The sequence below is a fragment of the Acinetobacter sp. NEB149 genome, from assembly GCF_012516415.1.
Classification (GTDB): domain Bacteria; phylum Pseudomonadota; class Gammaproteobacteria; order Pseudomonadales; family Moraxellaceae; genus Acinetobacter; species Acinetobacter lwoffii_V.
The window spans coordinates 692,056-749,726 of record NZ_CP051208.1 but is presented as its reverse complement, the minus strand read 5'-3'; the positions used below and the strand labels follow the sequence as shown (position 1 = coordinate 749,726).

Sequence of the window (57,671 nt, the reverse complement as noted above, 5' to 3'; positions counted from 1 at the left end):
AGTCGCATCGACTAAGCTTGGTTTTTCACTTAAATTACAGGCGCGTGCAATCATTTCCGATTTCAACGATGCGCGTTTTAAACGCCCGGTTTCCGCTTGCCAGTCCGGTTGCATCTTCATGCCGTTGGCACATAACCAGAGTCCGTCAGCATCGACACAGAGTGCCAGTTCAGGATTTAAACGGAAAAAACGTGCATTGAGTTTTTCAACAGTTTCAATCTCGACCTGCACCCCACGAGAAGAAAGCACAGCCTCAAAGTGCTGTGCTTTCTCTTGATAGTCAGATTCGGTATATAAGCGAATCGCGCTTACCATAGTTTCCAACCCGTATAGGCAAATAATAAAATCAGCAGACCCGAAGCAATACGATACCAGGCAAAGATCATAAAGTCGCGTTTGGCCACATAAGCGACCAGCGCTCGGATTAATATCAATGCCGAGATAAAGGAAACCAGAAGCCCAACTCCGATCACGGTCCAGTCTTCAGTCGTATTTAAGACATCATAGCTTTGATAAAGATCCAGCAGGCCAGCACCGATAATGACCGGAATACCCAAGAAAAATGAGAATTCAGTCGCTGCCTTACGGGACACACCTAGGAACATTGCACCGATAATGGTTGCGCCTGAACGGGAAGTTCCCGGTATCAAGGATAAAACCTGAATCAGGCCAATCCAGATCGCATCTCTAATGCTGAGTTCTTCAACTTCATGCACACGGACTTGTGGTGGATTCTTTTCAATCCAGATAATGATCAAACCACCGACGATCAAACCAATGGCGATGGCAATATCATTAAACAGTAATTGTTTGACAGTTTGTCCCAAAGTCAGACCAATCAATATAATCGGAATAGAAGCTAGAATCAGGCCAATGCCTAAACGGCGACCTTGCGGTTCACCGCTGACAATCCCGGTCGCTGCACCCCAAAGACGTGCCCAATATTCATAAATAACGGCAGCAATTGCCCCCATCTGGATCGCGATGACAAATACATCACTCTTTTCCTTGGTCCAGAAATTCATTAATTCTGATGCCAAAATCAAATGGCCGGTACTGGAAATAGGCAAAAACTCGGTAATGCCTTCGATAATACCCATGATGGCCGCTTTGAGTAGCAGTAAAAGATCCATGCTTTATCCTAATTAATTATGCTTTACCTTGTTCTGGAATTTTTTTCCACGCGTTATCGCGTAAATATACGGGTAATGCCAATTCTGCACTGACCCAGTTTTCTGCTTGTGCCGCTGCACGTGCAATGCTGGCGATATCCTGTGCGGTCGCATGCACATCTTTATAAATTGAAGTTTCGCTTTGTACCAGTTCAGCACCTGAGCCAACCGGGGTAAAGCGCACAGCTTGGCTACCTGCTGCATAACTTAACAGTTGCTCATCATCGACCGGTTGCATAATCCCCTTCGCATCCAGTTGATAGCTCGCGATATAGACTTCGCTCATACGGGCATCCAATACCGCAGACACCTCAGTCAGACCATGTAAACGGTAGGCTGCTTGTGCCAAAGCCTGTAAAGTCGACACCGGAATTACCGGCACATCATTTGACCAAGCCAAGGCCTGAGTCACGGCAGCATTAATGCGGACACCGCTAAAAGAACCCGGACCACGACTAAAGGCAATCGCAGTCAAATCAGCAATGGCCAGCCCAAGATCTTGCAGACCTTGTTCAATCATCGGGAGAATCGTTTGCGTTTGTGCCTTGGCGCGCGCATCAAGCTGAAAAAATAGTTCTTGAGTATCATCGATTACAGAAGCGGAACACTGCTCATTGGCAGTCTCCAATGCCAGCACTTTCATGCACAACCTTAATTCAGAGAATATAAAAAACGCGGATATGATACTCCACTCATATCCGCTACGCGAGATTTTCCCGAAACAGATACAAAAATGCCTAGAAAATCTAGGCTTATGATTCACTCATTAAAAGAGTGCCTTAGAGTTGCACTTCTTCCAACTCCTGAAAGTTTTGAAAATGTTCAGCATAATGCATGGCGCTCATTGTTAATTTTTGAATACTGTCATCATCCAGCGTTTTCACCACTTTACCGGGTGAGCCCATCACCACGGAATTATCCGGAATGATCTTACCTTCAGGAATCAAGGCATTGGCCCCGATAATACAATTCTTGCCAATCACGGCATTGTTCAGAATGACGGCTTGAATTCCGATCAGGCTGTTATCTCCAATGGTACAGCCATGCAGCATGGCCTGATGCCCAATTGTCACATAATTGCCAATATTCATCTCAATGCCGGCATCCGTATGCAGTACTGCATTTTCCTGCACATTACTAAAGTCACCCAATTTAATTTTACTGTTATCTGCACGTACTACAGCCCCAAACCAGACACTGACTTGTCGTCCAAGCTCAACCTGTCCAATCACTGTTGCCGTTGGTGCCACCCAGCCATCCCATGGCTGATGTGTAGCGGTAGGTATATATCCCTGAAATTTGTACAACATTGATAAAATCCTATTCAATGGTTAAAAAAATTTGGAGCGTTTAAAAGTTGGAGAATTAAGCAAGAATGGCCAGTCTTTTTTATAATCCAGCCCATATTGAAATAAAGAAATCAACATACGTGCGGTCAAGCCCCAAACCACTTCATTTTCTACCCGCATACTCGGAAAATATAAGGATTGCTGAGCAAAGCGAACTTCATAAGGTGTGGGCGTCACTTCAAGTAAATGCTGCAATGGGGCAAAGAAAATCCGGTCGATTTCCGTCGGTTGTGGAATCAGCTTCACTTGCGGAGGAATCAGTCCCACAATCGGTTTGACCAGCATGCCATTGCGGGCTTTTTGCATGGGTAAATCACCCATTAAATGTACATCAAAAGGATTGAGAGCCGTTTCCTCATAGGCTTCTCTTAAAGCCACCACAATATTACTGGTATCTTGCGGATCGCGCTTGCCACCCGGAAATGAGACTTCTCCGGCATGATTATTCAAATAAGCTGAACGGCGCGTCAGTAATACTTTCGGGTCAGCTTCATCTGTAATTGCAATCAACACGGCAGCATGCGCAGATCGGATACGCTTGGAAAAACGTAAGCGTTGCTGCAACCTTTGTGTCAATTCACATGCATCCATTCTCTCAGCCCTGACGATGATCATAATTTCATCATAGCTGATTTTAGTCGGGGCGGGAGAGAAATGATGCCAAATTTTGCTTTTTCAGTTATCCTGAGCTTACTTTTATCATTGATGATGAATATGAACTTCTGTGTGAATTGTGGACATAAAACCACTGCTAAAATTCCTTTGGGCGATCAGCAAATTCGCAGCGTATGTGATTCATGCGGCTCTATTCATTACATTAATCCGAAAGTGATTTGTGGCGCTTTAGTCTTATTCGAAAACAAAGTACTGTTGTGCCGTCGTGCCATTGAACCGCGCTACGGCTTATGGACGTTACCTGCCGGCTATATGGAACTGTTTGAAACCATGGAGCAAGGGGCTGCCCGGGAAACCCGCGAAGAAGCCGAAGCTGAAGTAGACATTGAACAGCTGTACTGTATGTATAACATTCCGCGTATTGGTCAGATTTATGTGCTATTTAAAGCCAATCTGATTGATGGAAAATTTGGTGCGGGTGAAGAGACCATCGAAACACGTTTATTTGATGAAGTAGATATTCCTTGGACTGAACTTGCCTTCCCGAGTGTAGAACACACCCTCAGACATTATTTTGAGGATCGTAAAAATAATATTTTTCCAATGCATCTGGAAACCTTAGGCACGCGTCTAGACCACACGGGTTAAATCTAACATCCATAAAAAAATCCCATACCAAGATGGGATTTTTTATTTTTAAAGAATATTATTTGGCTTTGACTTGATAGCAATCCGCAAGCTTAAACTCAACTGAACCACCGTTTAATTTTGCCAGGCTAATATCTGCCAGTGTTTCACCCTCATTGTTATTATTATAAACTTTTTGAAAACTCGCATAGGTATTGGCCCATTGTACCCCATCCCCTGCCGAATTCAGGAAAGTTACACGCCCATTCTGGCCAACATTAGTATCCAACACATTAGACAAATTAAGCAGTGCACCACCGATCACAATCGAATCCCTAGAATCCGGTGAAGACTGGATGCGTGAGTCTACCCCTACCAATGCGCCATTGATATTACCAAACTTTTCATTGGCCAAAATCAGGCGCATGGAAACCGCTTTATCAGCCACAAATGCACGTCCCAAAGTTCCAAGGCGATATTGTTGTATGCCTTGATGATCTAAGAGCGTAGCTGCCAATACATCACCTTGACAGCCATTCACCGGATCAGTCGCAAAACTACTAGAGGATTGCATATTGGTGCGTACATCACCATTACTGTCAATTACAATTCCTAAAGTAATTGGGCTGACAGTGGTATCTGTAAATTTAAATTCCAGATTGGCATACATTGGGAAGATATATTTCTCCTTATCTGCCACGTTCTGCGCTGTTTTAAAGACCTGACGATCCAGATAACTAATTGGGAAAATCTTATATAGATCAACGCTTCCCGTATAGTTTTCACCATCGGCCTGCAAACGCCACAACCCCAAGTTGGCTTGATCGGAAGTATCCAGCGATTTTTTGTCAGTCACCATCTTATAGAAAGCTTCTTTACCGGCGATCACATAATCATTCAATAATCTGCCTTGATACAACTCAAGCGGAGTCGCATTATTTGCAATATTCAAGCGGTAAGGCGTGTTAATGGTTTTACTGGTTGGATGAATCCATGAACTTTGCGGATCAGCGGTCATTTGTACCGGTTTCACCTTACGGATGAGTTGAGCATTAATCCCCCCTAAGGAAGATAAATTTTCTTTAGCCAGAGTTAACTCATTATCACGCCATTGTAAGCCGCTGCCAAAGGTATAGCCCTGGCGATCGGTAATCAGCATAAAATGGCCAAATAAATATTTAGTATTCTTATTCTTAATATCACAAGGGCTTTGATTACAGCCCACCAGTCCATCTGAACCCGTCAGGTTACTACCAATTACGCCTGAAGTTGAGAATAATGAAAATTCTGGCTGATACACGGCTGCGTTAGCAATCGTCACCAGTTTTTTAACGGTGGCAAAAGCCACCTCATCCGAAATTGTGCTGATATCAACAAAATCTTTAATTTTGGTCGCCAAATCGGCATCCATCAGATTGATATTCTCACTGGTTTTCGCCAGGTCTTTACGCATCTCTTCAGTAATATACAAAGGTTGTACATCAGATGGATTAATAATACGCCCTTCTTCTAACGCCAAAGCTTGCAGAATTTTAACCAGACGCATGGCCACCTGAACGGTAGGATCATTAGGCACCAAATCACCTACCGGACGTCGAGCAATCCCAGTTGCAATATCGATTACACTTAAACGCGGCAGCTGGGTCTGGGCACTAAAACTGGCATAATCGCTGAGTTTAATTTGACCTAAATTAATCTTGCGTGAAGCAAAACTTTGAATATAAAACTCAATATTATCCGTCTTTTGACAGGTTCCAGAAGCAACCCCGTTTTTACTATCAAATAACGTAATAAAGGTATTTTCTGTATCGCTACTACAGTTAAAGTTCAAACCATCGAGCGGATATTCCAGCCCCCATTCCACACAGTTAGTTGTACCTGGGGTACAAGTACCATTGGTCGTGGCTTCATCATTTTTTTCTGGAATGACATTGGCACTTTCCCCACCACACCCACTCAGTGCCGTTAAAAGTGTGGTTAAAGCAAATGGAAATAATATTTTATTTTTCATCTTTTTGTACTCGAATAGTCCTTATCGAATGGCGACTAATTTTAGTTGTCCATGATTTATCAGCATCTTGTCTTCAACATCTATTGCTGAGGCCAAAGGCGTCAATAATATATATTCACTTTGAGCAGGAATCTGGAGAATCCCTTCGATACGCTCATGTTGAATAATATTCGCCTGTCCTTCCTGATTTTTAAAACCACCCGCCCCTTCAAGCACACAGCCACGACTGTCTAAAAATACAACAAAAGGCCAATAATACGTTGGATTTTTCTGGCTAGAGGCATAAGAGTTAATCTGAATATTCTGGATATCGGATTGAAGCTTTACCACTTCAAAATCAAATTCGTCTGCTTTAAGAGGCGCACGTGGCCAGAGGTTAACTGCTTTTTTAAGGCTGATTTCTTTAGCTTTTTTAATTTTCTTATCATTAAAACATTGCTTGCCCAAGCTATCAATGGTCTCCGACTGTGAAATACGATAATAACTTTGAGCCAGTACCACAGGACCGGAATCTACTTCTGGCGTTTGAAACAAGGATTTTAATACGGATTGTCCCACCCCTTTTTCACGTTCAATTGTCTGGATCTGGGTAGTTCCGATATTTTTATCCACGACTCCTTCGGGCATGCTATAGAAACGTTTTTTGCCTTCCAAATTAAATTCTTTATTTTCCAGATACTCACTATCCACATATTCAATGCCTTCAACCTGGCTAAATCCCGGCTTTTGTATGGTAGCAACAGAAGATCCAACTCCAGCATCAGGAGTTTGAATAGTTTGAGATCCAAGTATTAATTGTGGTTTAGACTGAATCTTTTCTTGCGCAATATGCGGTTGTACTGGTTGTACTGGTTGTACTGGTTGTACTGGTTGTACTGGTTGTACTGGTTGTACTGGTTGTACTGGTTGTACAACCATATTATGGTCATGCTTAGGTTTGACTTGTCCATTTTTTACGACGGACACTTTTTCTAAGTTTTGCTTTACAGGTGTGGACTGAACTGCTGCAGTTCCTACTGTTTTCGACAATCGAGATTTGTCCTCAATTTTTTTCTCTGCATTATTACGGGGTACGACTAATGGTCGTCCATCCGGACCAATAATCGTAATAAATTCTTTAGCGCTTGTATAAAAAGACACGGATACCAGACTTAATGCCAGTACCGCTGTCAATCCAACGTTCCCTGTCTTGATCATTTTTCCCTTACCAACGCGTGCGATAATTCAAACCTAAAATTGTAATTTTGGTATCTGTTTTTACGTTTAAACCTGCATATGGGTTTAATAACAGGTTATTTACCCCTGTCTGGTTGGCTAAACTACTGGTATTTGCTGGAATCTGATCTTTGCTACGCAAGAAACCAATTGATAGATCCAGATCAGTGTCTGCATCAAAACGGTAACCCACACCTAAACCAAATAACTGTGCACCATTGATCGGTACCATGGTATTACGCTTATTTTTTGGAATAGCACTGGTCCGTGGTTCATAACCTGCCCGAAGCTTCAAACGGTCTGTAGCGGAATACTCCATCCCGATACCAAAGTTCCACGGCGATTCAAATCCCATCGGTAAAGCCAAGGTTGAGTCAGTAACATTGGCAGACAAAATTTTGGCAATTTTTAGGGCTGAAATGGTACGATCAAATTCGAATTTAAATTCGTCCCAGACCTTGTAATCTGTCCAGCCAATATCAAAATTCACTTGCAAATCTGGCATCACTTTATATTTGATACCTGCCTGAAAATGCGCCGGATATTCAAAATCCTGCGACACCAGACCAGATTCACTCGATGGTATGTAATTAGGAAATCCAAGAATTGCAGCCAGAATCTGGCCGGTCGGTGAGGTCATTAAACCTTTAATCATTTCCTGAGGAGCTTTGGCATTATCAATATGATATTTACCTTTTAAGCGCATTTTTGCAGCACTTTGGTACACCATACCAAAACTAAAGTCTTCGCGCGGTTCCCACAATATTCCCAGGTTATAACTTGGGCTTAAGTTCTGCTCAAGCTCCAGTTGCATTTGACCAAACTTGCCAAATGGGTTCATCCCCTCATCCGCATTACAGATCCCGAGCAAAAGAATATCTGTAATAATGTCGGAATTTTCTTTAAACGGCGTACACACGACTTCGTCGATCATACGCAACATCCCAATCAACTCATTCGGGAAACGCAAGTCCGTTTTCATTCCGATGGCTTGATAAGACATCCCGATAGAAGCACCAATCGACAGTTGGTCATTGACCTCATAACCGATGGATGGTGACAGATAGGTAATCCGCTCTAAAGCAACCTGCTGTCCCATAAAGTTTGCCGGGTTCCCATCTTCATGACCAAAACCTGCCATGAGAGGAGCATAAACAGCAGTCGCATAAGTGGCTTTCGATCCAGGGGGATTGTATGCGATCCCCATCGTGGGTGCAGTCAAAGGAAGACCTTCGCCTAAATCCACCATTTTTTTCAGAAAAGGAACATACAGGCTGACATATTCCACATCGCCTTTGACTGGGCCTTTAAAATCGGTACACAAATCAGATGAAACTTCAGGACCGTCATTACAGACAATAGGATCATCAGAATAGCCAAATACGTTATATCCGGCGGGTACTGAAAACTCACGCTGGATATCAAAATTAGCCACAATGATTTGCTGTTCGGTTTGCAGCCCATTAATTTTAGTCAGTGCAGCCGGGTTAAAGTGGACCGCATTGACCCCTGGAGGATCTGCAGTGACAGCATTCCCCATGGATAGTGCACGTAAATCAACTGAAAGGTTGGTTCCCAATTGTGCAAAGGTATAACTTGAACAGCCCGCAAGAATAATTCCTGTTAATAACGGGCTAAGTCGAATGTTTTTCATACGACACCCCCTATTAACTAATTTTTTTACCAAAACCTAAAATATCAAGTGGGAATGACAGTCCCAACGAAACATCCGGTGCATCTTCGGTCAGCCCTAGGCCAACGGTACCATTAACAATGGTTTCTGGAGAGACTCGCACACCTAAGGAAATTGCAAAGGTAGAACTGGTCTGATCCGCAGCAGAATAACTTTCACCCGTGTTATAGCTAAATTCCGCACCGGTATTAAAGCTTTGCTGATAGGACATGGTCATCGAAACGTCATAGTTAAATGAATATGCGAAACCAAAGGCAAAGCCTCCACTAACACCAGGTTCAAACTCCTCAATAATTCGGCTACCTCGACGCTGATTTAGGCCTGATTCTTTAAAACCATAGTTCGCAGAAACTGATGCAAACAGCACGACTGGATCAATGTATTTACGCGTACTAGCACCTACTCCAGCAGAGTAATAACCCTTTCCTGCTGCTAGATCTGTCGCGGCATTAATTTCATAAGGACTATCACCCGTTTTAGTCGACAAATTTGCAAATAAAATCAGAGGCAGACGACCCGCTTTTAGTGGAAAGGGTTCCCAGCGAGCACCCAAACTAATATCGCCCAAACCTGCAGTAGACGTATCTTTTAACAAGTCAGTTTTGGCCACTAAAGGTAAGGATGCAGTCAAGGTCAGGTTATCTTTCACGCCATATTGGAAAGTGAAAGTATTGGTCATACTATGTGTTGCATTTTCTTGAACACGTAGTTGATACAATTGGCCCTGAGCCATTTCTATATCAAGTTGAGTGTCTCGATAATAGGTATAATCAATATCGTAATATGATGAAATTTCGCCTTGTTTTATCAGAGAGTATTGGCGTTCATTTGACGTAAATACTTCTTCCAGATTAGCTGCCTGAGTAGCATCTCCTTCTTGTTGCTGTAAAGCTTGAGATGCATCTACGACTTGGCCAGCCTGAGTCTCTACAGGTGATGCTGTTTCAACGACCGCCTCTTCAACTGCTTCATATTCACCTAGTTCTGACTCTTCTGCAGCCTGCGTTTCGACCTGCCCGGTTTGAGCCGGTACAGATGCAGCAGTTTCAACGACAACTTCCTCATCAACCGTTTCGTATTCACCTAGTGCTGGTTCTTCTGCAGCAAATGCAACGCCCATTACCATTTGAATGCTCAGTGCCAAGAACGTCTTGTTCATCCATTTACTGTTCATATCCATTTCACCATTTTAATTTTTATTACTGTTTTTCATTTTATTTATTCTTGTAATACAGTCTCAGGAAGTTATGTTGATATTCCCCAAATTTTTCTGACTCTGTATTACGATTACGGTCCATACGGATCGTAGAAGCTTTATCAGCAATTTTGTCCATATAAAATTGTGGATACTGCATGTCAACCAAGGCATAGCGATTGATCGTAGCATCTTCTACATGGCGCATATCTGATTCTTTTAATGCTAGAAATTTTTTGCGATATTGTTCAGGTACATTAATCAGGAACAAAGTGTTATTTTCCCAAATATCCTGAAAACGCCGTTCCTCAAAACTGATATTACCAAGTGCTGGATCTGCAACATAAACCCGGCCATTTTTATAACCTTTATAAACTACAAAATGCTTAAATCCTGCATAGGAAATCGGAACAATGGCGGGCTGATCTTGATTAACTAAATCTTTGAACTCCCCTCGATAGCCTCCACTTTCCAACCCTAAGGCTGACACAAAGCGCTTCATATCAAGCAGAGAAAAACTACGGCGTTCAACAATTTTATCCGTTTCACCGAATTTCATCAGCCCACTCATGACTTGCTGCTCATCCAGCTGCGTACCGACATAACCATTGAGCAGGGTCGTAAGCGCTGCCGAACCACAACTATAATCATAAGCCTGACGTACAATGCCCTGAAACTGATCCAGAAGTGCCGGTTTTACTTCTACAGCTTCACGGTGCATACGTACAAAAGAGTCATTTCTTGAATCAAGAACTTCAGTATAGTGAACAGCACCATTTGGCTGTTTTTTGATATCCAGAGCTTCTTTGGCAGCGTAATACATCAATGCCGAGCCCAACGCGATCTCTAACATAATTATGAACTTTTCTTATAATGGGCATGATGCGCCTATTTTTCTTTTTATAGAGCATTCACTCTACTTCCCTGTAACTAGAAAGATACCTTCTTTTTCAAAAAAATACAGCATTTTTTTTATTTTTTGGATAAATGATTTAGTCATAAAAAAAACGCGTGTAAACACGCGCTTTTTTTAAATGAAGATTAGTGACCAGAAATAGTAAAAATTGCACCTTTATTATAAGTACCTTGCTCAGGAGAGTAGAACGTTTGTAAACCTTGTACTTCCATATCACCAATTGATGATCTTGCTTCACGGTTACCCAAATGAATACCTTGAATGTATTGGTCCTTAGCGCCAGTATCCAGACTTACAATACGTACGTGCGCTGCCTTACCAATAGGAGCAGCAGCATCAGTACCCACATAAGCATCATTAAATACTGAAATGTTTTGGCTAATCGTCAAATCATTAGATTTCGCATTTGTAATTTTAATACTTTCAATGAAGATTTCACCCGCTGCTCTTGTCTGTAGATCTCCACTAAACAATACATCACCTGACACTGGATGCTTAACTTCAACATTTTCTGCCAAGATACCACCATTAGTTGAATTATCCAAAATACCTAAATTATTGATAGTTAAACCACCTTTCATTATGGTATTTAACTTAATCATTGCACCTTGTGGAGCAGCACCTAGTTGAATATTGGCATTCATCACACCAGTTTTAATATCCAAACCACTAATGATATCATTTACAACAGCACCACCACCTCGACGAATCGTATTCGCATTCTCACCAGCACCTTTTACGCCAGATGCAGTAACCCCAATTCGGCCAATTTTAATATCAAGACCCGATACTTGTGCAGCAACATTAATGAAAGGATTACCACCACCAGCATCTGAATCAATCACCAAGTCAGCAAGATTACGGGATTGAAGTAAGTAAGCGCCATTATCATCATAGTTAGCACCAATTACTACACCATGAGTTGCAGTAGTTGGATTAGCAAGAGCATTGGCGTCAGGCGCTGTATCAGTCTTACCACGAATTACGATCGCACCTGCATTGGGAGCAACCCCTGTTGTAGCATCCTTAATACCATTCAAACCGTCATTATCATGGATAAATAATTTTTCAATAGCAATTTTCGAGATGCCGATACCAATTGTTAAACCATCTTGACCCGTTGTTTCGCTTAGAGATGCATCATCCATTGCTTGCATCGCCATCGCATTGGCACTAAATGCAACTGAAGTCGCTAAAACTAATTTTGTAAATTTTTTCATTGTTTACTCTCCCAAGAGTACTATTTTTTTTGGTTGTGAATTACTCAGTGTTTAGGCTGTATTTTTTATTTTCTGACAGCTTAAGCATCTTTCCTTGAGTAATTTGCTAGCCCACTTAAATTAGCGTCGAGTCAGTTTTTGATCAACTGTTGTTGGTCGCAATCTGTCGCTTACCGATAAACGGTATTTCATGATTTAAAAATATTTTCCTCGCTTCTTGATATAAAATAGTGAGTCATATCGAACTCTCCTTAACTGAATGACCGAAGCTCTCTATCATCGCCCTTTAAAATTTGAATCTCGTCTGGTTACAGATCTATTATCCGCGTTGAAGACATTAGATCATCTGGTGTATTTAAATAATAATGGTCAGCCTTTTATTGCCTGCTGCGCTCAAGAATATTTTATTGCCCAGACATCACAAATTCAGTCTTTTAAAAGAACAGGGATTGAACACTATCAGCCCAGACCATCTGAGTTTAATTTAGCAATCGATGCATTAAAAACTCCTCAAGAGAATGGCTTTCGTGGAGGCTATGTCGGTTTTATTAGCTACGATTATGCGGCTCAACAATATATTCAGTATCCAGATCGTACTCAACCTGGTTTATTTATTGGTCAATTTTCTTCCTACATTAAACCAACCCCTGATGGCTGGATGTTCTATAGTGATGATCCACAGGCAGAACAGCTTTACAATCATATTCAGAACTTACTTAACCAAGATAAAATTCACCCGACATTTCATTTAAACAATCCTTGTAGCTCACGCTGGACCAAATCTGTCTATACTCAGGCTTTTCAGAAAATTCAGGACTATATTGTTGCAGGTGACTGCTATCAGATTAATCTGACCCAAGAATTTAAAGGTCGTGCCCAAGGCTCCCTCTTAGCGACTGCCCAAGCATTCTGGACATTAACCGAAGCGCCCTATGCGGGTTATCTGCGTATTGGTGATTTTGAATTACTCAGCTGCTCACCCGAGTTATTTATTGACTTCGAAAAAAATCGGAAAATTATCACCAAACCAATTAAAGGCACCATGCCACGCTATAGCGATCCAGTGCTGGATGAACAATCTAAACACACCTTAAAAGCATCGGAAAAAGATCAGGCAGAAAATGTCATGATTGTGGATTTATTACGTAATGATTTAAGTGTTTATGCGGAAACAGGCTCGGTTAAAACACCTAAATTATTTAATATCGAAAGTTTTAATCAAGTGCATCATATGGTGAGCGAAGTAGAAGCGACCTTAAAAGCAGATGTGAATCCTTTCGAGGTGTTAATGTCAGCCCTACCAGGTGGCTCAATTACGGGCGCACCTAAAATTCGTGCCATGCAGATTATTGCTGAATTGGAAGGTGCAGCACGTGGGGCTTATTGTGGATCAATGGGTTATTTTAATTTTGATGGTACCGGTTCCTGGAACATCCTGATTCGTTCCATCCAAAAATATCAGGAAGATGTTTCTTTATGGGCGGGTGGTGGTATTACCATTTCTTCGGATTGTGATGCGGAATACCAAGAATGTTTTGATAAAATTTCAGCAATGCTGGATCTGTTAAATACGTGGTATCAGCCTGAATAAATAAAAAAGCGAATCATTTGATTCGCTTTTTTAATCCCTTCTAGCCTCCCTTTAAAAAGAGAGGAAAAATTCCCTCTTTATGAAAGAGGGGTTTTGAGAGATTAAACTAAAATCTCGTTTTTTAATGTATCCACTAAACGCTGATTTTGCTCATCTGTACCAATAGTAATTCTTAAAAACTGGTTAATACGTGGCTTGTTAAAATAACGTACGATAATGCCACGTTCACGCAACTCACTTGCAAGTTCGCCTGCATCCTTAAATGGCAATGAGGCAAAAATAAAGTTAGCACTCGATGGTAAAACTTTAAAACCAAGCTCATTTAATTGGGACACCAACTTTTCACGACTCTTAATCACTTTTGCATTTTGTGCTTCAAAGTAGGCTTGATCTTCAAATGAAGCGACCGCTGCAGCAATCGCAAAACGGTCCATCGGATAAGAGTTAAAGCTATTTTTGACTGCTTCAAGTGCTGCAATCAAATGTGGCTGAGCAATCGCAAAACCCACTCGCAGACCAGCAAGAGAACGTGACTTCGATGTGGTTTGACATACCACTAAATTTTCATATTTCTCAACCAGCTTGACTGCTGATTCTGCACCGAAGTCGACATAGGCTTCATCAATCACCACCACTGAATCCGGATTGGCTTGCAAAATTTCTCCAATCGCAGCCAAACCTAGATCAATACTGGTCGGCGCATTAGGATTAGTAATAATAATGCCGCCATTAGCTTGTTTATAGTCATCTACAACAATTTCAAAGTTATCATTGAGTGGCAAGATTTTGGTTTTGACGCCAAAAAACTGACTATAAACTGGATAGAAACTATAGGTAATATCTGGATAAAGTACAGGTTTTTCTTGAACAAAAAATGCTTTAAAGATATGCGCCAAGACTTCATCTGAGCCATTGCCAACAAAGACGGTTTCAACAGGTACATTTTGTTGTTTAGCGATCGCCTGTTTCAACTCTGATGCATCAGGGTCTGGATACAAACGCAAAACATCCGCCGAATTCGCAAGTACCTTTTGAACCGCTTCTACCACTTTGGGTGAAGGTGGATACGGATTTTCATTGGTATTAAGTTTTAAAATATTCTGGATTTTTGGTTGTTCGCCTGGAGTATACGGTTTTAATTCACGTACTTCAGGACTCCAAAAACGCATTTGTTCTGTTGTGATATTCATTTTGTATTCTCTTTAAACCCTCTCCTAACCTCTCCAAAGGGAGAGGAATTTTCATTACTAAAGACACAAGATTTTTGTGGTTTAAATTCTCCTCTCCTTTTAGGAGAGGGTCAGTGAGAGGTTGTAATGCTATTTATGATTGATAACGATAACGTGCTGAACGCGCATGTGCATCCAGGTTTTCTTGTTGCGCCAAGATATCCGCGGTTTTTGCTAAAGTTTTTACACCTTCTTGTGAGCACATGATCAGGCTTGAGCGCTTCTGGAAATCATAGACACCAAGTGGCGATGAAAAACGCGCAGTACCTGAAGTTGGCAAGACGTGGTTTGGACCGGCACAGTAATCACCAATGGCTTCAGGCGTATAACGACCCATAAAGATTGCACCTGCGTGACGAATGCTATCAGACATTGCTTCTGCATCATCTAAACATAACATCAAATGCTCAGGCGCCACCTGATTAATCAAATCCGATGCTTCTTGGCGGTCTTTCACCAAGACCAAAGCACCACGATTGGCAATCGAGGTACGGGCAATTTCTGCCTTTGGCAAGGTTGCCAGATGCATTTCAATCGCCTGCTCAACATCATTCAGCAACTGTTCATCTGGTGTAATGAAAATGGCCTGTGCCACAGTGTCATGCTCAGCTTGCGAAAGTAAATCCATCGCCAGCCATTCAGCATTATTTTGGCCTTCGGCATACACCAGAATTTCAGAAGGTCCTGCAATCATGTCGATACCGACCTGACCAAACACCGCACGTTTTGCCGCAGCCACAAAACGGTTGCCTGGGCCGGTGATTTTATCGACTGATAGAATGGTTTCTGTACCATAAGCCAATGCCGCAACAGCTTGCGCGCCACCAATTGTAAAGACACGCGTTACGCCTGCCAGATATGCAGCCGCCAGTACCAATGGATTTAACTCACCATTCGGCGCAGGTACCACCATAATAATTTCCGGCACACCTGCGACATGTGCAGGCACCGCATTCATCAATACTGAAGACGGATAAGACGCCAGACCACCCGGTACATAAATTCCGACACGATCCAGTGGGGTAACTTTTTGACCGAGCGTATTTCCTAAAGCATCGACATAGGTCCAGCCGTCCTGTTTTTGTGCTTGGTGGAATTCCCGAATACGATTCGCTGCAAGTTCAAGCGCTTCCCGGACTTCCATGCTTAGACCATCAAATGCTGCTTTCAATTGTTCCTGGGTCAGTTCAAGCTCTGAAAATTGATGCGCTGGATGTCGATCGAACTGTTGAGTGAGTTTAAGAACATGAGCATCACCATGCTGACGAACATCAGCAATAATTTGATCTACAGTTTTTAAAAGTTCAGGATCATTAACAGTTTCAAAAGCCAACAAGTCAGCAAATGCTTGCTTGAAGTTTTGATCTTGGGTCGATAAACGTCGCATCAATTTACCCATCAGGTTTGAATTCGAAGGCTTTAGTTTACCTGTTTTCCAGACTTTTGTCGGCAGCTATAGTGCTCTAGCCCTATGAGTTTTATTGGAAATAACTTTTGGTAAAATTGATGAAAGAATTTACATCGTATTTATGTTCAATCGAATAAAAAAACCGCCCTAAGAGGACGGTATTTTTATGCAACAAATTTAAGCCTGTTTGGCCTTTTCACGTTCTTCCACAGCTTTTTCAAGCTGTGCCAGAATCGGATTTAACAACGCTTGCTTACGCTTGAAGCTGGCTTTATTCACGATTAAACGCGAAGACACTTTGCAGATTTCTTCAAGTGGCTCTAAACCATTGGCACGCAAGGTATTGCCTGTATCTACGACATCGACGATGTAATCGCCCAGACCAACTAATGGTGCAAGTTCCATGGAGCCATACAGCTTGATCACATCAACCTGCTCGCCAAGGCTGGCATAGTATTGACGGGTCAAATTCACGTACTTGGTCGCAATTTTTAAGCGACCTTTAGGACGTAGCATCCCCACCTTACCGGCGGTCATCAATTTACATACCGCAATTTTCAGGTCCAATGGTTCATAGACATTTTGTGCACCATGTTCCATCAATACATCTTTACCGGCCACGCCAATATCGGCTGCACCATTTTCAACATAAGTCGGTACATCTGAAGCACGTAAAATTAGAATACGAACCTGTTTATGCGTGGTCGGGAAAATCAATTTACGAGATTTATCAGGATCTTCTAAAAGATTAATCCCTGCTGTTTCTAGCAAAGGTAAAGTCTCTTTTAAGATACGCCCCTTACTTAATGCCAAAGTTAAACCATGATCAAAATTGCCCATTACGTCAAAGTTTGGATCATCGTTTCTCATATCGCTCATTAATTTACTCGCTTAATTTGGGCACCTAAACTTTGTAACTTTGCTTCTACATCTTCATAACCGCGGTCAATATGATAAATGCGGTCAATCAGCGTTTCACCTTCAGCGGCAAGTGCTGCCAGCACCAAAGAGAACGAAGCACGTAAATCTGTTGCCATTACGGGTGCGGCAGAAAGTTTTTCTACACCCGTTACCACAGCATCATTACCTTCTACCTGAATATTGGCACCCATACGTGCCAATTCAGGAACATGCATGAAACGGTTTTCAAAAATCGTTTCAGAAATTGTCGCAAAGCCTTGAGCAATGGCATTCACAGCCATAATCTGGGCTTGCATATCGGTTGGAAATTCCGGATGTGGCAAGGTCTGGAAGCTGACAGCTTTCGGACGTTTACCCAGCATATCCAGCTCAATCCAGTCATCACCACGGGTCACTTCTGCACCCATTTCTTCAAACTTGTCCAGCACCGCTTCCATCAGAGATGGATCAGTATGCGTGGTTTTGATACGACCACCAGTGATCGCTGCCGCTGCCAGATATGAACCAGTTTCAATCCGGTCAGCAACTACAGCATATTCACAGCCATGCAGACGTTCGACACCGGTCACAATTAAAGTATCGGTATCCAGACCTTCAATCTTGGCACCCATCTTGATCAGCATTTGCGCAAGATCAGTGATTTCAGGTTCACGTGCTGCATTGCGAATCGTGGTCACGCCATCGGCCAACACGGCAGCCATCAGAATATTTTCTGTTCCACCCACAGTCACCATATCAAAAACGACTTCGCCACCTTTCAGGCGACCATCGACTTTGGCATGTACATAGCCGGCTTCCACTTCAATCTCGGCGCCTAAAGCTTCTAAAGCTTTTAAATGCTGATCGACAGGACGGGAACCAATCGCACAACCGCCTGGCAAAGACACTTTTGCACTACCATAACGCGCCAATAATGGACCAAGCACCAAAATAGAAGCACGCATAGTTTTTACGAGCTCATACGGTGCGAACTGGTTATCTAATGTAGACGTATCAGCAATGACTGTATCGCCTTCATAGGTCATGGTAATCCCAAGACCAGCAATCAGCTTTACCAGCGTATTGACATCTTTTAGATTAGGAACATTTCTGAGCGTAATCGGGGTATCAGCAAGAATCATTGCTGCCAATAATGGAAGTGCTGCATTCTTTGCACCAGAAATGCGCACTTCACCTTCGAGCTTGATACCGCCCTGAATTAAAAATTTATCCATTAAATGATTAAGCTCCAAATAAGCTTGCTTTGCGCCATTCTTCTTTTGTCATCGCGCGAATCGTTACTGCGTGAACCGCACCACTGGCAATATGGGCATTGAGAGGAGCATAAACAGCTTGTTGGCGTGCAACTGGACGCTTACCTTCAAATTGATCATCCACAATACGGAGATCAAATTTTCCGCCCTGACCACTCACAGCAACATCCGCTTCTGGAAAAGCGGCTTCTAAAATTTCAGCGAGCTGTTCATTATTCATCACAAGACCTCTTATAGGACTAAGGGTGTAAAACGAGCCATTTTACTATAAATAGCAAAAATAATTCATGGATCCATACATTATATATATAAAAAAAGAGGCTTTTAAAACCTCTTTTTCATCATTTGTCCTTTATAGGGCTAAAGGATGCTGCTGTAAATGCATTTCCCGGTATCGATCAATCTGCCGTTTGAGTTTTTCGGTTAATATTTTAATTGAAGTATACATATCATCTGCGGTGGCGTGAGCAAAAAACTCAATCCCTGGTAATCGGATAATAGCCTCTGCGATATGATTACTACTGCCCTTTCTAGAGCGTTTATCAATTTGATGATCTTTCGAGAGTTTCACTTGCATACTATTCACCTGATCTAGGTGCTTCGTCATCTGTGAAAACTTGGTTTTTATACTTTCTTCAATAGCTGGCGTAATCGATAAATGATGTCCACGAATTGTTATTTGCATAGTTCTATCCCTCACCTTCGTTAGGATTAGAAGAGTCACAATACAAAATAATTTAAATACAGCAACTTATAAATAAAATATCCGTATTTTAAGTCCTGAATCAAATCATTTTTACTGCTCCTCAAAAGAAAAAAAGATTCATTATGCTGTCATAATGAATCTCTAGAATAGCCAGATTTCAAATTTTAGATCAAGACTTTTCGCTCAGAAGATGAAGGAATATGTAACGATTCACGATATTTCGCCACCGTACGTCGTGCCACATCAATGCCTTCATCTTTTAACATATTGGCAATTGCATTATCAGACAAAGGCTTGCGGGCATTTTCTTCGGAAATCAGTTTTTTGATTTTGGCACGAATAGCAGTAGAAGATGCTTCACCACCTGAAGTAGTTCCGACATGACTCGAGAAGAAATATTTCAACTCGAACAATCCACGTGGGGTCAGCATATATTTATTGGTAGTTACACGCGAAACTGTAGATTCATGCAATTCGACTTCTTCAGCAATATCTCTTAAAACCAGAGGTTTCATGCCTTCTGCCCCAATTTCCAAGAACATTTTTTGATGCTCCACAATACAAGTCGCGACTTTCAATAATGTTTTATGCCGCTCATCGATACTTTTGATAAAGTTCTTCGCTTCAAGCATCTGATTACGCAGGTACTGATTATCATCGCTTTGATCTGCACGACGAATCATTTTGGCATAAAAAGAATTGACCCGTAACTTTGGCAGTACATCCGAGTTTAAATTGACTTGCCAGCAGTTATTCTTTTTCATCACCACGACATCTGGCACCTGATAATCTGATTCCTTGTTTTCAAATTCCAGCCCCGGGTGCGGTTTCAATGTTTTTAGCAAATCTACAGCACAGCGCAATTGCTCCGGATTTAAACCAGTCTGTTTGATCAGCTTAGGAAGCTCATTGGTAATCAACAATTCATAATGTTGCAGAAGTTTGATCGCATCATTTCGGCAAGACGTTGATGCAGGTAAATTATCAAGTTGAACCAATAGGCATTCTGCCAAGCTTCTAGAACCTACACCTACCGGATCCAAACGCTGGATATGCTTTAATACAACGGCAACCTCATCATCTTCAATTTCTTCTTCAGACCCCATAGAAGAGAGTAAATGTTGTACTGATGCAGTAATTTCACTCAACTCGGCATCTAAAAAACCTTTGTCGTCCAGAGAATCCACGATGCAATAAGCGATTAATTTATCAACCTGTGAAAAATTCAACAGATTAATTTGTTCTAGCATATATTCTTGCAGGCTCTGATGCCCTTGACGATTATCTTCACGCTCTTCGAACTCGGCTGCCCCCAGACTTGTAGGTTGATGGGTATAGACATCATCCCAATCAGTATCTACAGGTAAGTCATCAGGCAGATGATCGGCATTAAGTTCATTGGTTAGATCGTGATTTTCATTATTTGATTCAATTGTAGATAAGCTTTCAAGGGTAATTTGCTCTTCAACTTTTTCTAATAGAGGATTACTATCAAGTTGCAACTGAACTTCTTGTTCCAATTCCAGACTTGAAAGTTGTAATAGCCGAATTGCTTGCTGTAATTGTGGAGTTAATGACAGCGAGTTCGCAATTTTTATGCCCACTGATAATCTCATTGTTACCCCCTTAATAGAAAATCCCGTTTTATAAGCAATTTTTATGCCGTTTTATTTTTTATAACACAGATTTACCAAAAAACATACAAATTGGATTTTAAATTTCTAGCCTTTCGCGACTAATAATTGTTTAAATACTTAATTTTTCGCATAAAAAAATCCCCCTCTGCCTTGGCGGAGGGGGATTTCGAATAATGAGCTGGCGATGACTTACTCTCACATGGGTAACCCCACACTACCATCAGCGCTAAGAGGTTTCACTTCTGAGTTCGGGAAGGGATCAGGTGGTTCACTCTTGCTATGGTCGCCAGCACAACTGTTTATGACTATTTGCTTGGGTCTTATTGGCGTTGTTTTCACTTCGCTAGCCTAGCTTTCATCAAATGAGTTATTAACAGGTATATCTGAGTTGCAGTAGTTTGTTCGTTCAGCGTAACTAAATCAAGTCACTTTGTTTAATATCGAATCAATTGATCCTCACTTCTTTCGAAGTTCGTACAACAACTGTTTGGGTGTTGTATAGTCAAGCCTCACGAGCAATTAGTATTGGTCAGCTTCATGTATCACTACACTTCCACATCCAACCTATCAACGTCGTAGTCTTCAACGGCTCTTTAGGAGACATAAAGTCTCGGGGAAATCTTATCTTGAGGTAGGCTTCCCGCTTAGATGCTTTCAGCGGTTATCCCTTCCGAACATAGCTACCCGGCGATGCCACTGGCGTGACAACCGGTACACCAGAGGTTCGTCCACTCTGGTCCTCTCGTACTAGGAGCAGATCCTCTCAAATTTCCAACGCCCACGGTAGATAGGGACCGAACTGTCTCACGACGTTCTAAACCCAGCTCGCGTACCTCTTTAAATGGCGAACAGCCATACCCTTGGGACCTGCTTCAGCCCCAGGATGAGATGAGCCGACATCGAGGTGCCAAACACCGCCGTCGATATGAACTCTTGGGCGGTATCAGCCTGTTATCCCCAGAGTACCTTTTATCCGTTGAGCGATGGCCCTTCCATACAGAACCACCGGATCACTAAGACCTACTTTCGTACCTGCTCGACTTGTGGGTCTCGCAGTTAAGCGCGCTTTTGCCTTTATACTCTACGCGTGATTTCCGACCACGCTGAGCGCACCTTCGTACTCCTCCGTTACTCTTTAGGAGGAGACCGCCCCAGTCAAACTACCCACCAGACATGGTCCTCGTCCCGGATAACGGGACAGAGTTAGAACCTCAATATTACCAGGGTGGTATTTCAAGGACGGCTCCATCGCAACTAGCGTCGCGACTTCAAAGCCTCCCACCTATCCTACACAAGTAAGATCAAAGTTCAATGTCAAGCTGCAGTAAAGGTTCACGGGGTCTTTCCGTCTAGCCGCGGGTACACCGCATCTTCACGGCGAATTCGATTTCACTGAGTCTCTGCTGGAGACAGCGCCCCCATCATTATGCCATTCGTGCAGGTCGGAACTTACCCGACAAGGAATTTCGCTACCTTAGGACCGTTATAGTTACGGCCGCCGTTTACTGGGGCTTCGATCAAGAGCTTCGCTTACGCTAACCCCATCAATTAACCTTCCAGCACCGGGCAGGCATCACACCCTATACGTCCACTTTCGTGTTTGCAGAGTGCTATGTTTTTAATAAACAGTTGCAGGGGCCTGGTTTCTGAGGCTGTCGGCCGCTCAAGGAGCAAGTCCTATCACAGACAACAGCGTACCTTCTCCCGAAGTTACGGTACCATTTTGCCTAGTTCCTTCAGCAGAGTTCTCTCAAGCGCTTTGGTCTACTCGACCTGACCACCTGTGTCGGTTTCGGGTACGATTCCTGTGTAACTGAAGCTTAGAGACTTTTCCTGGAAGCATGGTATCAGCCACTTCACTGTACAAGTACAGCTTGCTATCAGTTCTCAGCATAGAGTACCCCGGATTTGCCTAAGATACATGCCTACAACCTTCCACCTGGACAACCAACGCCAGGCTGACTTAACCTTCTCCGTCCTCTCATCGCATTACACAGAAGTATTGGAATATTAACCAATTTCCCATCGACTACGCCTCTCGGCCTCGCCTTAGGGGTCGACTCACCCAGCCCCGATTAACGTTGGACTGGAACCCTTGGTCTTTCAGCGTGCGAGTTTTTCACTCGCATTGTCGTTACTCACGTCAGCATTCGCACTTCTGATACCTCCAGCAGACTTCTCAATCCACCTTCATCGGCTTACAGAACGCTCCCCTACCACGCATAATAAATTATGCATCCGCAGCTTCGGCATATAGTTTTAGCCCCGTTACATCTTCCGCGCAGGCCGACTCGACTAGTGAGCTATTACGCTTTCTTTAAAGGGTGGCTGCTTCTAAGCCAACCTCCTAGCTGTCTATGCCTTCCCACATCGTTTCCCACTTAACTATAATTTTGGGGCCTTAGCTGGCGGTCTGGATTGTTTTCCTCTTGACTACGGACGTTAGCACCCGCAGTCTGTCTCCCGGATAGTACTCATTGGTATTCGGAGTTTGCATCGGTTTGGTAAGTCGGGATGACCCCCTAGCCGAAACAGTGCTCTACCCCCAATGGTATTCGTCCGAGGCGCTACCTAAATAGCTTTCGGGGAGAACCAGCTATCACCAAGTTTGATTAGCCTTTCACCCCTATCCACAAGTCATCCCCTGGCTTTTCAACGACAGTGGGTTCGGTCCTCCAGTTAGTGTTACCCAACCTTCAACCTGCTCATGGATAGATCACCTGGTTTCGGGTCTATACCCAGCAACTAAACGCCCTATTAAGACTCGGTTTCCCTACGGCTCCCCTATGCGGTTAACCTTGCTACTGAATATAAGTCGCTGACCCATTATACAAAAGGTACGCAGTCACCGGACTAAGCCGGCTCCCACTGCTTGTATGCATGCGGTTTCAGGATCTATTTCACTCCCCTCACAGGGGTTCTTTTCGCCTTTCCCTCACGGTACTGGTTCACTATCGGTCAGTCAGGAGTATTTAGCCTTGGAGGATGGTCCCCCCATATTCAGACAAGGTTTCACGTGCCTCGCCCTACTCGACATCATCATATAAGCCCTTTCGTGTACAGGACTATCACCGTCTACGGTCGCACTTCCCAGAGCGTTCCACTAGAACTTAAATGACTTAATGGGCTCTTCCCCTTTCGCTCGCCGCTACTGAGGGAATCTCAATTGATTTCTTTTCCTAAGGGTACTGAGATGTTTCACTTCCCCTCGTTCGCCTTGCAACACTATGTATTCATGTTGCAATACCTACCTTATGGTAAGTGGGTTTCCCCATTCAGACATCTCCGGATCACAGGATATTTGCCGCCTCCCCGGAGCTTTTCGCAGGCTATCACGTCTTTCATCGCCTCTGACTGCCAAGGCATCCACCACATGCACTTAATTACTTGACTATACAACCCCAAACAGTCGTTTATCCTTACAAGTAGGATAAGCAACAGAGCTTGTCTTGCGACTTACTCATACAGTTGGCGTTTCGTAGATTTAACTACAGCACAGCTTCAATTAGATTCATATACCAAAACGCTTGATTCAGTTAATTTCGCTAGTAACTCATTTCTTTCATCTTCACATCACAGTAATAAATCACTGCTAGTGTTAATGTCAGTCATGAGTATGAACAAATTATTTCAACTCAAATATATTCTGTTAATGATTTTTCCAGCCTTCGTCAGGTCAGGAAACTGTGATAAATCACAGAGGTTATCAAGTGCGCGTATCATAACGCTTGTACTTGTTAATCTCTAGGATCTAAACACTTGATCGCTTAGGAACTAAACAACTTCATCACTGTATGATTACATACTGCGCGAAGCGTAGCTTCTTGCTTAAATTTCAAGTAAAAGCCCTAAAGCAGTGCTTTAAGTTTTATGATCTTGAAATTTGGTGGAGACTAGGAGAGTCGAACTCCTGACCTCCTGCGTGCAAAGCAGGCGCTCTACCAACTAAGCTAAGTCCCCAGCTTATCAATAAGTCAATGTATCGTTCCGTTCTGTTCTGTTTGCTTCAGCACTTGCATGCTGCGTTAGTCAGATTTGGTGGGTCTGACAAGACTTGAACTTGTGACCCCACGCTTATCAAGCGTGTGCTCTAACCAACTGAGCTACAGACCCTCAGATACATCGTATGAAGAACAACTTGTTGTGGATTCTTACCAATCGTCAATCTTTCGTTAAGGAGGTGATCCAGCCGCAGGTTCCCCTACGGCTACCTTGTTACGACTTCACCCCAGTCATCTGCCACACCGTGGTAAGCGTCCCCCCTAAGGTTAGACTACCTACTTCTGGTGCAACAAACTCCCATGGTGTGACGGGCGGTGTGTACAAGGCCCGGGAACGTATTCACCGCGGCATTCTGATCCGCGATTACTAGCGATTCCGACTTCATGGAGTCGAGTTGCAGACTCCAATCCGGACTACGATCGGCTTTTTGAGATTAGCATCCACTCGCGTGGTAGCAACCCTTTGTACCGACCATTGTAGCACGTGTGTAGCCCTGGTCGTAAGGGCCATGATGACTTGACGTCGTCCCCGCCTTCCTCCAGTTTGTCACTGGCAGTATCCTTAAAGTTCCCGGCTTAACCCGCTGGCAAATAAGGAAAAGGGTTGCGCTCGTTGCGGGACTTAACCCAACATCTCACGACACGAGCTGACGACAGCCATGCAGCACCTGTATGTAAGTTCCCGAAGGCACCAATCCATCTCTGAAAAGTTCTTACTATGTCAAGACCAGGTAAGGTTCTTCGCGTTGCATCGAATTAAACCACATGCTCCACCGCTTGTGCGGGCCCCCGTCAATTCATTTGAGTTTTAGTCTTGCGACCGTACTCCCCAGGCGGTCTACTTATCGCGTTAGCTGCGCCACTAAAGCCTCAAAGGCCCCAACGGCTAGTAGACATCGTTTACGGCATGGACTACCAGGGTATCTAATCCTGTTTGCTCCCCATGCTTTCGCACCTCAGTGTCAGTATTAGGCCAGATGGCTGCCTTCGCCATCGGTATTCCTCCAGATCTCTACGCATTTCACCGCTACACCTGGAATTCTACCATCCTCTCCCATACTCTAGCCAACCAGTATCGAATGCAATTCCCAAGTTAAGCTCGGGGATTTCACATTTGACTTAATTGGCCACCTACGCGCGCTTTACGCCCAGTAAATCCGATTAACGCTTGCACCCTCTGTATTACCGCGGCTGCTGGCACAGAGTTAGCCGGTGCTTATTCTGCGAGTAACGTCCACTATCCAAGAGTATTAATCTCGGTAGCCTCCTCCTCGCTTAAAGTGCTTTACAACCAAAAGGCCTTCTTCACACACGCGGCATGGCTGGATCAGGGTTCCCCCCATTGTCCAATATTCCCCACTGCTGCCTCCCGTAGGAGTCTGGGCCGTGTCTCAGTCCCAGTGTGGCGGATCATCCTCTCAGACCCGCTACAGATCGTCGCCTTGGTAGGCCTTTACCCCACCAACTAGCTAATCCGACTTAGGCTCATCTATTAGCGCAAGGCCCGAAGGTCCCCTGCTTTCTCCCGTAGGACGTATGCGGTATTAGCATCCCTTTCGAGATGTTGTCCCCCACTAATAGGCAGATTCCTAAGCATTACTCACCCGTCCGCCGCTAGCTCAGTTACCGAAGCAACCTCGCCCGCTCGACTTGCATGTGTTAAGCCTGCCGCCAGCGTTCAATCTGAGCCATGATCAAACTCTTCAGTTTAATACTATGTAGTGCCTTAAAGGGCACCAATCTTGGCTCATCAATTTTCTGACAAATATTTCTCAAATAAACTTCGAGTAATTTCTACCATCAATCAATGAAAATAATTTCGATCGATCAACCAGTAAAAATCCACACAAGTTGTTCTTCATAATCTCTTAATGATCTTCTTGTTGGTTCGTCACCAGCAAGCTAGGTCGGCTATATTACTCTCTATCTCTAGAAAGTCAACCAGTAATTCAGATTATTTTTAATCTTATCAAATAAAACCCAACTCAATTAAACTTAACTAAGCCACTGTTTTATCAGAAGTTTTAATCTTCATCACCGCCGATGGATGTGCATTCTACAGCATTTCAGAGGGACTGCAACACCTTTTTCAAGAAAATCATTTTGTATGTATATTTTTTAAGCTTTTCGTGTGTTTTCATTCATTTTTTATACAAATTTGCTTAAATGATGTCTATTCGTGAATATAACGTTTATTATTTTCATACTAATAAGTAGTGCTACTTACACAGAAAAGGCCTCAGGTTACCTTATGCATCGTTCTATTTACTTATCTATATGCTTATTTTCTTTAGCTTCAAGCGCACATGTTTTCGCTGAGGTGGCCACCGGTGTGGAAAATCTGGAAAACGAGCCTGCAAAAACGCCGCTTAGAACAAAGATATCAACCAAAGCTCAACAATTACAAACGCAATTGAAAGTTGATGCCAGTGCAGCACAGGCAGAAGAAGTTAAAGATCCTTTTCAACCGTTAAATAGAAAGATCTATCAGTTTAATGATGCGATTGACCGCACCGTGGTACGTCCCATAGCCGTACAATATGTGGAAAAAGTTCCTCAAGATGTTCGTGGCAGCTATACCCAGTTCCGCAGTAACCTAGGTGAACCTTGGAATGTGGTGAATCAGCTGATTCAAGGTCGTCCTGCCCGCGCTGCTAAATCCCTAGGTCGTTTTACCATTAACACCTTAACAACTTTAGGACTGGCTGATCCAGCGCGTCGCCTGGGCTTGAGTCATGAAGAGGAAAAATTTGGAATTACCTTAGGTTATTATGGCGTGCCTTCTGGCCCTTATATCATGTTGCCATTTTTAGGTCCAAGTTCTGTCCGTGGCGTAATCGGTACTGCTGTAGATAGTCAAGCTCGTCCACAAAAATACATTCTCGAAGATGAAGATGGACTTTACTGGACTGATCAGTTTTGGCGTGCCATCGATACCCGTTCAGAAATACTGGACGTTGAAGGAGTGCTGACTGGCGATCGCTATGCGCAGATTCGCGATATTTATTTACAACGTACCAATTATGCAATTGCAGAAAAGAAAGGTACAGAGCAAGATACGCTGTTCCTAGAAGATGATTTTGAAGATGAAAATTCTGATGATGCACCTTCTATTGATAGCAACATTAAATCTTCAAACGAAGATCTTTAAGTTTAAGCCTCATGTATGATTGCTAGTGAAAATCTGTTCGCTAGCAATACTTTGCTTATTATAGTACATCTTATAACCAATCTTGGGATTGAATCACTTTTTTATGTATTTCATTCAACCGACTCGTGATATTCCTTACTTAGATCAAGTACTTGATGCACTTCCGCATGTTCAGATGATCTATCTAGATGATCATGAACTGTATGACTCTACGATTATTGCAATTGCAGATGTACATGATTATCTGAAATATAAGTGGAATCTGCCTACGATTGTACTGGCCTTAGAAAATGAAGGTACTGCTTTGGCTCAGGCCTGGGAACAAGGGGCTTTGGCTGGCTGGATCTGGAATAAACTTCCCGAGAATCCTGATCTGGCATTACAAAAAATTGACGCACAATATAAACGTAATCAGGATAGCCGCGACCTTCCTTCTGCGGCAGAATTACAAAAAAGATTGTTACCAAATCCGATTGAATTGACCAATTACGAGGTCGAAACCTATTTCCAGCCTTCTGCCTATCTTTCAGGAGATTGGTATGATTATTGGAAAATCAGCGACAAAGAAGTGATTTTCTATTTGGCCGATGTCTCTGGACATGGTGTCACCAGTAGTTTACTCACGTCCTGGATGGCAGCTTTCCATGGCCGCTCTAAAACACCGCGCGAGCTGATCAAAAAGCTGAACGGCATGCTGATGCAGGAAAATATTGAAAAGCACATCACCATGATTGCCGGGATTCTTAATCTGGAAACCCATGTATTAAAATGGTCCAGCGCTGGACATTATCCTCCACCGATTATATTTGAACCCAATCAAGAACCTAAAATCCTCTCTTCCAGCAGTTTCCCTTTGGGCTTAACCGAAGATCTTGAAGTTGAGGAAAATGAATGGGTATTAAGTCGCAATGCGCGCTTTATTATCTGTTCGGATGGCGCACTGGAACCTTTTGATGGTGGTTTAAATGAACAATTCTCGCAATTATTACACCATTTGCAGAATCAATCTTTTCAGGCTCCGGAACATGTGGCTGACGATATCGCCTTTTTAAGCTTTATCCGCGTAAATTAGCAGTATATTTACAGGCTTTATAAGCACTTAATTTGATTACTACTTTCAGCCACTTGAGTATCAATACACCCTATGGGATAATTTAATATCCTTCTCTGCAAATGGCATTTATATGTCAACAGGTCATGTTGAATATGCAAGTCTGAATGGAACGCATATTTTTAAGCTTATCGGCGAAGTGCGTGCCCAATCTTGTATTAGTCTAGACAAATTACTGAACAAAATTGAACAGCAAGACAACGTAGTTGGCGCTATCGTTGATCTCACCGAAACCAGTTTCATTGACAGTACCGTACTGGGTGTTTTAGCGAAACTAGGACTCAAACTCAAGCAAGTACACAATATTCAGGCTGTCATGCTTTCTACCAATTCTGACATTACCACTTTGGCCAACAGTATGGGATTGAGCCAAGTGTTTGTGATTCTGAATTATTGTGGTGATCCAAATGTCTGCACACGTACGCTGATGGAAGAACATGTCACGCATCAAAATATGCTGAATACGGTTCTGGATGCGCATAAAACCTTGATGAAACTGAATCAAAGCAATCAGAACATGTTTGAACCTTTAGTCAAACAGCTACAGAAAGAGCAAGACAATTTAGATAAAATTTCCGAGCAAAAGGTATAACCATCTTATAAGAGGACCCTATGACTTTACTTTCTGTTGTACAAATGAATTCTCAAAATGAAATTGATGCCAATTTCGTGGAGATTGAATCTTTAATTCAACAAAGTAAGGCCAATGGAGCTGAACTGATTGTTTTCCCGGAAAACTTTGTCTGTTTTGCCGCAGGAAAACAGCGTGAAACTGCTGCACAATTTGAAGTGATTCAGCAGCGTCTGGAACAACTTGCCCATCAATATGACACCTGGATCGTCGCTGGTACATTACCCTGCCCTTATCGTCCGGATGGTTCGATCATTGAAGATGGCCGCGTGCGTACCGTTAGCCTGTGTATCAGTCCGGAACGGACCGAAGCGCGTTATGACAAAATTCACTTGTTTGATGTGCAAGTCGGTGATGCTGTAGGCGGTTATCAGGAATCCAAGTTCTTTGAGCCCGGCACAGATGTTGTCGTAGCCAAAACCCCTTTTGGTAATATTGGTTTAATGGTCTGTTATGACCTGCGTTTTCCGGAACTAGCGTTAAATCTACGAGCCAAAGGTGCAAACCTCTTGACCGCACCTTCTGCTTTTACCTATACCACAGGTGAAATGCACTGGCAGCTTCTTCTGCAAACACGTGCTCTAGATAGCCAATGTTCGGTGCTTGGTGCAGCTCAACAAGGCTGGCATGGAGAAAAACGCCAGACCTGGGGGCATGCAGCCGCCACCAATAGTCGTGGACAACTTCTTAATATGATCCATGCAGAAGGTGCTCAACTCATCACCGTCGACTTTGATTTAAATGAACAGCAAAAAGTGCGTGAATCCATGCCTTTAATGCAACACCGTAGACTTCTTCAACTTTCCTGAATCGTTTCATTTGCTTGCATAAAATAACAAAATCCCTGCTTATTCTTCAGGTGAAATCACCGAGCATAGAAGCTCTACGAAAAATAAACAGGGATTTAACTCATGTCATTAGAAAAAGCCGTCTATACCGCACATGCCAAAGCCACAGGGGGCCGTGATGGCCGCGCCATTTCTAACGATCAGATTCTGGACGTCCAATTGGCCGTACCTAAAGAAATGGGGGGACCAGGCGGTGGAACCAATCCTGAACAGCTCTTTGCCGCAGGTTATTTCGCCTGTTTCTTGGGTGCTATGAAATTTGTCGCCAATCGAGACAAGCTCAATATCAGCAAAGATGCCTATATTGAAGGTGATGTTGGGATTGGTCCGATTCCTACCGGGTTTGGAATCGAAGTGACCTTAAATATCCATCTTGAAGGCATGGATCAGGAAGAAGCACAAAAACTGGTCGATGCTGCGCATATCGTCTGCCCCTACTCGAATGCGACCCGCAATAATATTGATGTGAACTTAAATGTGATTACTTAAGATTTTGATTTACCTGCTATCCTGAAAAAATAGCTTCAGGATAGCTAGACTTCAATTATAAATTTCAAAATTTACCCGCTTCATCTTTTGTCAAAAGCTACTTCTCTTCCCCACTTGAAAACTGCAGCAAAAACTTAAGAAATTATATATAATGATTCTTATTTACATTTATTCGATTTATATTGATGTTAAAACTAGTTCTTCTGAATTCTCTCCTGCTCCTCACTGCTACAACCTCTTTTGCAGATCTTTATCTCTCAGAAAAAATCCGTCCGAAAATAAAATCTCTGCTCAATACTGAAATTGAACGCCTACCCATTCCTGCAACACCCAACAATATGATTCTGCCTGAATTTGGTAAAGGGATTATTGGCTGGGGAGCTGGCCCCAAAGATGCTGAAGCCCGTTTTCTCAATATTACTCAGGCAGATGTTGAAACAATGAAACAGGAAGGACTGAGTTTAGCAATGGCACAAGCCTGGCAGAACTTTTATGAAAATGAAACTCTGCGTAATCCGGGAAATCCGTAAGCGTCCGCTGAACCCCATGTCTATTTTTAATTCGGTTCAGGTTTCCAGCGGTGTGGCAGTAATTCTTCTATTTGGGTCACTTTATGGGTCGGCAATCTTTTCAGCACATCACTTAAATAGGCATATGGATCCAACCCATTCAGCTTTGCTGACTGGATTAAAGTCATGATGTTTGCCGCTCGCTGACCACTACGCAGCGAACCTGCAAATAACCAGTTCTTACGTCCCAACGCCCAAGGCCGCACCTGGTTTTCCACCCAATTATTGCAAATCGGTAGATTGCCATCATCCAGATAGCGGCTTAAAGCTGGCCAACGCTTCAGAGTGTAATTGATGGCCTTGGCGGTTGGAGAACTCGATGGCACCGTCAGTTGATGCTGGTTGAGCCATTCATACAGTTGTTGCATCACTGGTTGACTATGCTGTTGTCGGTATTCGCGGCGCTGTTCTGCTGTACCATCGGTCTTTTTCCTGAGTTCTGCTTCTATGGCATACAGTTTCTGAATCAGCACTAAGGCCTGTTCAGCGACCTGACTTTTCCCGGTCACATGCAGTTCATGGAATTTACGACGCGCATGCGCCATGCAGCCCACCTCAATGACCTGGCCTGATTTAAAGCGTGCTTTATAACCACTGTAATCATCACAGACCAGATGGCCCTGCCAGTCTTTCAGGAACGCTTCAGCATGCTGGCCTGAACGACTATCCTGAAAGTCATAGATCACGGCTTGAATTGGATTATATTGGGTTGTTGCATAGGCCCAGACATAACCTTTCTTCGGTTTTTTCTCATCATCACCCATCCGCATGATGGTGACTGGTGTTTCATCGGCATGGATCACCCGCTGTTGCAGCACCACCTCTTTTAAAGCATTGGCCAGAGGCTCCAGCTCTACACCGCAGCGACCTATCCAGTCAGATAAAGTTGATCTAGAAAGCTCGATTCCCGCCCGCTGATAGATCAGACGTTGACGGTACAGCGGTAAATGATCTGCGTATTTCGAGACCAACACATGGCTAAGCAGTTCAGGACTGGCAATACCTTTATCAATCACATAGGCGGGCATCGCTTGCTGAGTCAGGGTGTCACACTGATCACAGACCCATTTGCCACGCACATGCTGTTCCTTATAGAACTGTGCCGGTCTGAAATTCAATTTTTCACTGATATCTTCGCCGATACGACGTAACTGGCAGCCACAAGCACATTGGGTTGATGTTGGTTCATGCTCGATACGGATGGTGTGTAGATGATCGGGCAGCAGTCGACGTTTAGGTTTGTTGACTGTGGCTTTCTGTGTCGCTGCATCGGTTTTATCTGCATTTAATCGTTCTAATTCTAGATCAACGGCTGCGATATCTTCTTCGACCGCTTCGTCCCATAGATGGATTTGTTTTGCGGTGAGATGTTCGTTTTTACTGCCGAATTTGTGCTTTTTAAACAGCGCCAGTTCATGCTCGTATTTTTGATTGAGAATGGAAAGATGTTGGTTGCATGCTTCAAGATGCTGAACTTTGGTATCTAATTGTTGGTTATCTTCTGCGAGTTGTTGATGCTGCATTGCCAACTGTCTGGTAAATTCCAGCAGTTGTTCATGGGTCAGTTGGCTTAAGTCAGGCAGCGTATTCATGACCGCAGTATGCCTGAGGTCATGACGCAGAGGAAATAGAACGTTTGGAGAATAGCAGAATGCACCAACCTGGTTTAGAGCATCGTCACTACCTGCTGTTGTCCAATGCGCTGCCAGGGCAAACCCTGGATCAGTGCCTGTAACTGTTCCGGGCTGAGGGCTACGCTTTCACCCTGGTGAACTTTAGCCCAGTGGAATTTTCCCTGTTCCAACCGCCGAGCACACAGCCAGATCCCCAGTCCATCATGTACCAGCACTTTCATGCGATGGCCACGTTTATTACAGAACAGGTAAGCACAATGCGGTTTGATGTAGCCAAAGGCTCTCACCACCTGAGCCATGGCCGTATCCATACCTGCACGCATGTCCATGGGCTGAGTAGACAACCAGATTTCATCGATACGGATCATGTTGTAAGTGCCTTGAGTAATTTTGCTAAAGCAGATATTTCTGATACTTGCCATTTCAAGCCAATTTCTGCTTTTGAGTGGGGTAAAGTAATTTGAACCGTTAACATGCCAGTAGAAATAGGATCTAATGGTGCAGAGCAAGATAAGGCAATAAATGCAGGTTTATTCGGTAGTAGTGAGCGATCATTCCCTGGCTTAGCATCAATTAAGCGAATCCATTTGGATACAAGATGTGTATTCAATCCATGTTGCAAAGCGACCGAAGCAATTGAAACCTCCGATGCTTTACACGCCTGAACGATCTGCTGTTTAAATTCAGCACTATATGTTCTTCGTATTATCGTAAGAGATGCGATGGATGTCTGGTGATTTGTAGTCATAAATTTAAGTTCCCACTTGTTTTTAAGTGAGGACTAAATTAAGGCTTATAGGACGAATTCATAAGGTGTGTTCAGCGGACGCTTACGGAAATCCGACTGCACCTTTTCGTGTACAACTCATGAAAAAAATCGTCAGTCTCTGGTAAATATCCAAAAGTCCTGACGATCATTATGATAAAGCGAGCAGATTAAAAAATTATTCTACTGCTTCGTTGGTTACTCGCAATACTTCTTCAATCGTGGTTTTTCCGGCCAATACTTTACGCAGACCATCATCACGAATGGAACCTGACTGCTGACGTACATAGCTTTCGATTTCATATTCAGCCGCATTGCCATGAATCAAACGGCGCATATGATCATCGACTGGGACAATTTCATAAATTGCAGTACGGCCACTAAAGCCAGTATTGCCACAACGTTCACAGCCTTGAGGTTGCGGTAATCTTAAATCTTGGGGATGCTCAATATTGCCAAATAGATTCTTCTCGAAAGCATCTGCCTCATGCCAGGTCGCGCAATGTGGACACAAGGTACGCACCAGACGTTGGGCAATTACCCCGATTAAAGAACTGGACAGCAGAAATGGTTCAATTCCCATATCTTTCAGGCGCGTAACCGCACCAATCGCGGTATTGGTGTGTAAGGTGGATAACACCAGATGTCCTGTCAGGGATGCCTGCACCGCAATTTCTGCGGTTTCCAGATCACGAATCTCACCAACCATGACCACATCCGGGTCCTGACGCAACATGGCTTTTAACGCACGGGCAAAAGTCATATCCACTTTGGTATTGACCTGCGTTTGTCCAATGCCTTCCAGCTGATATTCAATCGGATCTTCAGCCGTGAGGATGTTTTTAGAACCGTCATTCAGGTCAGAAAGTGCCGCATATAAGGTGGTGGTTTTACCCGAACCGGTCGGGCCAGTCACCAGAATAATCCCGTGCGGGCGATGCACTAAGGTCTTGAGTCGACCATAGTCATTATTCATCAAGCCCAAATGGGTCATGTTCAAACGGCCAGCCTGCTTGTCCAGCAAACGCATCACCACCCGCTCCCCATAAGAAGATGGCAAGGTGGATACACGGACATCGACTTCACGTCCGGCCAAGCGTAATGAAATACGGCCATCTTGAGGAATACGCTTTTCCGCAATATCCAGTTTGGCCATGACTTTAATCCGTGAAACCAGAAGCGGTGCCAGTTCACGGCGTGGCTGGACAATTTCGCGTAACTGGCCATCGACCCGTAAACGCACCGACAGTTTTTTCTCAAAAGATTCAATATGAATATCGGAAGCCCCAACACGAATTGCTTCGGATAATAGCGCATTGATCAGACGTACAATTGGCGCATCATCTTCCTGATCCATCAGGTCTTCAGCTTCCGGTACCGAATCAGCCAGACTGAGTAAATCCGGATGATCTTCCAGACCGGCAGCCACCTGCTGTGATTCGCCGCTATCTCCGGCAAAACTGGAACTGAGTAACTGGTTAAATTCCTGTTCAGTACAAAGCTGAAAATGAGCCGGATAACCGAGCAGACGGCGGGCTTCCTGCAATGCAAGCATCGAGGTATTGTCACGGCGCAGAATAAAGGCCTGATCTCCCTCATAACGCAACAGCACACCATGGCGCTTGGCGAAGCTATATGGGATTTGTAATTGTTTAAGTACTTGCATCGCGGATTATAATAATGATGAAAAAATTTAAATTGAGTGTACTCTAAGCATATGACAGCGTGAAGTATGTTTTCAAAGATTTAGCAAGAAAGGGTGCCAAGATTGCCGCAAGATAAAGATGAATTAATCCCGAATACAGCGAAAATGCGCTGGTGGGGAGAACAGAATTTTGAAATAAATCAGTCTAAAGCCTGGCAGTTTGGCTCCTTGCTATTTCGGCTGACCCGAGGGATTCAGGAATGGCGACTGGAATATTTCCGCCCTTCTGTGCAATACGATTATGAACAGCAATGGCATCAGATTGATGATCCGAATTTTGCCTTTCCCCCACCTGTGAAAATTGAACGCTATATGTTCAAATCCACGCAAAACAAATTGCAACTGATGCCACGCCTTGCAGACCGTTCTGTGGTGATTAAACCAGTCGATCCGATTTATATTCCTGCCGGACAGCGCGGTACGCTTTATATCAGCACGCCCTTATGGATTGCCGGTTTTGTCGAGGGGCAGCGCGAACCGATTTTCGATTTGCCGGTAATCTTGCCAAAAGACACCTGGTTTGGACCCAATCATCGCTCGGGGGAAATCTGCTATGCCACCGCAGTCGATGGCAGAACCGAACTGAAACAGTTACATCCGCGAGCCTTTCGTGCAGTCACGCCGATTGAGTTTCACAATACCAGTAACCAGCAATTGCGCTTTGACCGAATGAATGTGCCAGTGCCTGCCCTGCCGCTTTTTTACAGTGAAAGTACCGGCCGCTTATGGACCTCGCAAATCCGGGTCTTGCATGAGAGTTCGGATCGTCCACCGCGGATCCGGGTGGAAAACCGCACGCCGCCGAATGCCGGCGAAGTCGCCTATCTGCATCCACCGCGCGATCCGGCAGGCGCTTTATTTAATATGTTTGATTCATTTTTCTAAGGGCGTCTGATGCCAAGTTCAAATATTCCGACCGAAGTCACCAATAGCCTAAAGGGAGTATTTACCAATATCAATACCGATCGTTTGACCGAAGTTTTGGTGGCGGTGGTGTTGTGCTTTATTGGTTTCCTGATTGCGCGCTTTATTTCCAATACCTTTATTCGCACCATTGGTGTCCGTTTTAATGCCCATCAAAAACTGGTCTGGCGCCGCGGGATTTTCTATTTTATCTTCCTGCTATTTGTGATGGCCAGTCTGAAAGAGGCTGGTTTTAAACTCAGTGTCTTCCTTGGCGCTGCCGGAATTTTAACGGTCGCACTGGGTTTTGCTTCGCAAACCTCAGCATCCAACCTGATCAGTGGCCTGTTCCTGATTGGTGAAGGTTCTTTTGAAGTCGGTGATACCATCCAGATTACCTTGATTCGTGGACATACCATTGAAGGCGAAGTGATTTCGATTGATCTGCTCTCGGTTAAACTTTTGACCCAAGATAATATCTATGTGCGTTTACCGAATGAACAGCTAATTCGGGCACCGGTGCAGAACTTGTCGAAATTTCCGATACGGCGGATTCCGATTACCCTGGCGATCAATTTCCATGAAAATATTATCAAGGTACGCGAAGTTCTGCTGGACGTTGCCAATAAATATCCACTGGTACTGGCCGACCCGAAACCTGCAGTCACCGTTACCGCTTTCCGTGAATCTTCGATTGAACTGCTGTTTGCAGTGTGGTGCCAACAGGAAAACTACCTGAAAGTTCGTGATGAAATGCAGGAACGGATTCGCAACGGCTTTGTCGATAACCAGATTGAAATTCCGGTGCCAAAAATGGGCTTTGTCGATCATCCACTTTCCCGTCCTTTGGAAAATGAAGAAATCGATCAATATGCCAATGAAAAGGCCCTCAAAAGAGAGCCTGATCTGAAATAACCCTTAGATTCCCTCTCCTTTTTAAAGGAGAGGGTTAGGGAGAGGATTCAAAGCTCCCTCTCCGGCATCGGCGCAATATAAGCAATCAGTAGCATCACCCCGCCCGCCAGCAAGAAGGAAATCACCCGGGTCAGGGTGCCAATATGTGACAGGTCAAATAGTACGAGCTTCAAGGTCACAATCACCAGAATACTGCCGCCTAAAATCCACATCAGTTTCAGTTTTTTGAGCGTTGCTGTCCACATGGTAATCCAGGCGAGTAATACCCAAAGTATGGTCAGACTAAGCTGAACCGTCGCATTGCTCCATAATGCCAGCTCATTAAACGGCGTCTGCAGGTACACATGTAAAGCTCTTAAAACAATATAACTGGAAAGCCATAACAGACTTAGTACCATTAAAACTGCGATCATGCCTTTATCACGTCCCACCTTGATTTGCTGTAACAGCATCCAGATAAAACTGGCAAACATGGCGATACTGATCAGGTCAAAAGGATTCAGAATCGGCAGCCAGTAATATTGAAAGGCTTGCTGGCTAAACAGCTGTGAACAAACCAGCCAAGTTGCCATCAGCAATAAACAGCTCTTGGTTTGCCAAAGCTGCTGCCAACCTGACTGCACATCCTGCCGATAGCACCACAGGCAGAATAATAAAGGTAAAATCACCATGCTCAGATAAGGCATGTTCGGGATCAGGCATAAACTTGCCAGAGCCAGACTGCTAAAAACGCCAAAGCTCATCCATTCTTTGGAGAGCTGCAAGCCAGCCAGCGGTCTAAGCCACAGAATGGCCAATAATATCGTTGAAAGTGCAGAAACCCCACGTTCCAGATCACTATTCCAGACAATCACCGCATTCTGACTGCGATCCAGAGTTAGAATCGCCGCAATGACCAGCAAGGGCGAGATGCCACTCCACTTCGGCAGTAACCATGACCACTCCTGATTTTTGCGCAGGATCATTTCATTGAACATTACATAACCCAGTGTGATGATAAATAAACTCAGCACATAGGCATGCTGACTCGGAAATTCATCTTCCAGCAAGGCAAATAGCATCAAACTGGCCGCGACACTTAGGCTGCTTAAAAAACTGACACTCAGACTATTCATCTGCTGCTGGTACTGCTTTTTAAGCTGACTGATGACCACGACTGCCACATAGCACAGACTCAAAATCCAGAAAATTATTCGCGGTGTTGGATTAATCTCGACCAGATAATACAGGCTGCTGAATCCGGCCATCAGCAATAAGCCCATGCTCAGATAGTGTGCTACCCGGACATTTTTTTCCAAGGCCCATAAATAAATCAGCACACCTTCAACTGCCCAGCCAATCACACTCCATTGTTCTGTCAATAAGATCGGGGGCACCAAGGCGAGAAAAATCAGCATCAGGCTCAGATAGCTCTGCGAAATGAGCAGGATAGTTTGTTTACGGCGCAGCAGTGTCCAGCAAGCGGCAAAGACCAGTGCAAAGAACAGGCTTAATCCAGCTTGCCAGAGTTTTTGATTGGGCTGATTAAAATGAATCAGATACAGAAAAATATATGCCGTGATCGGTGCAGCAAAAATCAGCGCTAAGTCCAATACCGGTTTTAACTGAAAACGTGAGAGATCCTGTCGTGCCAGCAACTGGCTAAAGCGGAAACCTAGCCAGATAAACAGCGCACTATGTGCCAGAATCAACGCAGTCATGGCATAACGCTCATATGTATAACCATGAATCAGGCTATATATCCCGCCAACGACCGCAGTCACTAAAAAGGCAATTTGATTGAGAATCTTCCATGGCCGGAAACTGCTCAGCACTGCCACCCCGATATTGATCAGCAAATAATAGCTAATCAGCTCAACGGCAGAAGCATCGCGGGTCGGTAAGGTAAACGGCGCCAGATAAGCAATCAGCAAAGCCATCAAAGCCAGTTCGATGCTTTCCTGTTTCAGGCTTAAATATAGAGTGATGGCCAGAATAATGAGAAATAGCAATGTTGCCAACGGTAACGTGGGAATCACCAGATTGTAATAGGCAAAAAATAAGGTCAGGAACAGACTGCCCAAACCCAGTCCTTCTAGTGCCAGAGCAAAACTCCGATTTTTCTGCATCAGGCGATAACCCAGCCCTGCTATACACCCACTCGCCAGTGCAACCAGGCCCAATTTTGCAGCCAGACTGAGTTGCCAGTGCTCAGTGGCAAAACGCAGCAGTAAAATAATCCCAATCACCAAAATACTAATCGCGAATTTTAAGACTGGATTCCCCTGGAAAAGCCAGCGCTGCAGTTGATCTACCAGATGAGGAGTGTCGTTTACCTCTTGGGCAGACTCAGTTTTCACGAATGGAACAGAATCGGATCGATCTGGTGATCGCTGTAAGGGATCGGCAGAATGAGATTGTGATTGCAACTGTATCAAACGTCCTTCCAGACGTTGCAGCCACCTGAGCAAAAAGAATACCCAGGCCGTAATCCCGATTCCCATCAACCAGTCCAGTTCAGCCAACCCGCCGACAATGGCAGTAATTGATGAGATATATAAAGGAACTTTAGAATTGCGCTCCAAGGACATCTGCTGCTGTCCGGCCAATTGATTCATCGGTGCTTCTACCGCAGTGACATATTGCATCACGCTAAAGATAAACCCCAAACCACACAGATAAGTTACAATCTGATAACCCAGATACCAGGCGCTGATCCCGGCTATCAGCAGGGTAATCAGCCAGATCATGCGCAACTCATTCCGTCCTACAGCCATTCTTATATTTCTCTTTCCTGAATCCTTCCATCATACAACAGCTTGTGCTGCTTATTTCATCTTCAGCCGATATTCGCTAAGCTGTAAACTCAGACTCGCCTCAGCGAGCGCGGTAAAAATCACGTACAATAGCGCTGTATTTTGAATAAGGAATTGATTACATGCCACCATTTGTCTTGGTCGATGGCTCTTACTTTTTATTTCGTGCCTTTCACGCACTGCCACCATTAACCACGTCAACCGGTTTACATACCAATGCAATTCGTGGTGCGATTTCTGCTATTCAAAAACTGATGCGCCGGACCCAACCGACCCATATGGCGGTAATTTTTGATACCCCAGAACCGACCTTCCGGCATGAGCTGTCACCGATTTATAAAGGTGATCGTCCCAGCATGCCAACGGAATTATCCGAACAGATTCCTTATCTGCATGCCTTGATCCGTGCCTTGGGCATTCCGCTACATACCTTGCCAGGTGCCGAAGCCGATGACATTATCGGGACACTGGCCAAACGTGCCGAGGCGATGGGACATCAGGTGCTGATCTCTACGGGCGATAAAGATATGGCGCAACTGGTGACCGAAAAAGTTACCCTAGAAGACAGCTTTAAAGAAAAACCGCTGGATGTCGACGGCGTGTTTGAAAAGTTTGGCGTCTGGCCGAATCAGATTATTGACTATCTGACCCTGATGGGCGATGCATCAGATGGCATCATGGGCGTGCCAGGTGTAGGTGCCAAAACTGCAGCAAAACTGCTCACTGAATATGGCTCGATTGGCGGCATTTTAGAAAATGTCGACAAGATCAAAGGCAAAGTCGGTCAAAATATTAAAGAACATGTCGATGGTATTGCACTGGACCATCAGCTGGCCAGTATTGTGATCGATCTGGATCTTAACTTTGGTTATGACGATTTAAAACTGGGTGAGCCAAATGTCGAGACCTTGCGTCATTTGTACACCGAGCTGGAATTCCGTAACCAGCTGCAGTCCTTAGATCACCCGAACAACCCGAATAATTCAAACTACCAGCAGGCGGCAAAATCTATTAACGCCAAAGCGGTTACAGCACCAGAACCTCTGGAAGACCATGCGTCTGTGACCAGCAGTGATGACCAGCTAGGTCAAGCGACCTACCACACAGTATTAGGCCAGCAGGACTGGGACACACTGTTTGAGCGCCTAAGTACCGAAAAACGTTTTGCCTTTGATACCGAAACCACCAGTTTGGATTATCGTATTGCACAGATTGTCGGTTTCTCGGTCGCCTTCGATGCGCAGGATGCTTATTATGTTCCCTTGGCACATGATTATGAAGGCGCACCGGAGCAGCTGAATCGTGAAGTAATTCTGGCGCAGATCAAACCAATTCTGGAAGATGAGTCTGTAAAGAAAATTGGTCATCATCTAAAATATGATGCACATGTACTGGAAAATCATGGCATTCATCTGGCAGGCTGGTATTTCGATACCATGCTGGCTTCCTATGTCCTGAATTCTGTCGCGACCCGTCATGGCATGGATGATGTGGCCCGTCTGTATTTGAGTCATCTGACCACGACTTATGAACAAGTGGCCGGTAAAGGTGCTAAACAAAAGACCTTCAACCAGATTCCACTTGAAACTGCAGCACATTATGCCGCAGAAGATGCACATGTCACCTATCGCCTTTATGAAGTCTTGAGCAGCAAATTGCAGGCACACCCTGAACTGGTGAATATTCTGCATAATATTGAAGTTCCGGTCGCACGTGTACTGACACAAATGGAAGAAAACGGCATCGAACTGGATCTGGCTTTTCTGGATCAGCTTGGGGGCGAATTCTCCAACACCATGCAAAATCTGGAAAACCAGATCATGGAAATTGCAGGGGAAAGCTTTAATGTCAGCTCACCTAAACAAGTCGGTGAAGTGTTATTTGAAAAGCTGGGTCTAAAAGGCGGTAAAAAAACCACCACCGGACAATACAGTACCAGTGAAAGTGTACTGGAAAAAATTGAACATCCGATTGCCCAGCTGATTCTAGAATATCGTGGCTTGTCCAAGCTGAAAAGTACCTATACCGATGGCTTATGCAAACAGGCCAATCCTGATACCCACCGTGTGCATACCAGTTATCATCAGGCATTGACTGCAACTGGCCGTTTATCATCGACTGATCCAAACCTGCAGAACATTCCGATTCGTGCCGAAATTGGCCGTCAAATCCGCAAGGCGTTTGTGGCACCGGAAGGTCGTGTTTTGCTGGCAGCCGATTACTCACAAATTGAATTGCGTCTCATGGCTCATTTATCTCAGGATGAAGCCTTGCTAGATGCCTTTATTCACGGTCAGGATGTACACCGCCGTACGGCTGCGGAAGTTTTGGGCATTGCCTTGGAAGATGTCACCAATGACCAGCGCCGTCAGGCCAAGGCCGTCAACTTCGGCCTACTTTACGGTATGTCCGAGTTTGGTCTGATCCGACAGTTAGGTTTTACCCGTCAGGAATCACAGGATTATATCAAGCAGTATTTCCACCGTTATCCGGGCATTTATGACTATATGCAACGTACCCGTCAGGTCGCATTAGAACAGGGTTTTGTTGAAACCCTGCTCGGACGCCGTTTATATACTCCAGATATCGATGCCCGTAATATGATGGTGCGTAAAGCGGCAGAACGTGCTGCAATTAATGCCCCACTACAAGGTTCGGCTGCAGATATCATTAAAATGGCGATGATTGAAGTCGACAAGATGTTGCCGAAAGATCAGGCCAAAATGCTGCTGCAAGTTCACGATGAACTGGTGTTTGAAGTCGATGAAGACATTGCCGATGAACTCGCACCTAAACTGGCAGAAGTGATGCAATCGGTATTGCAGATTTCTGTACCATTGGTGGTAGAAGTGGGTAAAGGTAAAAACTGGGATGAGGCGCATTAATGTGCCTTTAACCCCATCTTCCTTATAGGAGGTGAGGAATATATTCCGCAAGGGGATGGAGGGGATTTTAATTTATAATCCTCATCTACAGGCAGCGATATTAAAATCTTTTCTACTATCAAGTTTTGAACGCATATTTTTCTATTTTTAGGAAATCAGCAGCACTACTGGTTAAGAGCATCCAAGTTCCCTCTCCTCTCAGGCATAGGTATCTACACAATTCCTGAACTTTGCGTTAAATTGAAGAGCATGCTCTTCAATTTAACATCTCTGGCCTGGATCAGCGTCTTGTCAAGCGCTATAACAGCCTTGTAAAGCTCAATATGAACCCTCTTGCTTCACTTGCTCCGGCAATCAAAGACCTGGCTTCTGCCCAAAAGTCGAGTTTCGCAACCACACAAGCGGTCTGGCGATTCCTGAATAATGACAAAATCTCTTTTAGTCAGTTAAACCAGCCAATTGAACATCTTGCATGTGAACAGATCAAGGCATCACCGCATCAATATGCATTGATTGTTCATGACTGGTCTCAGCTACAGTATGTGAAACACCATCATAAAATTCAGCGCCTGCAAAGAACCCATCAATATGATTCAGGCTATGAATTGCAAAGCAGTCTGCTGGTTGATGCAGCCTCGGGACTACCTATTGCGCCACTGGCGCAGACACTATCAGATGCCTCAGGCTGCTATTCCACATTCAGTCAACACTCTGCTGGGCGCAAATCTCATCTAGATTCACTTACCGAACAAATCAAAGTGATTGAACAATATCCCATTGAGAAAACATGTGTTCATATCATTGATCGTGAAGGTGACTCCATTGCCCACCTAAGGGAAATGAGCAGCCAGGGTTTTAAATGGCTGATTCGGGCGAAAGAAGGCCATCGAATTGAGCATCAGGGCAAAACATGCAAAGTTGCAGAAGCCGCAGAACGAGTAGAAACGCAGCAGGTCCAGCCGATTGCCTATAAAGGAAACCGGCATATGTTGCATGTGGGAGAAACTGCTATCCGGATAACACGTGCAGCAAAACCGAAGAGAAATGACGATTCAGGCCAACGGGTTGCTCCCCAGCCAGGGAGTGCGATTGAAGCCAGATTAATTGTTGCCGTAGTGAAAGATGATCAGGATAAGACCGTCGCAAGATGGTCACTAATCAGCAATGTTCCATCAGAGATTACTACGGTACAGATGACGACCTGGTATTACTGGCGCTGGACAATTGAATGCTATTTCAAGCTGCTCAAGCAGGCAGGTCATGATATTGAAGCATGGCTTCAGACCAGACCTGAAGCCATTTTAAGGCGGTTACTGATTAGCTGTATGGCTTGTGTTTTAACTTGGCGAATCCAGCGTTCTGAAGATGAACACCATCAGAAAATTCGTGTATTTCTCACCCGTCTTTCAGGTCGGCAGCAGAAAAGAGGTAGGTTGGAAAGTGCACCTGCCTTATTGGCAGGGCTTTCGATTTTACTGAACACTCTTCAACTGCTCTCGGAATATTCAATAGATGAACTCAATGAGATAGCCACAATGGCATTAGGTATCTCATAGATGTGTAGATACCTATGCCTGAGAGGAGAGGGTTAGGGAGAGGTTAAAATCCCATCTTCTTCTTGCACTTCGATTAAAACTTGTCAAGGTTTGGCAAGTTTAACAAATCCCTCCCAACCTCCCTTTTCTAAAGGGAGGAGCAAATAAAAAGGACGCTGAGGCGTCCTTTTTATTTGGATCCGATTAAAGACCAGTAAGCAATACGATCGCCACTTGGTTCATAATCATTTCGATAATAATTAAAGTTAAAATGGCAAAGATTGGAGAAAGGTCAATCATCCCCATATTTGGCATAATCCGGCGGAATGGCGCCAGTAAAGGCTCAGCCAGCTCTTGCACGACTTCAATATAAGGCGAACGAGACTGAGTAAACATCACCACCCAACTTAATATAATCGTAGCGAAAATCAAATAACGACAGAAACGGATCAAATCCTGCATCATGGTGACAAAAGTCAGAATAATCAGATGGACAGGCCCATTCGGCATCCCCCCTGACAGATACATCATGCCAAAAATTTTAAGCAGATAAAGCACGACCAATAATGCCAAAGCAGCAGTACTGACTCGGCCTTTGGCCAAGGTTGGGAAAATTCGACCAAATACATCTACAATTTTAGTGGCTTTCACGGTAGAAAGAACCACAGGATTGTAAGGACTGACCGCTGCCAGTTGCATTAAAAATCGGAAGAATACGAGCAAAATCGCGACGTTAATGATAATGCCAAAAATTAGCGCAGAATTTGCACCCATACTTGAACGTTCCTAAAAATTAAACTGAAGATTTGCTGCTTTCACTGAGCTCTTGTGCCAGTTCTTGACTGCGTTTTTGTGCAGCGGCAAGTGCCGCCTGAATATTTTGAGAAATCTGGGCGCGATCAAAGACTTCAAGTGCGGCCTGTGTAGTCCCATTTGGAGAAGTCACATTTTTACGTAACTCAGCGGGCGTATTCGAACTGGTAATCGCCATTTGCGCCGCCCCTAAAGCCGTCTGCAAGGTGAGTGCAGTTGCAACTTTTTCATCCAGACCTAAATTTTTACCCGCACGAATCATACTTTCCATCATATAGAAAAAGTAAGCTGGACCCGAACCCGAGACTGCAGTGACTGCATCAATTTGTGCTTCTGATTCGACCCAAATGGTCAGCCCGGTCGACGCCAAAACCTGACTTGCCAGCTCACGATCACTCGTTTCTACAGATGCATTAGCATATAAACCATGTGCTCCGGTCTGTACCAATGCTGGCGTGTTCGGCATGACCCGGACAATACGCTCTGTCCCCAACAATGCTGACAATGTAGCTATTTCCGCACCGGCGACAATGGAAATAATCAGTTTATTATTAACCAGACCTTTTAAAGGTTGCAGCACTTGAGCCAAGACCTGAGGTTTTACCGCCAACACAACGATATCTGCATCCTGAATTGCAGCGCTATTATCCCCGGTCACATTGATTTCTTTTTCCGCCAATAAAGCACGGACTTTTTCGACCGGATCAGAAACTGTAATACGTGTTGCTGGCAAACCACGTGAAATCAGACCGCCAATTAAGGCTTGGGCCATATTACCGCCACCAATAAAACAGATATTACAATTTAAAGCTGCACTCATGTTCAATGCTCGTCGTTGAGTTCTAAAGTTGAAGAAACCGAAATCGGCAGCCATCCGCCTGCTTCACAATATGCAGATTGGGCCAACCAAAATCCTTTAGGGGTAAACACGCCTAGCATAACATTATCTGTGCTTAATATTTGAATAGTATGCCGAGCCCAAGGAAATATTTGCGCTTCCTGAATGGCTTTTTTCAGTGGCCAGGTACCGACACGGCCATATAAATGAATTTTTTCGCCACCCTGCCGCTGCTGCAAATGCAAAGGTTGCTGCAACAATGCAGGAGATAAACCGAGCTGTGCAGGCGCGATGATAAATTTCCCTGACAAAACCTGTACGCTGTCTTTTAAAGCAAATTTTATAGTTTTCGGGCTAGTTTGAACTTGTTGCTGATCAGCTAAATAAGTCTCTGCGGTCAGACGATATAATTGCTGCTGATAGCGTACATAGTAAAAGCCTTGCCAATGCAATGCCGCCTGAGCATCTTGTTTGGCATGAATGACTTCGCGTTGCAAACGCTCTACCATCGCTAAAGATGGACGATACTGTTCTTTACCTTTCATCCAGGCAGAGAGCAATTGACGTTGTCGTGATTTTGAAAGCTGTAAAAATTTACCAAGATCGAGCTGCGTTTCAGTTCCACAAGATGCTAAATCCTGTTGCAGCACTTCTTGTAAAATGTCTTGAGCATCCTGCATCAGCTCACTGGTTCGCACCAAGGCGGCTTGCATTTTAGGATAACGTTCGCTTAATACCGGCCACAGCGTCTGGCGTGCCCAGGCCCGGTCATAATAGGTATAAGCATTGGTCGGATCTTCAATATTCTGAACATTCAGGTCTGATGCCCATTGGCAAATCTGCTCACGGGAAATATTCAGTAGTGGCCGCCAAATCGTCAGATTTTCACGTATATCGATCTGTTTCATGGCTGCTAAACCATCAACGCCGGCGCCAGACAATAAACGCAACATTAGGGTTTCCGCCTGATCTTGTTGATGGTGTGCCAGCACCAACATTTCATCCGCTTGTAAATGTTGCAGATAGGCCTGATAACGTGAATTGCGCGCTTGCTGTTCCAAATTGCCATTGGCGACATTGACGGGCTGAATGATACAGGGAATATTCAGTTGCCGACACTGCTGCTGAACAAAAGTGCCCCATGCACTACTGATACTTTGCAGCTGATGATCCACATAGATTGCCCGGATTTTTTCCGAGCATAAAAAAAACATCAGATGCAGCAACAACATAGAATCTACGCCACCACTGCATCCGATGAGAAATTTTGTCTCTGCAGGAAAGTCCTGCAGCTGTTTTAAGAAACCAGACCTAAATTGTCGCTGCCAAACTTCATTAAACGTTGGTAACGTGCTTCGCATCGTGCTTGCGCTTCCATTGGTTGTAGTTCATTCAAAGCTTCTTTCAGCACTGCTTTCAAGCTGTTCATGACCTGATCCGGATTTAAATGAGCACCCTCACCTTCATCCACCACATATTCTACAATACCCATTTTCTGCAATTTTTCTGCAGTCAGGGCCAAAGCTTCACTGGCCTGTTCAGCTTTTTCAGCAGTTTTCCAGAGAATTGAGGCACAGCCTTCCGGTGAAATCACCGAATAAATACTGTGAGAGAGCATCACCACACGGTCTGCTACCCCAATACCGAGTGCACCACCTGAACCGCCTTCACCCAGTACAGTTGCAATCACAGGTACTTTCAAATTGGAAAGCTGAGCCAGACTGGTGGCAATCGCTTCAGCCTGACCGCGTTCTTCTGCACCAACACCCGGATAAGCACCCATGGTATCAATAAAGGTAAAGACTGGCAGGTTGAAACGCTCTGCCATGTCTAGCAGACGCTGTGCCTTACGGTAACCTTCCGGGTTACTCATGCCAAAATTATGCTGTAATTTTTCACGGGTACTACGACCACGATGCTGACCAACGATCATCACCGGTTGACCATCGAAACGAGCCAGACCACCGATCATCGCGCCATCATCACCATATAGGCGGTCACCATGTAAAGCATCAAATTCAGTGAATATTTCACCCACATAGTCCAGGAATTGTGGACGTTCTGGATGACGTGCAATCTGCACTGTCGCCCATGCTTTTGATGGAGTTGCTTTATTTTTCATAGGTTAACCGTTTTCATCCCTATAAAGGTATTAATTAACAAACTGTTCGGATTGAATCGAGAGTTCAATCTCCCAATTTTTAAATTGCTGCTGTTCATCGTGCAGTTCAGCGACCAGTAATGGCCATTGCTTGGCATCACCAGACACGCTGAGTTGCCATTGTTGCGCATTTTCAACCTTGAGTTCAATGGCAGGAAGCATCTCATCGCTACGACTGTGATTGACCAAAACCGACAGACGAAGCAGTAAACATAACCATAAAAGTTTAGATCCACCGACTTTCATCACATCAATCTTGGCATCAGCGCGCAATTTACGCCGATGGTGCGCGACCAAATGTGACAAATGATTTTGATCAACTTGCGAGAAACCGGCAATATCCGAATGTTGTAATAAATACGCGCCATGACGATGATAGCCACTGTGACTGATGGCCAAACCAATCTCATGCAGATAGGCGGCACGACGTAACAGGTCACTATCTTCAACACTCAACCCGAGTTCACTGGCCACGTCATTAAACAATTTCTGTGCGGTCTGAACCACACGTTCTGCCTGCTTGGCATCGGCATTATATCGACCAATCAAGGCATGGACGGAACGATCACGGATATCTTCATGCTTGAAACGGCCAAGCAAGTCATACATCACGCCTTCACGTAGTGCACCATCGGAATAGACCAAATGATCAATTCCCAATACATCAAAGACAGCATAGAGAATAGCAATACCAGCAGGCAAGACGGCACGACGGTCATCTTTCAGACCTTCGAATTCCATGTCCGAGACATATTTATATTTAAGTAGTTTGTCTTTAAGCTTTTCCAAACCTTCACGCGTCAACTGTTCGCGATCATTGCTCCAGCCCATATTGACGCAAATCTGGCGGCAGGCTTTAATGGTACCACTCGAGCCAACGACAGCATCCCAACCGGCTTCTTTATAAGTATTGGCAATTCCGGAAATTTCTTTACGCGCCGCAGTGACTGCTTTATCAAAAGCTTTGGCGCTGATTTCCCCATCCTGAAAATAGGCCTTGGTAAAGGCTACACAGCCCATTTGTACCGATTCGGTATGAATCGGCTCGAATTCTTCACCGATAATCAGCTCAGTTGAACCGCCACCGATGTCAACCACCAAACGACGACCGCTGTTGGCCATGGTATGCGATACACCCAGATAAATCAGACGGGCTTCTTCACGACCGGCAATAATTTCGATCGGTTTCGGTAAAATTTCTGCGGCTTTCTGAATAAATTCATGGCCGTTTTTGGCTTGACGCAACGCATTCGTCGCCACAATCCGTAATCGGTTCGGCTGAACTGCACCTAAACGACCTACAAAACGGGCCAGACAGGCCAAACCGCGTTGCTGTGCGGCTTCGGTTAAATTTTTATTTTCGTCTAGTCCTGCGGCAAGCTGAACTTTTTCTGACATTGATGCCACTTTCTTCACTTCACCATGATCTACACGGGCGATGGCCAAATGAAAGCTGTTTGATCCCATATCGATGGCGGCAAGTAATTCTTCATCAATCAAAAAGTCAGACATTCCAGAAATAAACCTTTAACGAATTGTGCTTAGAGTAATTCACATGCATGCAATTTAAAAGCCATTTGTGGCGACAATTTAATGCCTTATTCTTTTTGTATCGGGAATAATAGTGAGACACGATCATCACTATCGTGATCATCCATTAGACAAAATAACATTAAGCATTGAAAATTTACAGATTCCCCTACATTGTTAAAGATGGCTATGTAATACTAATAATTAGTTATCTTTAAAATATTAATCTGGAGCACATTCCATGTCTGGCAACATCGTAAACACTACTGACGCAAACTTCGAAGCAGACGTTCTTCAATCAGACGTTCCTGTACTGGTGGACTTTTGGGCAGGCTGGTGTGCACCATGTAAAGCAATTGCACCCGTACTTGAAGTGCTTGCTGATGAATACCAAGGCAAAGTTAAAATCGTGAAAGTTGATGTAACTTCTTGCGAACAAACTGCTGTGAATTTCAACATCCGTAACATCCCGGCTTTGTTGATGTTCAAAAATGGTGAAGTTGTTGCGACTCAAGTCGGTGCTGCACCAAAATCTAAACTGACTGCATTTATTGATGACAATATCTAAGCACAGCATTTTTAGTAAAAAATACGCGACTCATGCTCGCGTATTTTTTTCGGCTATAAATTGACAAACCTGGCATTATCTCTTATATTCGCTACTCAAGAGATAAAGGATCCTAAATCCTGTCAATTTCTTACAAGACACATTACATAAGATGCCGCTCGGCAATAGAAATTGTTTTCCACATTTTTCTTTGAAACACTCAAACAGATCTATGAATTGTTCTTTTGCAAATTCAATTGCTTTCGTTTGAATGCTGGTATGCGGCCGAATGTTACTCCCTTTCTAACCTGTACCTCAGAACTTTGATTCTATCTGACCACCTATGAATTTAACCGAACTCAAGAAAAAACCGATTGGCGAACTCATCAAGATTGCCGAGTTTATGGGCCTCGAAGGTATGGCTCGTAACCGTAAGCAAGACATTATTTTTGCCATCTTAAAACGTCATGCAATGAATGGCGAAGAGATTTTTGGTGATGGCGTTCTAGAAATTTTGTCAGATGGTTTTGGCTTTTTACGCTCAGCCGCAGGTTCTTATTTAGCAGGTCCTGACGATATCTATGTCAGCCCTTCTCAAATTCGTCGTTTTAACCTCCGTACTGGCGACACCATTACTGGCACCATTCGCCCGCCGAAAGAAGGCGAACGTTATTTTGCTTTACTTAAAGTCAATCAAATTAACTACGACACACCTGAAAATTCACGTAACAAGATTCTGTTTGAAAACTTGACGCCATTATTCCCGACTGAACAGTTGGTGATGGAGTTGGGCAATGGCACCACTGAAGATTTAACCACCCGTGTGATCGACTTAGTTGCACCGATTGGTAAAGGCCAGCGTTCAATTATTGTGGCTCCGCCGAAAGCAGGTAAAACCATGCTGCTGCAAAGCATTGCACAGTCCATCGTTCGCAATAATCCTGAAGTTATTCTGATCGTTCTTCTAATTGATGAGCGTCCAGAAGAAGTGACTGAGATGGAGCGTACGGTTCGTGGTGAAGTCGTGGCTTCTACCTTTGATGAATCTCCTGCACGTCACGTTCAAGTCGCTGAAATGGTGATTGAAAAAGCAAAACGTCTGGTTGAACACAAGAAAGATGTGGTGATTTTGCTTGACTCGATTACCCGTCTGGCACGTGCTTATAACACTGTGATTCCTTCATCAGGCAAAGTACTGACTGGTGGTGTGGATGCACATGCCTTAGAACGCCCTAAACGTTTCTTCGGTGCTGCACGTAATATCGAAGAAGGTGGTTCACTGACCATCATTTCTACTGCCCTGATTGAAACCGGTAGTAAAATGGATGAAGTGATTTATGAAGAATTCAAAGGTACAGGTAACCAGGAAATTACCCTTGATCGTCGCATTGCTGAAAAACGCGTGTTCCCTGCGATGAACATCAAGAAATCTGGTACTCGTCGTGAAGAACGCCTGATGTCGGAAGACAATCTGCGTAAAGTCTGGATTCTGCGCAAGCTGTTGCATACTCAAGATGAGTTGGCGGCAATGGAATTCTTACTAGATCGTATGAAAGAAACCAAAACCAATGATGATTTCTTTGATCAGATGAAACGCAAAGCTTCAAATTAAAATTTCAAATGAAAGGTCACCTAAGTGGTGGCCTTTTTTAGGTTGACATAAATTACAGAATGAAACAATGAAGCCTGATTTATGTAAACTTATTTTTAAGTTTTTGATTAATAAAATATTCAGATTAAAAATTGTATAACTTTTAAGTATTTAATAAGCCTTTCTCCAATCTAAATCTTTCATTCCATTGTTATTTTCTGTTAAAAACTTCTTATTTTTTATCGTTTTTCCGTACTTTTTTGATCATTGCCAGTAGCAATTAAAAATGCGCAGTGATAGCATATTTGCAGACCAGTTAGACTGCTCCTGCGTTGTTAGTCCCTAACACAATTAGGAACAATAAAAGCACTTAACAGACTAACTTTGGTTTTTTTTAATCTCAATTTTTAGAGAGTGATGCCATGTTATTCAAAAAAATCGCTATTGCTGCTGCAGTTGCTACTACTCTAGCTTTCGTTGGTTGTGCTAAAAAAGCTGACGACGCTGCTGCTGACGCTAACCAAGCTGCATCTGAAGCTGTAGAAGCTGCATCTGAAGCTGAAGCTGCTGCTGATGCTGCTGCTGTAGAAGCTACTTCTGAAGTTGCTGCTTCTGAAACTGCTGCTGTTGCTGAAGCTGACGCTGCTGCTGCTGTTGCTGTTGACGCTGCTGCTGACGCTACTGCTGCTTCTGAAGCTGCTGCTCAATAATCTTTTAGATTATTCAGTACAAAAAAAAGAGAGCCTTTGGCTCTCTTTTTTTATTTTAAAAACTGGAACTTAACAATATTGATCCCAGTTTTTAAAAAAGCAGATCAGTTGACCTGCTCATTTCCCACACGTTGACGGAACTTCTGTCCGGCACGGAAGGTGACCACACGGCGTGCAGAAATCGGAATCTCTTCACCCGTTTTCGGGTTACGGCCCGGACGTTGACGCTTATCACGCAACTCGAAATTACCAAAACCCGAAAGTTTTACTTGCTCGCCTGAGATGAGCGCCTGGCTAATCTCATCGAAGAACAACTCAACCATTTGTTTTGCTTCACGACGGTTTAAACTCGTGAGCTCACTTAAATGATCAGCCATTTCTGCTTTAGTTAGTGCTGTCATGAAGCCCTCAATGTCGCTTGGTAAGTGTTTTCTAACACTTGAAGGATATTATCCATACCTGATTTAATTTCAGCATCTTCCAGTGTACGGCTTGGATGCTGCCAGAGAAGTGCAAATGCCAGTGAGCGTTTCCCTTCTTCTACTCCTTGTCCAGTGTACACATCGAACAACCAAGTTGAGTCTAAAAGCTCTCCGCCTGTTTTTTCGATAAGTCCCTGAATTTCGCTAACATTAATCTTATCACTAATTAAAAGCGCAATATCACGTCGAACCGATGGAAAACGTGATAATTCTGTAAAATTAGATACATAAGTTTGCAAAACAGCCGCTTGATCCAATTCTGCTACCCATGTGGTTGCTAGATCAAGTTCGTCTTCAAGTGAGGGATGTAAACGCCCCAAGTAACCAATTGATTGACCATTCACGAGAATTTCTGCGGATTGTCCTGGATGCAACCAGCTACGCTCTGAACGCACATATTCTACTTTGACACGACCAGCAGCCAAAATTTCTTCTACATCACCCTTAAAGTCAAAGAAGTCCATTGCAGCGGGTTTCACATGCCAAGATTCAGCATGACGTGAACCAGTCGCAATCAATGCAAAAGTTGGAATCTGTTTTAAATCATGGATGCTGCTGGCTTCTTGATAGTCAAAACGCAGACCGAGCTCAAAGAAACGTACACGGCTTTGCTGGCGGTTGACATTGTACTGAACACAAGGAATAAGGCTAGATAGCAAGGTTGAACGCATCACTGCCAAATCACTTGAAATTGGATTGGCTAATACTAATGGATTCACACTGGAATTAAGTTGCTTTTCAAGCTTTAGGTCTGCGAAGCTAAAGCTGATCGCTTCTTGGTAACCTAAAGTTACCGCGGTTTGACGGAGTTGGCCCAATTCAAACTGATCTTGGTATTTCGCCAGCTTCACATCAATCACAGGCAGGCTGATTTGAATATTGTCATAACCGTGAATACGCGCCACTTCTTCGATCAAATCTTGGTAAATCACCATATCATAACGATGTGATGGCGGTACCACTGACCACTCGCCTTCTGCTTTTACTGTAACTTCACAACCTAAACGGCTTAAAGCATCAGTAATGAACGCTGAGTCAACACTATAACCCAGCAGTTGATCGACTTGTGCTTGATTCAACTCAATTGCGTCGCGTGTTGGCAATAATGCTGCATTTTCGGCAACTGTAATTGGCCCGAACTCACCGCCGGCAAGTTCCGCAATCAATTGTGATGCGCGGTGCATAGCGATTAATGGCAATTCAAAATCGACACCACGTTCATAACGCTGAGAAGCATCAGTATGCAAGCCAAAGCTACGCGCACGACCGGCAATATGCAGTGGCGCGAAGAATGCAGATTCCAGGAAAATTTCAGTGGTTGTATCGCTGACTGCTGAAGACAAGCCGCCCATAATACCGGCAATGGCCAATGCTTTCTCATCATCTGCAATCACCATCACTTTTTCGTTGAGTTCAACTTCTTGTTCATTGAGCAAAACTAACTTTTCAGCTTCCGTCGCTTGACGTACATGTACCGCACCTTGAACTTTACCGCCATCAAATGCGTGTAGCGGTTGACCAAGCTCGATTAATACATAGTTGGTAATATCGACCAGAATGCTGTGCTGACGAATACCTGAACGTGCCAATGCACGCTCCATCCATACAGGAGTCACAGCCTTGGTATTGACGTTCTTGATGACACGACCCAAATAGCGTGGGCAGCCTTCAGTCGATACAACGACTTTCTTTTCTTCGCTAATAGTCGCAGCTACTTCTTTAATTTCAGGGGCAGTTACTGGCAATTGGTTAATCACACCAATTTCACGTGCGATCCCGCGAATACTGAAGCAGTCCCCACGGTTCGGTGTAATGCTGATGTCAATCACGTTGTCATCAAGGTCTAGATATTCACGAATGTTCATACCTACTGGTGCATCCGCTGGAAGCTCTAACAAACCATCAATTTTATCTTCTAAATCGATTTCTGAAGCGCCGCACAGCATGCCTTGTGACTCGATACCACGTAGCTTGCCTTTCTTGATTTTGAAATCGCCTGGAAGTACTGCACCAATGATCGCAACTGGCGCTTTCATGCCGGCACGTACGTTTGGCGCACCACATACAATTTGTAGAGGCTCACCAGAACCGATATTGACAGTGGTCACACGTAAACGGTCAGCATCCGGATGCTGTTCTACTGTCAGGACTTCCCCCACCACTACACCAGTAAAGGGTTTAGCTGCAGGAGATAAGTCATCGACTTCCAGACCCAACATGGTCAATTGATCAGAAAGTTTTTCGCTATCGATGGCTGGGTTGACCCATGTGCGTAGCCAATTTTCGCTAATTTTCATTGATATAAAACCTGTAATTCAAATCTCTAGAATCCCCCTCTGCCCCCCATTTTCCAAAGGGGGAGGACTCCATCTATTTCGCGGAGTCCCTCTCCTTTTTAAAAGGAGAGGTTAGGAGAGGATTATTAAAAAGTTTTAAGCAAACTGGCGTAAGAAACGCACATCGTTTTGGAAGAACATACGTAAGTCATTCACGCCATAACGAAGCATTGCAAAACGTTCAACACCCAGACCAAAAGCAAAGCCTTTGTATTTTTCAGGATCAATGCCAGCAGCTTGCAGCACATTCGGATGCACCATACCGCAGCCCAATACTTCTAACCAGCGACCGCGTTCATCCATAATATCCACTTCCGCACTCGGCTCGGTGAACGGGAAATAAGATGGACGGAAACGTACTTTCAAATCTTTTTCGAAGAATTCGTTCAGCAGGTTAATCAGCAAACCTTTAAGTTCCGCGAAGCTGGTATTTTCAGCCACGTATAAACCTTCGATCTGATGAAACATCGGTGAGTGGGTTTGATCCGAATCACAACGGTAAACACGGCCCGGACACACGATCTGGATTGGTGGCTGCTGTGTTTCCATGGTACGAATCTGCACACCAGACGTATGCGTACGCAGCAAATGGTTCACATCAAAATAGAAGGTATCGTGCATGGCACGCGCCGGGTGATGACCCGGAATGTTCAGTGCTTCAAAGTTGTGGTAGTCATCTTCAACTTCAGGACCTGTTGCAACCGTAAAACCTGCCTTGGTAAAGAACTGGCAAATACGCTCTTGCACCTGGGTCACCGGATGGATACTGCCCACCTGTTGGCCACGACCTGGTAAAGTAATATCAATGGTTTCGCTTGCCAGTTTTTGTTCTAGGGCAGCTTTATGCAATTCTGCCTGACGTGAGGTCAATGCAGCGGTAATAGTTTCACGTACAGCATGGATTTGTGCGCCGAAGACTTTACGTTCTTCGGGATCCATTTTACCAAGCGACTTAGATTGTTCCGCGAGCTGGCTTTTTTTCCCCGTAAATTGCACTCGTACTTGATCAAGTGCAGCAAGGTCTTGAGCTGCTGCAATCGCAGCGAGCGCTTCAGTGGTCAGGGCTTCCAGTGACATAGTAACTCTCAAAGCAACAGGTTAAAAAATATTTTAAAAACCCCACATTCTAACAGTTTTTAGACACTTTGATGAAGATGCGTTTTAAGGAAAATTAGATTGGCATGATTAAATATAAAAAGTATAAGATAAACACAATATCAATCAGATCAAATCACTATGGCACTCGATCAAATTTGGAAACAGCAACTGACCCTCGTCACTTACGGCAATGAGTATTTGACTCAGGACCTGAGTTTCAATCGTTGGATTCAACATTCCATTTTTAATCAGCATCAGTTTGCCTTTCGGGATCTGATGTCACAACATCTGCTGGCCCAGCATTTCCAGATCTGGCTGGAAGGCCTGAAAAAACAAGGTGTGCGTCGCCTTAGCTTGCATCGCTCTGATTTACTGGTTGATGAAAAAAATCCGAATGCCAATGTTGAGCTATTACCACTGGCACATTTTATTGTCAGTCATGGTGCCAAAACCAAAACTGCCTGGATTATCGGCAAAGAACTACCTGAATGGTACAGTGCAGACAATGATTATGAAGCACCTAAATCACAGCAATCCCCTTTACGCCATGAAACATTCTGGTGTTATGAGTTAAATCCTAAACTGGCCAAACGCATTGATGTCGATCTGGAAGCCCCAAACTGGGATGATATTCAGGCCTATACCGATCATGAACTGTTTGAAAGTAGCCTTGCCCAAGATTTTACTGAGCCGGCATATACCAATTTGCCTTATTACGGCACCATACCTGCCATTCAGGCCGATAGCGAAAGTCATTTAGCCTTAATTCCCACTGACTATTCAGCGGATTATGCTCACCAGACTTTGTACCGCCTAGACGCCTTAAATGACTTTATTCAAACGAAAATCCAGCATCCCTATCGTGCAGA

General features: G+C 44.1%; 47 protein-coding genes, 2 tRNA genes and 3 rRNA genes (2 of these 52 only partly in view). 16 read left to right on the top strand and 36 right to left on the bottom strand.

Translation table 11 applies throughout. The annotated features are described in order from the left end of the window. The 5 genes from HGD77_RS03490 to HGD77_RS03470 all read right to left on the bottom strand — a co-directional run. On the bottom strand, positions 1–315 hold the beginning of the coding sequence (locus tag HGD77_RS03490) for a class I SAM-dependent methyltransferase (protein WP_168730691.1). It extends 507 nt beyond the left edge of the window; 315 of the gene's 822 nt are visible here — the first part of the coding sequence; its start codon is at positions 313–315; its stop codon lies beyond the left edge, outside the window. Continuing rightward, positions 309–1,133 (bottom strand): undecaprenyl-diphosphate phosphatase, encoded by an 825-nt coding sequence (locus HGD77_RS03485; RefSeq protein ID WP_004279167.1) that lies wholly within the window; start codon positions 1,131–1,133, stop codon positions 309–311. The genes HGD77_RS03490 and HGD77_RS03485 overlap by 7 nt, the downstream gene beginning before the upstream one ends. A 16-nt stretch (positions 1,134–1,149) precedes the next feature. Further along, entirely contained in the window at positions 1,150–1,815 is a 666-nt protein-coding gene (gene tsaB / locus HGD77_RS03480; protein ID WP_168730690.1) for a tRNA (adenosine(37)-N6)-threonylcarbamoyltransferase complex dimerization subunit type 1 TsaB, read from the bottom strand. Positions 1,816–1,951: 136 nt separating this feature from the next. Beyond that, on the bottom strand, positions 1,952–2,479 hold the full coding sequence (locus HGD77_RS03475) for a gamma carbonic anhydrase family protein (RefSeq protein WP_171521913.1): 528 nt from the start codon (positions 2,477–2,479) through the stop codon (positions 1,952–1,954). Positions 2,480–2,503: 24 nt separating this feature from the next. Continuing rightward, positions 2,504–3,112: a CoA pyrophosphatase gene (locus HGD77_RS03470; protein ID WP_168730689.1), complete on the bottom strand. Its 609-nt coding sequence runs from the start codon at positions 3,110–3,112 to the stop codon at positions 2,504–2,506. A 123-nt stretch (positions 3,113–3,235) separates the two neighbouring features. Between HGD77_RS03470 and HGD77_RS03465 the strand changes: the two genes are divergently transcribed. Next, positions 3,236–3,784 (top strand): NUDIX hydrolase, encoded by a 549-nt coding sequence (locus HGD77_RS03465; protein ID WP_168730985.1) that lies wholly within the window; start codon positions 3,236–3,238, stop codon positions 3,782–3,784. 58 nt (positions 3,785–3,842) lie between these two features. On the opposite strand, the gene HGD77_RS03460 is transcribed toward HGD77_RS03465, so the two are convergent. From HGD77_RS03460 to HGD77_RS03435, 6 genes are all read right to left on the bottom strand, one after another. Then, positions 3,843–5,774 (bottom strand): hypothetical protein, encoded by a 1,932-nt coding sequence (locus HGD77_RS03460; RefSeq protein ID WP_168730688.1) that lies wholly within the window; start codon positions 5,772–5,774, stop codon positions 3,843–3,845. A 21-nt stretch (positions 5,775–5,795) separates the two neighbouring features. Continuing rightward, on the bottom strand, positions 5,796–6,971 hold the full coding sequence (gene filE / locus HGD77_RS03455; RefSeq protein WP_168730687.1) for a putative pilus assembly protein FilE: 1,176 nt from the start codon (positions 6,969–6,971) through the stop codon (positions 5,796–5,798). 7 nt (positions 6,972–6,978) lie between these two features. Then, entirely contained in the window at positions 6,979–8,643 is a 1,665-nt protein-coding gene (locus tag HGD77_RS03450) for an OmpP1/FadL family transporter (RefSeq protein WP_168730686.1), read from the bottom strand. A gap of 13 nt (positions 8,644–8,656) precedes the next feature. After that, the gene (locus HGD77_RS03445) at positions 8,657–9,862 is read right to left on the bottom strand and encodes a hypothetical protein (RefSeq protein ID WP_004646032.1); all 1,206 of its coding nucleotides are present in this window, start codon (positions 9,860–9,862) and stop codon (positions 8,657–8,659) included. A 34-nt stretch (positions 9,863–9,896) separates the two neighbouring features. Continuing rightward, positions 9,897–10,730, bottom strand: coding sequence for a C39 family peptidase (locus HGD77_RS03440; RefSeq protein ID WP_168730685.1), 834 nt, complete (start codon positions 10,728–10,730; stop codon positions 9,897–9,899). Between the two features lie 188 nt (positions 10,731–10,918). Further along, positions 10,919–12,013, bottom strand: a complete 1,095-nt coding sequence (locus HGD77_RS03435; RefSeq protein ID WP_168730684.1) for a DUF6160 family protein — start codon at positions 12,011–12,013, stop codon at positions 10,919–10,921. A gap of 259 nt (positions 12,014–12,272) precedes the next feature. Here HGD77_RS03435 and HGD77_RS03430 point away from each other — a divergent pair, with 259 nt between their 5' ends. Further along, positions 12,273–13,604: an anthranilate synthase component I family protein gene (locus tag HGD77_RS03430; RefSeq protein ID WP_168730683.1), complete on the top strand. Its 1,332-nt coding sequence runs from the start codon at positions 12,273–12,275 to the stop codon at positions 13,602–13,604. Between the two features lie 101 nt (positions 13,605–13,705). On the opposite strand, the gene hisC is transcribed toward HGD77_RS03430, so the two are convergent. The 12 genes from hisC to HGD77_RS03370 form a co-directional block, all read right to left on the bottom strand. Then, positions 13,706–14,794 (bottom strand): histidinol-phosphate transaminase, encoded by a 1,089-nt coding sequence (gene hisC / locus HGD77_RS03425; protein WP_004646027.1) that lies wholly within the window; start codon positions 14,792–14,794, stop codon positions 13,706–13,708. Positions 14,795–14,927: 133 nt separating this feature from the next. Beyond that, positions 14,928–16,232, bottom strand: coding sequence for a histidinol dehydrogenase (gene hisD / locus HGD77_RS03420; RefSeq protein ID WP_004646026.1), 1,305 nt, complete (start codon positions 16,230–16,232; stop codon positions 14,928–14,930). A gap of 186 nt (positions 16,233–16,418) precedes the next feature. Beyond that, positions 16,419–17,120 carry an ATP phosphoribosyltransferase gene (hisG, locus tag HGD77_RS03415; protein WP_004730740.1) on the bottom strand — a complete coding sequence of 234 codons (702 nt, stop codon included), beginning with the start codon at positions 17,118–17,120 and terminating at the stop codon, positions 16,419–16,421. Continuing rightward, positions 17,120–18,376, bottom strand: a complete 1,257-nt coding sequence (murA, locus tag HGD77_RS03410; protein WP_168730682.1) for a UDP-N-acetylglucosamine 1-carboxyvinyltransferase — start codon at positions 18,374–18,376, stop codon at positions 17,120–17,122. Before murA ends, hisG begins: the two co-directional genes overlap by 1 nt. Before the next feature lie 7 nt (positions 18,377–18,383). Next, positions 18,384–18,635, bottom strand: a complete 252-nt coding sequence (ibaG, locus tag HGD77_RS03405; RefSeq protein ID WP_004730742.1) for a BolA family iron metabolism protein IbaG — start codon at positions 18,633–18,635, stop codon at positions 18,384–18,386. Positions 18,636–18,767: 132 nt separating this feature from the next. Beyond that, on the bottom strand, positions 18,768–19,100 hold the full coding sequence (gene hpf, locus HGD77_RS03400) for a ribosome hibernation-promoting factor, HPF/YfiA family (protein WP_004730744.1): 333 nt from the start codon (positions 19,098–19,100) through the stop codon (positions 18,768–18,770). A 185-nt stretch (positions 19,101–19,285) separates the two neighbouring features. Then, positions 19,286–20,737, bottom strand: a complete 1,452-nt coding sequence (locus HGD77_RS03395; RefSeq protein WP_168730681.1) for an RNA polymerase factor sigma-54 — start codon at positions 20,735–20,737, stop codon at positions 19,286–19,288. Between the two features lie 197 nt (positions 20,738–20,934). After that, positions 20,935–21,049: ribosomal RNA gene (gene rrf, locus HGD77_RS03390) — 5S ribosomal RNA — on the bottom strand. A 207-nt stretch (positions 21,050–21,256) separates the two neighbouring features. Continuing rightward, positions 21,257–24,151, bottom strand: a 23S ribosomal RNA gene (locus tag HGD77_RS03385). A 491-nt stretch (positions 24,152–24,642) separates the two neighbouring features. Beyond that, positions 24,643–24,718: transfer RNA gene (locus tag HGD77_RS03380), tRNA-Ala, on the bottom strand. A gap of 76 nt (positions 24,719–24,794) precedes the next feature. Continuing rightward, positions 24,795–24,871, bottom strand: a tRNA-Ile gene (locus HGD77_RS03375). Positions 24,872–24,931: 60 nt separating this feature from the next. Beyond that, positions 24,932–26,469 (bottom strand): 16S ribosomal RNA (locus tag HGD77_RS03370). The 16S, 23S and 5S rRNA genes sit together here with 2 tRNA genes alongside, the layout of an rRNA operon. Positions 26,470–27,010: 541 nt before the next feature. Between HGD77_RS03370 and HGD77_RS03365 the strand changes: the two genes are divergently transcribed. From HGD77_RS03365 to HGD77_RS03340, 6 genes are all read left to right on the top strand, one after another. Next, complete coding sequence (locus HGD77_RS03365; RefSeq protein ID WP_004647544.1) at positions 27,011–27,910, top strand: VacJ family lipoprotein; 900 nt, start codon at positions 27,011–27,013, stop codon at positions 27,908–27,910. A gap of 103 nt (positions 27,911–28,013) precedes the next feature. Next, entirely contained in the window at positions 28,014–28,982 is a 969-nt protein-coding gene (gigA, locus tag HGD77_RS03360; RefSeq protein WP_004647543.1) for an RsbU family protein phosphatase GigA, read from the top strand. A gap of 112 nt (positions 28,983–29,094) precedes the next feature. After that, positions 29,095–29,613, top strand: coding sequence for an anti-anti-sigma factor GigB (gene gigB / locus HGD77_RS03355; RefSeq protein ID WP_004732914.1), 519 nt, complete (start codon positions 29,095–29,097; stop codon positions 29,611–29,613). Positions 29,614–29,633: 20 nt separating this feature from the next. Then, positions 29,634–30,461: a carbon-nitrogen hydrolase family protein gene (locus tag HGD77_RS03350; protein WP_004647541.1), complete on the top strand. Its 828-nt coding sequence runs from the start codon at positions 29,634–29,636 to the stop codon at positions 30,459–30,461. 102 nt (positions 30,462–30,563) lie between these two features. Continuing rightward, a complete protein-coding gene (locus HGD77_RS03345; protein WP_168730680.1) occupies positions 30,564–30,989 on the top strand; it encodes an organic hydroperoxide resistance protein in 426 nt (141 codons plus the stop codon). Positions 30,990–31,174: 185 nt separating this feature from the next. Beyond that, positions 31,175–31,519, top strand: a complete 345-nt coding sequence (locus HGD77_RS03340) for a DUF4951 domain-containing protein (RefSeq protein ID WP_168730679.1) — start codon at positions 31,175–31,177, stop codon at positions 31,517–31,519. A 26-nt stretch (positions 31,520–31,545) separates the two neighbouring features. Here HGD77_RS03340 and tnpC read toward each other — a convergent pair whose 3' ends face one another. The 4 genes from tnpC to gspE all read right to left on the bottom strand — a co-directional run bounded on the left by tnpC (position 31,546) and on the right by gspE (position 35,624). Next, entirely contained in the window at positions 31,546–33,150 is a 1,605-nt protein-coding gene (gene tnpC / locus HGD77_RS03335) for an IS66 family transposase (protein ID WP_005100285.1), read from the bottom strand. Positions 33,151–33,224: 74 nt separating this feature from the next. Beyond that, positions 33,225–33,560 carry an IS66 family insertion sequence element accessory protein TnpB gene (tnpB, locus tag HGD77_RS03330; RefSeq protein ID WP_004282310.1) on the bottom strand — a complete coding sequence of 112 codons (336 nt, stop codon included), beginning with the start codon at positions 33,558–33,560 and terminating at the stop codon, positions 33,225–33,227. After that, positions 33,557–33,940: a transposase gene (locus HGD77_RS03325; RefSeq protein WP_168730678.1), complete on the bottom strand. Its 384-nt coding sequence runs from the start codon at positions 33,938–33,940 to the stop codon at positions 33,557–33,559. The genes tnpB and HGD77_RS03325 overlap by 4 nt, the downstream gene beginning before the upstream one ends. A 196-nt stretch (positions 33,941–34,136) precedes the next feature. Further along, positions 34,137–35,624 carry a type II secretion system ATPase GspE gene (gene gspE, locus HGD77_RS03320; protein ID WP_004647539.1) on the bottom strand — a complete coding sequence of 496 codons (1,488 nt, stop codon included), beginning with the start codon at positions 35,622–35,624 and terminating at the stop codon, positions 34,137–34,139. 144 nt (positions 35,625–35,768) lie between these two features. Between gspE and HGD77_RS03315 the strand changes: the two genes are divergently transcribed. Together HGD77_RS03315 and HGD77_RS03310 are read left to right on the top strand one after the other, a co-directional pair. Continuing rightward, on the top strand, positions 35,769–36,548 hold the full coding sequence (locus HGD77_RS03315; protein WP_086044916.1) for a hypothetical protein: 780 nt from the start codon (positions 35,769–35,771) through the stop codon (positions 36,546–36,548). A gap of 9 nt (positions 36,549–36,557) precedes the next feature. Then, the gene (locus HGD77_RS03310) at positions 36,558–37,481 is read left to right on the top strand and encodes a mechanosensitive ion channel family protein (protein WP_005250806.1); all 924 of its coding nucleotides are present in this window, start codon (positions 36,558–36,560) and stop codon (positions 37,479–37,481) included. Positions 37,482–37,528: 47 nt separating this feature from the next. Here HGD77_RS03310 and HGD77_RS03305 read toward each other — a convergent pair whose 3' ends face one another. Further along, positions 37,529–40,237, bottom strand: coding sequence for a DUF2339 domain-containing protein (locus tag HGD77_RS03305; RefSeq protein WP_168730677.1), 2,709 nt, complete (start codon positions 40,235–40,237; stop codon positions 37,529–37,531). Positions 40,238–40,398: 161 nt separating this feature from the next. Between HGD77_RS03305 and polA the strand changes: the two genes are divergently transcribed. Both polA and HGD77_RS03295 read left to right on the top strand, forming a co-directional pair. Further along, positions 40,399–43,161, top strand: a complete 2,763-nt coding sequence (polA, locus tag HGD77_RS03300) for a DNA polymerase I (protein ID WP_138743240.1) — start codon at positions 40,399–40,401, stop codon at positions 43,159–43,161. A 323-nt stretch (positions 43,162–43,484) separates the two neighbouring features. Next, positions 43,485–44,717: a transposase gene (locus HGD77_RS03295; RefSeq protein WP_168730676.1), complete on the top strand. Its 1,233-nt coding sequence runs from the start codon at positions 43,485–43,487 to the stop codon at positions 44,715–44,717. A 183-nt stretch (positions 44,718–44,900) separates the two neighbouring features. On the opposite strand, the gene HGD77_RS03290 is transcribed toward HGD77_RS03295, so the two are convergent. The 5 genes from HGD77_RS03290 to ppx are packed head-to-tail and all read right to left on the bottom strand — an operon-like array spanning position 44,901 to position 50,020. Continuing rightward, positions 44,901–45,470 (bottom strand): YggT family protein, encoded by a 570-nt coding sequence (locus HGD77_RS03290; protein ID WP_004278259.1) that lies wholly within the window; start codon positions 45,468–45,470, stop codon positions 44,901–44,903. 19 nt (positions 45,471–45,489) lie between these two features. Continuing rightward, the gene (gene proC, locus HGD77_RS03285) at positions 45,490–46,329 is read right to left on the bottom strand and encodes a pyrroline-5-carboxylate reductase (protein WP_004278260.1); all 840 of its coding nucleotides are present in this window, start codon (positions 46,327–46,329) and stop codon (positions 45,490–45,492) included. A 2-nt stretch (positions 46,330–46,331) separates the two neighbouring features. After that, the gene (gene tilS / locus HGD77_RS03280) at positions 46,332–47,708 is read right to left on the bottom strand and encodes a tRNA lysidine(34) synthetase TilS (RefSeq protein WP_138743241.1); all 1,377 of its coding nucleotides are present in this window, start codon (positions 47,706–47,708) and stop codon (positions 46,332–46,334) included. Next, positions 47,645–48,469 carry an acetyl-CoA carboxylase carboxyltransferase subunit alpha gene (locus HGD77_RS03275; RefSeq protein WP_004278263.1) on the bottom strand — a complete coding sequence of 275 codons (825 nt, stop codon included), beginning with the start codon at positions 48,467–48,469 and terminating at the stop codon, positions 47,645–47,647. Before HGD77_RS03275 ends, tilS begins: the two co-directional genes overlap by 64 nt. A gap of 30 nt (positions 48,470–48,499) precedes the next feature. Beyond that, a complete protein-coding gene (gene ppx / locus HGD77_RS03270; RefSeq protein WP_004278264.1) occupies positions 48,500–50,020 on the bottom strand; it encodes an exopolyphosphatase in 1,521 nt (506 codons plus the stop codon). Between the two features lie 259 nt (positions 50,021–50,279). On the opposite strand from ppx, the gene trxA reads away from it, so the two are divergent. The 3 genes from trxA to HGD77_RS03255 all read left to right on the top strand — a co-directional run bounded on the left by trxA (position 50,280) and on the right by HGD77_RS03255 (position 52,886). Beyond that, positions 50,280–50,606 carry a thioredoxin gene (trxA, locus tag HGD77_RS03265; protein ID WP_004278266.1) on the top strand — a complete coding sequence of 109 codons (327 nt, stop codon included), beginning with the start codon at positions 50,280–50,282 and terminating at the stop codon, positions 50,604–50,606. A 322-nt stretch (positions 50,607–50,928) separates the two neighbouring features. Then, on the top strand, positions 50,929–52,197 hold the full coding sequence (rho, locus tag HGD77_RS03260) for a transcription termination factor Rho (protein WP_004278267.1): 1,269 nt from the start codon (positions 50,929–50,931) through the stop codon (positions 52,195–52,197). A gap of 401 nt (positions 52,198–52,598) precedes the next feature. Next, a complete protein-coding gene (locus HGD77_RS03255) occupies positions 52,599–52,886 on the top strand; it encodes a hypothetical protein (protein WP_004647530.1) in 288 nt (95 codons plus the stop codon). Positions 52,887–52,990: 104 nt separating this feature from the next. Here the strand turns inward: HGD77_RS03255 and HGD77_RS03250 are convergent, their stop codons facing one another. The 3 genes from HGD77_RS03250 to pheS form a co-directional block, all read right to left on the bottom strand. Further along, positions 52,991–53,287: an integration host factor subunit alpha gene (locus HGD77_RS03250; RefSeq protein ID WP_004278269.1), complete on the bottom strand. Its 297-nt coding sequence runs from the start codon at positions 53,285–53,287 to the stop codon at positions 52,991–52,993. Then, positions 53,284–55,665 (bottom strand): phenylalanine--tRNA ligase subunit beta, encoded by a 2,382-nt coding sequence (gene pheT, locus HGD77_RS03245; protein ID WP_168730675.1) that lies wholly within the window; start codon positions 55,663–55,665, stop codon positions 53,284–53,286. Before pheT ends, HGD77_RS03250 begins: the two co-directional genes overlap by 4 nt. A gap of 135 nt (positions 55,666–55,800) precedes the next feature. Further along, the gene (pheS, locus tag HGD77_RS03240) at positions 55,801–56,781 is read right to left on the bottom strand and encodes a phenylalanine--tRNA ligase subunit alpha (protein ID WP_004278272.1); all 981 of its coding nucleotides are present in this window, start codon (positions 56,779–56,781) and stop codon (positions 55,801–55,803) included. Positions 56,782–56,940: 159 nt separating this feature from the next. Between pheS and HGD77_RS03235 the strand changes: the two genes are divergently transcribed. Continuing rightward, positions 56,941–57,671, top strand: the 5' portion of a protein-coding gene (locus HGD77_RS03235) for a hypothetical protein (protein ID WP_138743243.1). The gene runs 295 nt beyond the window's last position; 731 of the gene's 1,026 nt are visible here — the first part of the coding sequence; its start codon is at positions 56,941–56,943; the stop codon falls past the right edge of the window.

Coding starts and splice junctions, on each gene's coding strand:
- HGD77_RS03485 (WP_004279167.1), bottom strand. CDS start 1,133: ATGGATCTTTTACTGCTACTCAAAGCGGCCATCATGGGTATTATCGAA.
- tsaB (WP_168730690.1), bottom strand. CDS start 1,815: ATGAAAGTGCTGGCATTGGAGACTGCCAATGAGCAGTGTTCCGCTTCT.
- HGD77_RS03470 (WP_168730689.1), bottom strand. CDS start 3,112: ATGGATGCATGTGAATTGACACAAAGGTTGCAGCAACGCTTACGTTTT.
- HGD77_RS03465 (WP_168730985.1), top strand. CDS start 3,236: ATGAACTTCTGTGTGAATTGTGGACATAAAACCACTGCTAAAATTCCT.
- HGD77_RS03460 (WP_168730688.1), bottom strand. CDS start 5,774: ATGAAAAATAAAATATTATTTCCATTTGCTTTAACCACACTTTTAACG.
- filE (WP_168730687.1), bottom strand. CDS start 6,971: ATGATCAAGACAGGGAACGTTGGATTGACAGCGGTACTGGCATTAAGT.
- HGD77_RS03450 (WP_168730686.1), bottom strand. CDS start 8,643: ATGAAAAACATTCGACTTAGCCCGTTATTAACAGGAATTATTCTTGCG.
- HGD77_RS03445 (WP_004646032.1), bottom strand. CDS start 9,862: ATGGATATGAACAGTAAATGGATGAACAAGACGTTCTTGGCACTGAGC.
- HGD77_RS03440 (WP_168730685.1), bottom strand. CDS start 10,730: ATGTTAGAGATCGCGTTGGGCTCGGCATTGATGTATTACGCTGCCAAA.
- HGD77_RS03435 (WP_168730684.1), bottom strand. CDS start 12,013: ATGAAAAAATTTACAAAATTAGTTTTAGCGACTTCAGTTGCATTTAGT.
- HGD77_RS03430 (WP_168730683.1), top strand. CDS start 12,273: ATGACCGAAGCTCTCTATCATCGCCCTTTAAAATTTGAATCTCGTCTG.
- hisC (WP_004646027.1), bottom strand. CDS start 14,794: ATGAATATCACAACAGAACAAATGCGTTTTTGGAGTCCTGAAGTACGT.
- hisD (WP_004646026.1), bottom strand. CDS start 16,232: ATGGGTAAATTGATGCGACGTTTATCGACCCAAGATCAAAACTTCAAG.
- hisG (WP_004730740.1), bottom strand. CDS start 17,120: ATGAGCGATATGAGAAACGATGATCCAAACTTTGACGTAATGGGCAAT.
- murA (WP_168730682.1), bottom strand. CDS start 18,376: ATGGATAAATTTTTAATTCAGGGCGGTATCAAGCTCGAAGGTGAAGTG.
- ibaG (WP_004730742.1), bottom strand. CDS start 18,635: ATGAATAATGAACAGCTCGCTGAAATTTTAGAAGCCGCTTTTCCAGAA.
- hpf (WP_004730744.1), bottom strand. CDS start 19,100: ATGCAAATAACAATTCGTGGACATCATTTATCGATTACGCCAGCTATT.
- HGD77_RS03395 (WP_168730681.1), bottom strand. CDS start 20,737: ATGAGATTATCAGTGGGCATAAAAATTGCGAACTCGCTGTCATTAACT.
- HGD77_RS03365 (WP_004647544.1), top strand. CDS start 27,011: ATGCATCGTTCTATTTACTTATCTATATGCTTATTTTCTTTAGCTTCA.
- gigA (WP_004647543.1), top strand. CDS start 28,014: ATGTATTTCATTCAACCGACTCGTGATATTCCTTACTTAGATCAAGTA.
- gigB (WP_004732914.1), top strand. CDS start 29,095: ATGTCAACAGGTCATGTTGAATATGCAAGTCTGAATGGAACGCATATT.
- HGD77_RS03350 (WP_004647541.1), top strand. CDS start 29,634: ATGACTTTACTTTCTGTTGTACAAATGAATTCTCAAAATGAAATTGAT.
- HGD77_RS03345 (WP_168730680.1), top strand. CDS start 30,564: ATGTCATTAGAAAAAGCCGTCTATACCGCACATGCCAAAGCCACAGGG.
- HGD77_RS03340 (WP_168730679.1), top strand. CDS start 31,175: ATGTTAAAACTAGTTCTTCTGAATTCTCTCCTGCTCCTCACTGCTACA.
- tnpC (WP_005100285.1), bottom strand. CDS start 33,150: ATGAATACGCTGCCTGACTTAAGCCAACTGACCCATGAACAACTGCTG.
- tnpB (WP_004282310.1), bottom strand. CDS start 33,560: ATGATCCGTATCGATGAAATCTGGTTGTCTACTCAGCCCATGGACATG.
- HGD77_RS03325 (WP_168730678.1), bottom strand. CDS start 33,940: ATGACTACAAATCACCAGACATCCATCGCATCTCTTACGATAATACGA.
- gspE (WP_004647539.1), bottom strand. CDS start 35,624: ATGCAAGTACTTAAACAATTACAAATCCCATATAGCTTCGCCAAGCGC.
- HGD77_RS03315 (WP_086044916.1), top strand. CDS start 35,769: ATGCGCTGGTGGGGAGAACAGAATTTTGAAATAAATCAGTCTAAAGCC.
- HGD77_RS03310 (WP_005250806.1), top strand. CDS start 36,558: ATGCCAAGTTCAAATATTCCGACCGAAGTCACCAATAGCCTAAAGGGA.
- HGD77_RS03305 (WP_168730677.1), bottom strand. CDS start 40,237: ATGGCTGTAGGACGGAATGAGTTGCGCATGATCTGGCTGATTACCCTG.
- polA (WP_138743240.1), top strand. CDS start 40,399: ATGCCACCATTTGTCTTGGTCGATGGCTCTTACTTTTTATTTCGTGCC.
- HGD77_RS03295 (WP_168730676.1), top strand. CDS start 43,485: ATGAACCCTCTTGCTTCACTTGCTCCGGCAATCAAAGACCTGGCTTCT.
- HGD77_RS03290 (WP_004278259.1), bottom strand. CDS start 45,470: ATGGGTGCAAATTCTGCGCTAATTTTTGGCATTATCATTAACGTCGCG.
- proC (WP_004278260.1), bottom strand. CDS start 46,329: ATGAGTGCAGCTTTAAATTGTAATATCTGTTTTATTGGTGGCGGTAAT.
- tilS (WP_138743241.1), bottom strand. CDS start 47,708: ATGCGAAGCACGTTACCAACGTTTAATGAAGTTTGGCAGCGACAATTT.
- HGD77_RS03275 (WP_004278263.1), bottom strand. CDS start 48,469: ATGAAAAATAAAGCAACTCCATCAAAAGCATGGGCGACAGTGCAGATT.
- ppx (WP_004278264.1), bottom strand. CDS start 50,020: ATGTCTGACTTTTTGATTGATGAAGAATTACTTGCCGCCATCGATATG.
- trxA (WP_004278266.1), top strand. CDS start 50,280: ATGTCTGGCAACATCGTAAACACTACTGACGCAAACTTCGAAGCAGAC.
- rho (WP_004278267.1), top strand. CDS start 50,929: ATGAATTTAACCGAACTCAAGAAAAAACCGATTGGCGAACTCATCAAG.
- HGD77_RS03255 (WP_004647530.1), top strand. CDS start 52,599: ATGTTATTCAAAAAAATCGCTATTGCTGCTGCAGTTGCTACTACTCTA.
- HGD77_RS03250 (WP_004278269.1), bottom strand. CDS start 53,287: ATGACAGCACTAACTAAAGCAGAAATGGCTGATCATTTAAGTGAGCTC.
- pheT (WP_168730675.1), bottom strand. CDS start 55,665: ATGAAAATTAGCGAAAATTGGCTACGCACATGGGTCAACCCAGCCATC.
- pheS (WP_004278272.1), bottom strand. CDS start 56,781: ATGTCACTGGAAGCCCTGACCACTGAAGCGCTCGCTGCGATTGCAGCA.